Source organism: Streptomyces sp. SM11 (assembly GCF_002910905.1).
GTDB lineage: Bacteria > Actinomycetota > Actinomycetes > Streptomycetales > Streptomycetaceae > Streptomyces.
The window spans coordinates 1-47,882 of sequence record NZ_NEUE01000184.1; the positions used below are offsets into that span (position 1 = coordinate 1).

The following is a 47,882-nucleotide window of genomic DNA, read 5'->3' on the forward strand; positions in this document are numbered from 1 at the left end:
CGGGAAGGGGGCGGCCAGTCTGCTGCGCGAGGCCCTGTCCACGGTGCGGGCCATGGGCACCACCGCGCAGATCGTCGTACGGGCCGACTCGGCGTACTTCTCGCACAAGGTCGTCGACGTCTGCCGCAAGGCCGGCGTGCGCTTCTCCCTCGCGGTCGCGGTGAAGAAGACCATCCGCACCGCGATCGAGCAGATACCCGCCGACGCCTGGACGGCGATCGCATACACGAACGCGATCTGGGACAGCGAGGAAGACCGCTGGATCTCCGACGCGGAGATCGCCGAGATCCCCTTCACCGCGTTCACCAGCAAGAAGAAGACCTTCCACACCACGGCCCGCTTGATCGTGCGCCGGGTCAAGCGGCTGAACCCGAAGTCGGTGCCCGACGGGCAGGCCGAACTGTTCGGGGTCTGGCGCCACCACGTCATCTTCACCGACAGTCCGTTCGTCCTGGCCCGGGCCGAGCCGATGCACCGCGAACACGCCTGCGTGGAGCAGGTCTTTGCCGATCTGGAGGACTCCGCCCTCGGCCACCCGCCCTCGGGGAAGTCCACCGCGAACGCCGCCTGGCTGACCCTGGCGGCCGCCGCCCACAACCTCACCCGCGCCGCCGGCCGCCTCGCCTCGGTCTTCCACGCCAAGGCGCGGACCGGCACCATCCGCCGGCACCTGATCCACATCCCGGCCCGCCTCGCCACCCGCGCCCGCACCATCACCCTGCACCTCCCCGAACGCTGGCGCTGCGCCGACGACTTCACCGACCTGTGGACGGCCACCGGACAACGCGCCCAGACCTGACCCGCCGGACCGACCGCCCGCCCACGACCCGAAAGACCTCGGAGAACCCGCCACCGGAACGGCCATCCGGAAAACACCACTGCCCAAATCCGAGAATCCACCCCGAAAGCGATCACACCGCGCAATCAGAGATCACGCGGTGGATCGAGGCTCATCGCTCACCACGACGGTCTTCAACCCAACGCAGCATGAGGCGGTTTGAAGCCTCCCCCCGCAGGGCGACTCGAAGGGCCACGCCTTCATCTTTCACATAGCACCGCGTCTGCAGCTCTGCCTACACAGAGCTGCCTCTGACGTTCAGGACACAACGAAGGGCCAAATCCTTCATCTCTTGCACAGCATCAATCGCAGCGGCTCCCCTACATTGAGCCCCTCCTCTTGTTCGTGGCACACAGCCTCTTCCAACCTCACGTCGATGCGTGGTGAAGGACCAGGACGGCCTTCACGACGTCGGTGACTCGGTTGGTGCTGCAGCGGAGTTTCCGCAGGAGGCGCCACAGTCCGTTGGCGCCCCAGGCGTCGGCCCGTCGTTCGGCGTCCACGGTGGTCAGGCCACGTGCCGGAACCACTGCGAGCGAGCCGGCCACGTCGGCGGCGTCGCGTCGGTGGGCATTCGGCTGCGGGCCCCCGGCACCGGCAGAGCGCTGCTCTCGGTCGTGGTCTGCTGAGGCAGGGTCATCCCCGGCTGCGGACCACGGTGACGGGGCAGTGGGCGTGATGCAGCAGAGCCTGACTGACGGAGCCGAGCAGCAGGCCGGTGAAACCACCGCGTCCCCGGGCGCCGACGACGACCAGCTGGGCGTCGCGGCTGGCGTCGAGCAGGGCCGGGCGGATCCGGGCACGCTCCAGCCGCCGCTCCACCGTGACGTGGGGAAAGAGCTTCTGCCAGGGCGCGATCGTCTCGTCCAACAGGCACTGCTCGGCCTCTCGGAGCCGTTCGATATCCACCACCATGGCGTTGAGGGGGTCGCCGGGGCCTTCGTAGGCGCCCTCGCTCCAGGTGTTCCAGACATGGAGGGCCACCAGCGGTGCCCCGCGCAGAGCGGCCTCGGCGAACGCGAACTCCACCGCCGCCCCACCGGCATCGGAGCCGTCGACGGCCAGCAGCACCGCTCCGGACGGCTCGGTGCGGCCTCGCACCACCATCAGCGGGCAACGGCCGTGCGCGGCCAGATGCACCGCCGTCGAGCCCAGCAGCAACCCCGAGAACCCGCTCAGCCCCCGGCTGCCGACGACGGCCAAGGAGGCCGACCTCGATTCGATCTCCATCACCTCCAACGCGTCCCCCGCCACCACCGACCGGGTCACGGCCACGCCCGGTGCCGCCGCGTGGGCCCGTTCCTCGGCGTCGGCCAGCACTCCCCGGGCCATCGGCTCCAGACCGTCGTCGGCCGGGCTCCACGGCGGCCCGCCGGCCGGACGGTGTCCGGGCGCATAACCGAATGCGTGCACGATCCGCAGCGGAACACCACGCAGGCGTGCCTCACGAGCCGCCACGTCGACCGCCTCAAGGCTGGAAGCGGAACCATCCACCCCTACGATCACCGGATCAGTCATTGCAGTCTCCCGTCCCTGGGCGCCGCCGATGCGCGGCTCCGTGATCCTCATCCTTGTCGCGGCCAATCCATTGCGCCCAGGGACCAACGGGCCGCCTTCAGGACCATTCGGTCCTGAAGGCGGCCCTGATGCCGTCGCGACCGAGCAGGGCACCCGCTTTGCGAACGCACAAGGCCTGCGGCGCCATCGCCGTCTGTCCGGCAGTCCGCTTCCGCACCCCAGAACGCATCGGCGAGCCCCGCACCGTGGCGTGGTCAGTGCCGCGCGCCCGCCGCCCGCACCACGACGACCGGGCAGTGGGCGTGGTGCAGCACGGCCTGGCTGACCGAGCCGAGCAGCAGTCCGGCGAACCCGCCGCGCCCTCGAGCGCCGACCACCACCAGCTGTGCGGAGCGGCTCGCGTCGATCAGAGCCTCACGCGTTCGGCCGTGCACCACCCGGCGCTCCACCACCACGTCCGGATACCGTGCCCGGTAGCCCGCGAGCGCCTCGGACAGCAGCGTGTCCTCCTCCTCGGCGAGAGCGCCCGGTGGGTTGGCATACGGGGCGGAAGCGTCCTGCGGAGCGGGCAGTGGCGCGTTCCACGTCGTCCAGGCGTGCAGCGCCACCAGGGGGGCCTTCCGCCTCTCCGCCGTGGCGAAGGCGAAATCGACCGCCGGTGCGCCCGCCTCCGACCCGTCGACGCCCAGCACGACCGGACCGTCCGCGAGGGGTTGCTCGCGGACCACCAGCACCGGACACCGCCCGTGTGCCACCAGGTGCACCGCAGTCGACCCGGCCAGCAGCCCCACAAACCCTCCCAACCCCCGGGAACCCACCACGACCAGCTCGGCCGCACGGGATTCCGCCTCCAGGACGGTCAGGGGCTCGCCGGTCACCACGGCGTGACTGACCTCGACATCCGGCGCCACCACCTGCGCCCGCCCGACCGCCTCGGCCACCAGCCCCCCGGCCGTCTTCCGAAGTCCGTCCTCCGACGGATCCATCGGCGGCGGCCCCAACGGCGACGCGCCTCCTGGAGAAGGGCGAGGAAGCACGTACGTCACCGGCCAGACCAGCGCGTGCACCACCCGCAGCCCTGCCCCGCGCGCCCGCGCCTCCCGAGCCGCCGCCTCCACCGCGGCGAAACTCGACTCCGACCCGTCCACACCCACAACCACCAGACCACTCATCGTGCCTCCTACGTCAGGGCCGTCTGACCTCGTCTCCCAGCTCACCCCACACGTGCTTCCCCTGCCTTGGGGCGTGTGGGCCACTTTCAGGGCCGACCGGCCCGCCACGCTCGTCCGACACGACAACTTCGGCGACCCGGCCGAAGCCAGTCGGAGTACGAGGCCCGTCCGGCCCTCCGTCCGGGGCCGTACGGGCCCTGCCGGCCCCAGCACAACGCGGGGAAGAGTGCCCTGTGGGACTCCGCGGCCGACGCCGGAACTTGAGCTGTTGTCCTCGGGTGCCGAATACCTAGGGCGCGGCGGTCGGGTACCGAGCCGCACGACAACCAATTCGCGGCGGATGGGATGAGTGCACGTGGACGTCAACGAAGTGCTACTGCCGGGTGTGGGACTCCTCTACGAGTTCGTCAATCTGGAGGGCGACAAGGTCGGTGTGGTCGCACGGCGCTCGGGCGACTTCGAGCTGGCGATCTACGGAGAGGGGGACCCGGATCAGGCACGGGCCATGTTCCGGCTCACCGGCGAGGAGGCCGACGTCCTCGCTGAGATCCTGGGCGCGCCGCGCATCGCCGAGCGGTTCGCGGATCTGACCAAAGAGGTGCCCGGGCTCAGCGCCGGGCAGGTCGAGGTGCTCGCCGGCACCCCGTTCGTCGGCCGCCCACTGGGACAGTCCAGGGCACGGACCCGGACGGGAGCGTCGATCGTGGCGATCGTCCGCGGTGAGGAGGTCATCCCGTCCCCCGGGCCGGAGAAGGTCCTCAGTGCGGGGGACGTACTGGTGGTGATCGGGACCCGCGAGGGAATCGCCGCAGTGGAACAGCTCGTCCGGGGCTGAGCGGATGCATATCTCGGTCGCCCTGTTGCTCGAGCTGGGCATCATCCTCACTTTCCTGAGTCTGCTCGGCACGCTGGCGCGACGCTTCGCGCTGTCCCCGGTCCCGCTGTACCTCCTGGCCGGCCTGGCGCTGGGCGAGGGAGGGATCGCCCCCGTCCCAGCAGCCGGCTCCTTCGTGGAGACCGGCGCGGGCATCGGCGTCGTTCTTCTGCTGCTGGTGCTCGGTCTCGATTTCACCGTGCCGGAGTTCACGGTCAGCCTGCGTCGCCACCTGCCCTCGGCATGGGTCGACCTCGTACTGAACGCAACCCCCGGCGCGGTGGCGGGCTGGTTGTTCGGGCTGGACGCAGGAGGTGTCCTCGCGCTCGCCGGGGTGACCTACATCTCCTCCTCGGGCATCATCGCCCGGCTCCTGGGCGACCTTCGGAGGATGAGCAACCGCGAGACCCCGGCAGTACTGTCCGTGCTGGTGCTGGAGGATTTCGCGATGGCCGCGTACCTTCCGCTCCTCGCCGTCGTGGCCGCCGGGGGCACATGGCAGCAGGCCTTGCTCGGGGTGCTGCTGGCCCTGGGCGCGGTGGCGGCCGCGCTCACCCTGTCCTACTGGTGGGGGCATCACCTTGGACGAGTGCTGTCGCACCCCGACGCGGAGCAGTTGCTGCTGCGCGTCCTGGGCGTGACACTGGTGGTCGCGGCCCTCGCGGAAGCCGTCCACGTCTCGGCAGCGGTCGGTGCCTTCCTGGTCGGGCTCTCCCTCTCGGGTGAAGCCGCCGACCGGGCACGGAAGGTACTGAGCCCGCTGCGAGACCTGTTCGCCGCCGTGTTCTTTCTCGCCATCGGCCTGTCCATTCCCCCGGACTCGCTGCTGCCGGTACTTCCGGTCGCCCTGCTCCTGGCCGTGGTCACCGCCACGACGAAGGTGGCGTCCGGTTGGTACGCGGCACGCCGCGAAGGAGTGGGACGCCGAGGACGGCTGAGGGCAGGAACCGCGCTCATCGCCCGGGGCGAGTTCTCCATCGTCATCATCGGCCTCATGGGCACCGGTCATGACCGGCTCGGCGCCCTGGTGGCCGCCTATGTCCTTGTGCTCGCCGTGGCCGGCCCCGTCATCACCCGCTTCACGGGACCGCGCCCCTCAGATTCGAGGCGCTCACCGCGCCGCAGCACGCCGGTGTCCTGATCCGCCAGACGGCACCACGCCCCATGTTGCTGGCGTCCAGCCTCGAAGGACCGCCGTATCGGATGGTCCTGGCACTTTCCGCCCTACCGGTGGCAGTTGGGTGCCCAGGCTCTGAGTAAGGTGCGCGCCCGGGGGTTCGACGCGGCGACAGTGCGGGCCATGTGTGCCGCGGACGCGGAGTTCGGGCGCTCGATCGCTGTCTGGGTCGGCTCGGTGGTCGCATGCCGGCTCCGAGCGACACGTGAGCGGCTGCTCAACCCGAACGCTCATCGCGGCGACGAAGCCGGAGCGTGAGCACGCCCTTCGCACGCCGCCGGTCGTCTCGTGCCGCGCACGACGCGAGCGGTGAGTGGTCCGCCGGTCGACCGGCGGACCACCTCAGTCCTGGTCGATGGAGCATCTCCTGCTGAACAACCACGCCACCTGCAAGGCGTCGGTGCTCACGGTAAGACTGCCGACACGCCCAGGCTCCACCCACGCGAGCGGACGTTCCGCCCGTACAGAACAAGAGCCGGCCCCCACCTTCGCCTGCCCTGCGAGCGCCCCGCTTCCGGGCAGCCGGTCTCGACTCTCAGCTTGAGTACGCATGAAGAAGACGGCCACCCCGGTGACCGCCCTGGCGGCGATAGCTTCCGGGATGGCGCCGGCTCCTGTGGCATTCGCGGGCGACGCTTCGCACAACGGAGAACTGCACGCTGCGCTCTCACCGATCCCCACGAGCAAGGTGACCGTCTCGGGTACGGCCACGGTGCACCTCAAGGGGACCAGGCCACCGTGACGATCAAGACGCAGCGTCTGCTCGCAGACGCCCCGCACACCCAGCACTTCCGTATCGGAGTCAAGGGCCGATGCCCGCCGGCCTCCGCGGCGAAGCAGTACAACGGACAGCTCAGCCTCAACACGACCGACCGCCTGCCCTTCTACGGCACGATCGGCGCCGCGCTCGCCACCCCCGGCGCCACCGGGGCCGACCACCCGGCCCTCGCGGTCGGCCGCTTCCCCAAGGGCGCCTCGTACACCTACCGCCGCACCATCACGGTCAACGACGAAACCGCCAAGAGCCTGCGGAACGAGAACGCCGTCGTCGTCCACGGCATCGACTTCAAGGGCAACGGCTACGGCACGTACGGCAACGTCCTCGGTCCCAGCGACCTCGACCCCACCCTGCCCTCCGAGGCCGCCAGTCCTGCCCTCTGCGGCCCGCTCAAATGGCGCCCGCAGGAACGGTCGCAGGTGGAATGGGCGGCACACAGGACAGCGACACGGTGGCCCTGACCGCCGCCGGCGGCCTGCTCACCGCCGCTGCGGGCACGCTCTACCTGCGCCGCCGCAGCAGCCGCCGGAGCTGACCGGCACGCGTGACCGACTTCCGAACATTCCCCCCACTCCGGTTCCAGCACGACCACGACAGGGCAGCCGGAGTGGTGCAGGACCCTGTGGGCGACCCGTCCAAGGCGGGGCCCCAGGCGGCCGGGGCGTCGTCGGCCGACGACGAGGAGGCCGGCGTCTCGCGAAGCGGCGAGGAGGACCCTGTGGGCGGGGCCCTCCACTGTGCGCCGCCGCAACCGAACCTCCATGGGAGCGTCGGCGAGAGCTTCCTCCAGCTCCTTGGCCGCCCCTTCCTCGTGCAGCCGCTCGGGGCCACCCGTGAGCCGAGGGTGGTCGACCGTCTCGTGCATGGGGCACCGCCACGCCCGTACCGCCTCCAAGGGGACACCGCGTCGCTCCGCCTCGGCGTAGGCGAAGCGCACGGCCGCTGTCGGCGCATCGGCCACTCCGACGACGATGTGGTGCTGATGTCCGCCGACCGCGCGGTTGCTGTGGTTGCCGCGGATCACGATGACCGGGCAGTGCGCTTGTGCGGCCACGGTCAGGCTTACGGAGCCCAGGAGCAGATCTGCGAGACCGCTGCGTCCACGGGTGCCCACGACCACGGCGGACGCGTCGCGGCTTTCGCGCACGAGGACGTGCTCAGGCTCCTCCAGCACGTCGGCGGTCGTCACGGGCAGCTCGGCATGATGGCGCAGCGCCCGCAGGGACGCGGCCGCGAGGATGTCCCCCGCGGTGACACGCCCGGACGTGCTGCCGACCTCCGGCGCGAGTGCGGGCCCTTCGTAGCGCTCCCACAGGGAGGCGTACACGATCCGCAGGGGCACCCGGCGCAGGGCTGCCTCGTCGGCCGCCCAGTCGACGGCCCGCAGGCTGGGCTCGGAGCCGTCGACTCCGACGACCATGGGCAGGCTCATCGCTCTCAGCCGCCCGCGCCGAGGTCGAAGACGATGCGGGCCTTGACCTTGCCGTGCAGGAGCTCGTCGATCGATTCGTTGACGGCGGTGAGCGGTCGGGTCTCCTGCGTGACCTTCGTCCGGCCGGCCTCGTGGAGCTGGAAGACCTCCGCGAGGTCCTGGCGGGTGCCGACGATGGAGCCGATCACCGAGGTGCCGTTGAGCACGGTGTCGAAGATGGGCACCTGGATGGTGCCGTGCGCGGGCAGGGCCACCATGACGAGCTTCCCACCACGCCGCAGACCCGAGTTCACGGCTTCGAAGGCCGCCGGGCTGACCGCGAGGGCGAGGGCTGCGTGGGCGCCGCCGTGCCGCTTCAGCTCCGCCCCGACGTCCTGGGTACGGGCGTCGATGAGGATGTCGGCGCCCAGTTCCCGGGCGAGTTCGAGCTTCTCGTCGGTGACGTCGATGGCGGCGACGGTGGCGCCGGCGATCTTCGCGTACTGAACCGCCAGATGGCCGAGACCGCCCACGCCGGAGATGGCGACGAGCTGTGCGGGCCGGACGCCGGCGACCTTCAGGGCCTTGTAGGTGGTGACGCCCGCGCAGGTCAGCGGGGCGGCGTCGATGGCGCTGACGCCCTCGGGCACCAGCTGGGCGAAGTCGGCCCAGGCCAGCATCTTCTCGGCGTATGCGCCGTCGCAGCCGTAACCGGTGTTGACCTGGCTCTCGCACAGCGTCTCCCAGCCCGACAGGCAGTGCTCGCACCGCCCGCACGCGCGGCCGAGCCACGGCACGGCGACCCGTTGGCCGACGGCGAGATGGGTGACTCCCTCGCCGAGCTTCTCGACGAGGCCGACACCTTCGTGACCGGGCACGAACGGCGGGGTGGGCTTGACGGGCCAGTCACCGTGCGCGGCGTGGATGTCGGTGTGGCACAGCCCGGACGCTTCGACGCGGACGCGAACCTGTCCGGGGCCGGGCTCGGGGACGGGTCGCTCCTCGATGACGAGGGGCTGACCGAATTCCCGTACGACCGCTGCCTTCATGGTGTCCTCGTTCCTTTGTGTACGGATGTTCGTCAGTCGTGTGCGACGACGGCGACGGGCGCGGTGGAGTGGTGGAGCACCGCGTGGGTGACGGCACCGATGTGGCTGCCGAAAGGGTTACGGCGTATGCGCCGGCCTACGACGACGAGGGAGGCGTCACGGGAGGCGTCGATCAGGAGAGCGGCGGCGCTACCCGGGCGGGAAACCTCGACAACCTCGACGTCCGGATACTTCTGCCGCCACGGACGCAGGATCTCGGCAAGTCCGTCGGCCCGCTGCCGGGAGAACTCCTCGTGGTGCTCGAAACCCGGCCCGACGGTGTACACGGCGTAGGGCCACGAGTCCCAGGCCCGGACCGCGTACAAGGCGGCCTCACGACGCTTCGCCTCCTCGAAGGCGAAGGCGAGGACGGCGTCATCGGGGCTTCCGAGGCCGAGGACGACGGGGCGGAAAGCGGTGGCGGCGGACGGAATGCCGGCGGGGTCCATGACGTGCTCGTCGGCTGCCTGCTCCCCGGCGCGCACCAGGACCACGGGCACCTGGGTCCGGGCGATCACGGCCTGCCCGACGGAGCCCACGAGGAAGCCGCCGAGCCCGCTCAGCGCCCGGGACCCCAGAACCAGCAACTCAGCGTCGCGGCCGGCTTCCACCAGAGTCTCGGTCGGCGTCCCGCTACGCTGCTCGGTGCTCACCTCGACCCCCGGGTGGCGCAGCCTGAGCCCTTCGGCGGCCTCGCGCGGGACCCGCTCGGTCCAGTGCTGGTGGGTCTCTGCTCCCAGGAGCGGGGCCTGGGCCATCGGTTCCGGCACCGGCATCCACACGTGCACCAGCCGTACCGGCAGGTCACGCAGCTTCGCCTCGCGCGCCGCCCATTCCGCAGCGGCTCCGCTCTCGGCCGATCCGCCGAGTCCTACAGTGATCGTGCGGGCCATGATGCTCTCCTCCGGTCTCGGATGCTCTGGTTCCAGCGTCGCTGTTCGGCCGGTTCTCGGGGCAGGGGCCGCTGGTCCCCCGATGGGGCCGACCGGCCCCATCGGCGCGGGTGTACGGCGGTCCGAAGCACCGGGGTGCTCAGCCGCAGTCATCCGTTGCCTCGGACGACCGGAAGCGGACGGCCACAACCGCGCCAGGTCGAGCGGGGCATCGCACGCGCCTTCGTCCGCGCGGTGAGGAGATACGGGCGCGGTCTTATTTGGGGGGACAGTCGTGAGGCACGACCGCGACGGGGGCTGTGGCGTGGTGCAGAACGGCGTGGGTGACCGGGCCGAGACGTCGCAGGCCCGCCTCGTGGCTGCGCCGCCCGACGACCACGAGGCCGGCATCGGCGCTGTTGGACAGCAGGACCTCGGAGGCGGAGCCGATCTCGAAGTGCTCGACGACCTCGACCTGCGGATACTTGTCGCGCCACGGCTTGAGGATGTCGGCCAGCACCTCTCTGTTGATCTGCTCCAGACCGTTCGCCCCGTCGACCAGATACAGCGAACCCGGACCCCAGGCGAGGGCCGGCGGGACGCTCCAGGCATGTACGGCACGCAGGGCCGCTCCGCGTTCGACCGCGGCTGAGAAAGCGAACTCCAGGACCCCGTCACCGGTCTGCCCGGGTTCCACGCCGACCACCACCTCCGAAGCCTGCTGGGGCGTGCCGGACTGCGGCTTCCCGACCATGACGACCGGCCCGGCCGCATGGCGCAGCACCTTCATCGAGACGGAACCGATCAGGTAGCCGGTCAGAGTGCCGTAACCGCGCGACCCCAGCACCAGCATGTCGGCGCGTGCGGCTTCGGCCAGGAGGGTGGGCACCGGGTCGCCCACGATCAGCTCCGTCGTGACGTCCAAGGACGGGTGCTCCCTGACCACGCGGGACCGGGCCTCGTCGAGCATGTTCCGCACCCAGCGCTCCTCGGCCGCCCGGTCTCCGACGTACGCCACGTCGGTGGGGCGCCAGACCCAGGCGTGCACCAGTCGCAGGGCCGATCGCCGGCGCTCCGCCTCCTGGGCCGCCCACTCCGCCGCCGCAGCAGCGTGGTCGGTCCCGTCCAGTCCTACGGTGATGATGCCGGACATGTTGCCTCCTGATGCCGCCGCTGAGGGGGGGGACGACTCCAGCGGATGTGATGACGTGATGGTGTGAGCCTCACACGGGGCCGGCATCCGACTCTGGGGCCGATCGTCCCTGGTGTGGGCCTGAGCGGCCCTGATCGTGCTGTGCGACGGGCCTCCAACCGGTCCCGGGTCGGCTGGACGGCGATGTCACCGGAAGGGCCGCTCCGGGGAGCTGGTGCGTCGTGGAAGCGGAGACAGCCGTCCCCGGCGGTCTCTCAGTGCGCGTGGAGCCGACCGTACGCGCTCACAGATGGGGGACCACCGCCACCGGGGCCGCGGCGTGGTGCAGCACCGCGTGCGTGACCGGCCCGACGTGCGTGGCGAACGGTGCGCGGCGTATACGCCGCCCCACCACCAGCAGTGAGGCGTTGGAGGAGGCGTCCACGAGGTGGTGGGCTGCCCTGCCGACGACACACTGCTCCGTGACTTCCACCTCCGGGAACGCGCCGCGCCACGGTCGCAGTACGTCCGTGAGCACGCTCGCTTCGCGCAGTCCCCGGGCGACACGGTGGCCGGGGTCGGCGGCTGCGGGGTCGTGGTCGAAGACGGCCGGGGCGGTCCAGCCGTGGATGACCCGCAGCCCGGCCGCGCGAGCGGTGGCGGCTTCGAAGGCATAGGAGATCAACTCGTCACACGGCCGGGAGAGGTCTAGGCCGAGCACCACGTCGAGGTACCGGCTGGAGGCCGGGCTGCCACCGGCCCCGTCCTCGACCCGTCCGCCGAGCCGCACGACGACGACCGGGCGCTCGGCCCGTGCGATGACGGGCGTGGACACCGATCCGGCCAGGAAGCCACCGAGGACACCGAGCCCTCGCGATCCCATCACCAGGACCTCCGCCTGCTCCGTCGCGGAGAGCAGCGCCTCCGCGGGGCGCCCGATGACCTGATCGGCGCTGACGTCGAGGTCAGGATGTCTCGCCCCCAGCCGATCAGCCGTCTCAGCAAGGACGTGCTCCGCCCCGTGCCGGGTCATGGTGGTTACGCCGGATGTGGTGCCGATGCCCCCCCGACAGGGCGGGGCTGAAGAGCGGCGAACGGTCCTGCCGGGCGTGGAGGAGGTGCAGGGGCAGACTGCGCAGGCGGGCCTCTCGGGCGGCCCATGCCGCTGCGGCGAGCGATTCGGCCGAGCCGTCCACAGCGGCGATGACGATACGTCGGGACATGGTTCCTCCGAATACAGGGTGTGTCTGGATCGAGGAGCGGCGGCAGGGCGACGGCCCGGGCGCGGTGCCTGGCGGCGGCGTGCCAGCCGTCGACCGCGAGCTGTCCGGTCCCGCAAGGTGCGGCACGGTGGTGAGTTGATGCCTCTACAGGGCCGGGGTGATCAGTCCGTAGTGGCCGTCGTAACGGTGGTAGAGGACGCTGCCCCGGTCGATGCCGGTGTCGTGGAAGAAGACGAAGGGCAGACCGGTCAGGCGCAGTCGCTGGACGGCACCGTCCACATCGCTCGCGGGGACGGGAACCGTGCTGACGCTCAGCGGTCCCTCGACGTCCCGTCGTGGGCCGGGGGTCCCGAGCGATGCCATACGATGCCGGCCGCCGACAGTGTCCCGGTAGACCACGCTGTCGTGCCCTGAGGCCAGGTCGGTGAAGAGCCAGAAGTCGTGGTCCATGGCCTCCAGGTCCATCACGGCGTCCTGCGGTGTCTGCCGGGTCAGGCTGAACGACTTGTGCCGGATGATGCGGCGCTCTTCGGCCGGAAGGTGCTGGCGGTGCGGGCGGTGCTCATGACCCGAGCCATCCCGCCACGTCCGGTCGTCCGGGCCGCCACCGCGCGATCCGCGCACCCTGTACCGCCGTGCCCGGGCGATGCGCGCGGTCAGGCGTTCCTGCAGGAGATCGACGGCCTCGAACATGGTGGTCGCGGCGACATGGGCCCGCACGGGTCTGCCGTTGACGTCCACCACTGCCTGAGCCGAAGCCGGACGGGCCGCCGAAGCATTGGCGGCTTGCGTGAGCTTCACGTGGGCCGACAGGACCGGCTCGCTCACATGGCTGATCACCACGAGCACCTTCCTCCGGGCGTAGGCGTCCGCCTCGTCGGGCACCTGTCCTCGGTTGCGCACCTGGACGTCGACTTCTTCGCTGGTCCTGAGACCACTCATGGCAACTCCTCCTCCGTTTCCCTCATCCTGGCTCCCGCCGCTCCTTCCCGGCAGAGCCGATGGGTCCGTGCCGAGGTGCCCCCCGTACCTGGGGGAGGCCCGTACCCGAGGACCTCCGGACTGCCGGTGAGGGCCCTTCGGCCCACAGCCACCCGGGGAGCTCGGAGGGGCGGGAAGAGCCCGGTGCCCGATAGCCGTGGTGCCGCACGCCTGACCGGCGGTCGGCGCCCTGTCGACCCACGGAGGACACACCCCGGCGGGCTTTCGCCCAGAGCAGCGGGGTCCGGACCAGGCCGACCGGACAAGAGAGCAGGCGGTCCCCAGGAGGACCGCCCTTCGGCCGTCCTTCCGGCCGGGCGACCTCCAACCGGCCTGCCGGGAAGGGACCTTCGGCAGAGTCCGAGGACCGACCGGACCGGTGCCGGGGCCCGGCCCGCCGGACAGTCTGGACGAGCAAACGCATCCACGCGTGGCACGAGCAAAGGCGAGAAACCATGGCGCTGCAACAAAACCCCCGACCCCTCACGAGCAACCACTCCCCTGCTTCCCCCAGAGGCACAGCAGAGCGAGCAGCCGACGAAGGAACGGCCACGCGCGGCGGAACGACCGGTACCGCTCTTCTGCGTACCACCGCCGTGCTCCGCATCCTCACCGCATTCACCTTCCTGTGGGCGTTCTTCGACAAGGCTTTCGGCTGGGGCTACGCGACCGGGGCCGGTAAGGGGTGGGTGGACGGCGGCTCGCCGACCATGGGCTTCCTGAGCGGTGTCTCGGCCGGACCGCTGGAGGGCACCTTCCATGCCTGGGCCGGTGACGCCTGGGCGGACTGGGCGTTCATGCTGGGACTGCTGGGAATCGGTGTGGCGCTGCTGAGCGGGATCGCGCTACGGCCGGCCGCACTCGCCGGCACGGCGATGATGGCGCTGATGTGGGCGGCGGAGTGGCCTCCCGCCCGGCACCTGTCCGACGGGGCGCCCAGCATGTCGTCGAATCCGATCATCGACTACCACGTGCTGTACGCCGCCGTCCTCATCCTGCTCGCCGTGGCACTCGCCGGGCGGACCTGGGGCCTGGGCCAGGCATGGGCGCGCCTGCCCCTCGTACGCGAGAACCGCTGGCTCCTCTGACCCGGTGCCAGCCCCTGCCCTCAGCGTCCCTCGCGCCCTCGCATCACTGTCCCGTTCTTCAGCTGGGCCCCGCGGCCCATCGACTACAGGAGCACCGTCATGACCGCACACCCGCTGACCACGACGGGGAGCTTCGGCCACGCCGCCGGTCCCGGCCGGGCGGCCGCCGATCGAGGCCGCGTGTCCGCCCGGGGCCGGCCGCGGCTGGCCTCCTTACAGGACGCGACAGCCGTCGTATTCGACACCGACGGCGTCATCACCGACTCCGCCAGGATCCACGCGGGTGCGTGGAAGACCGCCTTCGACGCGTGCCTGCGCACCCATCCGCCGAAGAGCCCTGTAGCGGAGCGGCCTTTCGACGTCCAGGACGACTACCTGCAGTTCGTGGACGGCAAGGCGCGGCTCGACGGCGCCGCATCGTTCCTCGCATCGCGCAGCCTGCACCTCCCGGCGGGCGGCCCCGACGACCTCCCCGGGACCGGCACCGTGGCGGCGGTCGCCGCCCGCAAGGAGCAGGTGTTCACCGAGCGCCTGCGCCGCGGCGGCAACGAGGCGTATCCCGGGACCCTGCGGCTGTTGCGGGCCCTGCACGAGCGTACCGTGCCGATGGCCGCCGTCTCCGCTTCCCGTCACGCGGGTGAACTGCTGAAAGGCGCATGGGTCCTCGGCTTCTTCACGGTACTGGTGGACGGGGGCGAGGCGAGGCGGCTGGCACTGCCGGGCAAACCCGACCCCGCCCTCTTCGTGGAGGCGGCACGCAGGCTCACCACCCCCGTCGAGCGCATCGCCGTGATCGAGGACGCCCTGGCGGGGGTCGAGGCAGGACGGCGCGGTGGCTTCGGCCTCGTCATCGGTGTGGACCGCACCGCGGGCGAGGGCACCGGCGCCGCGCTCCTGCGACACGGCGCCGACCTCGTGGTCAGGGACCTGGCCGAGTTGTCCGACGACGGGGACACTCAGCCGTGACGGGATGGACCTGGGAGTATCACGGTTACGACCCGGCCTCGGAACGCCTGCGCGAGGCCCTGTGCACGCCGGGCAACGGGTACTTCGCCACCCGCGGCGCCGCGCCCGAGAGCCCGGCCGGGGACTTCCACTACCCCGGTACGTACGCCGCGGGCTGCTACGACCGGCTCACCTCCACGGTGGCCGGCCAGCAGGTCGACAACGCGGACATGGTCAACCTTCCCAACTGGCTCCCGCTGCGCTTCCGGGTCGAAGCGGAGAGCGACGGCGGATCCTGGCTCACGCTGGACAGCGAAGCGCTGCTCGATCATCACCAGCGCCTGGACCTGCGTGCGGGCACCCTGGAGCGGAGCATGCGCTACGCGGTGGGGGACGGCCGTGTTCTGTCCGTGCGGCAACTGCGCCTCGTGCACATGGGCGACCCTCATCTCGCAGCTCTGCGAACCGAGTTCACCGCGGACGGGTGGGAGGGCGTCGTGGCGGTCGAGGCGGCCTTGGACGGAGCGGTCACCAACGGCGGCGTGGCCCGGTACAGCCAGCTCGACGGCAGGCACCTGACCGATCTCCGCACCGGGTGCGGCGCGGCGGACCCGGCCTGGCTGACCTGCCGCACCCATACATCCGAGATCCGTATCGGCATGGCAACCCGCCTCACCACCAGCGGCTCCGTCAAGTACCGCCGTACCGACCCTGATGCGCAACGGGTCACTCAGGTGTTGCGCCTCTGTATCGCGTCGGGGCGTCCGGTCGCGGTCGACAAGGTCGTGGCTCTGCAGACCTCCCGTGATCCCGCCATCAGCGATCCCCTGGGTGCCGCGGTCGAGCGGGCCGGGCGGGCACCGGGATTCGAGGAGCTCCTCGTCTCGCACCGCGCCGCCTGGCAGCAGCTGTGGAACAGCGCGGAACTGGACGTGCCGGGAAAGTCGGGTGACATCCTGCGGCTGCACCTCTTCCACGCCCTGCAGACGCTCTCCCCCCACACAGCCGACCTCGACGTAGGGGTCCCGGCGCGTGGTCTGCACGGCGAGGCGTACCGGGGCCACGTCTTCTGGGACGAACTCTTCGTCCTGCCCTATCTGAACCTGCACTTCCCCCAGGTCTCCCGCGCCCTGCTCACCTACCGCCACCGGCGCCTCGGCCAGGCGCGGAACGAGGCCCTCCGGCGTGCTATCCCTGGCAGAGCGGAAGCGATGGCCGCGAGGAAACCCAGCAACTGCACCTCAACCCCCGCTCCGGGCGATGGCTGCCCGACCACTCACGACTCCAGCACCACGTCGGATCAGCGATCGCCTACAACGTGTGGCAGTACTGCGAGGCCAGCGGCGACACCGAATTCCTGCACACCAAGGGTGCGGAGATGCTCACCGAGATCGCCCGCTTCTGGGCGGCTCTCGCGACCTACGACGAGAGCACCGGGCGCTACCGGATCCGTGGCGTGATCGGCCCCGACGAGTACCACGGCTCCTCGGCGCCGGGCCTGGACGACAACGCCTACACCAACGTCACCGCCGCCTGGGTACTCGCCCGCACGCTCGACCTGGTGCGCTCACTGCCGCAGGTGCGCAGGGACGAACTACGGGAGCGAACCGGTCTGCAGGAAAGCGAACTCGTCCGGTGGGACGAGGTGTCACGAAAGCTTCGGGTGGCCTTCCATGATGGAGTCATCAGCCAGTTCGCCGGCTATGAGGCGCTTGCCGAACTCGACTGGGACGCTTACCGGGCGCGCTACGGCGACATCCGCCGGCTCGACCGGATCCTGGAAGCGGAGGGCGACACGGCCAACCGCTACCGGGCTTCGAAGCAGGCCGACGTCCTCATGCTCGGCTACCTCTTCTCCCCGACCGAACTGCGTCAGGTCTTCGCCCGGCTGGGCTACGAACTGGACGACGCGTTGTGGACAAGGACCGTCGACTACTACCTGCGGCGTACGAGTCACGGCTCGCCCCTCAGCGGACTGGTGCACGGCTGGGTACTGGCCCGCGCGCGGCGTGCGGATGCATGGACGTACGTCGAGGAGGTCCTGGCGGGTGATGTCGCCGACGTCCAGGGCGGCACCACGCAGGAAGGCATTCATCTGGGTGCCATGGCGGGCACCCTGGACCTGGTGCAGCGCGGGCTCACCGGTCTCGAAACACGCAACGGGGCCCTGTGGCTCGACCCGGTCCCCCTGCCGCAGCTCTCCGAGTACGGCTTCTCCCTGCGCTATCAGGGACATGTGGGGATCACCGTGCAGGTGCGGGCCGGAGACCTCCGGATCAGCGCACCAGCGTCCCAGCGGTCACCGATCGACATCAGGCTTCCCACCACAACGCTGTCGCTCGCTCCGGGGGAAACCTGCTCGCTGCCGCTGCACGACCGGTGACGCACACCCTTTCGGCACGACCCGGCGGGCAGCGCGGCAGGGGCCGTTCGGGGGCGGCCAGGGACCAACGGCCCCTGCCGCGGAGCCTCATGGCCGAGACAGAGTGGGGGCGTCCCGTAGACGACCCCAGCAGGAGGCTTGCATGCCCCGGACCGTGACCGCAGGTACCGACCATTCGCGCGAGAGTCTGGCAGCGGTGAAATGGGCCGCCAGTGAGGCATCACGGCGAGGGCTGCCGCTTCGGCTGCTCCACGTCCGGGAAGCCGCTCCGGCGGTCAGCGCCTCGCTCACCGGTTCCGAGAGGGCGGGGTGGCCCTACGGGGGCCCGCAGTTGGCTGCGCAGGCCCTCCGGGCACGGCATCCGGGACTCGATGTGGAAACCGATGACGTTCCCGGAAGGCCGGCCGAAGTTCTCTGTGCGGCGGCGAAGGACCAGGAGCTCCTTGTGCTCGGCTCACGAGGGCTGGGACGACTGGCGGGTTTCCTTCTCGGCTCCGTATCGCTGTCGGTCATCGCCCGCAGCACCACACCGGTTGTCCTCGTCCGTGCGGAGGACACGTCCTCCGCACGGGAGTGGCAGACGTCCGGCGACGTTGTCGTCGGTGTGGACACCTCCCAGCCGTGCGACGCCGTACTGGAGTTCGCCTTCGCCCACGCGGAGCGCCACGGGCTCGCGCTGCGGGCGCTGCACAGCTGGCGGCTGTCCCCCGTGTTCGCCGGCGACCCGACAGGCGCGATGCTCTCCGTCCAGACCGAACTGGACACGTTGACGAACGGGTCCCTCACGGAGGTTCTCGCGCCCTGGCGGGAGAAGTTCCCCGGCGTCCGCGTCACCGAGCAATGCCAGCTGGGTCACCCCGCGCACGACCTCGTGGAAGCATCCCACGATGCCGGTCTCCTCGTCGTGGGCCGCAAGGAGCGCTATTCAGCCCCCGGCATACACATCGGTTCCGTCGCACACGCGGTACTGCACCACTCCAAGACCGCGGTCGCCGTAGTACCTCTCGCCTGACAAGGCGCAATCCCGCACGGGAACTCCAGCGGCCGGCGCCAGGTCGCATGCCGCACGGGGCAGATACGTCGCCCCACCTCGCCGAAGCAGCGCTTCGGCCAACGAAAGGCAGGCTGCCCCATGCCGCACACGACAGCGCTCAGTCCCCCTTCCCCCGTGTCCCACTCCCGGCAGGGAGACCTGGGCCGGCGTCTCTCCACGCGTCGAGAGCAACTCGGACTGACTCACCAGGAAGTCGCAGCCCGATGCCGCTCGGCGGCCGGATACATCAGCTACCTGGAGGAACGACCGGCAACCTCACCCGGCATCGGGTTCCTGATCACCCTCGCCAACGCCCTGGAGACCACGGTGGCCGAACTGACGGGAGGCACCGCAGACCTCCCGCCCGGAACCGGAAGGGCCCCCTACCATCCGCAGTTCACCGAGCTCGGCGCCGGAGAATGCCGTCGGCTGCTGGGCACGCACGGCGTAGGGCGGGTAGGCATCTCCACACCCGAAGGGCCCATCATCCTCCCGGTCAACTACACCCTCCTGGAAGACGCGATCGCCTTCCGCACAGCCCCGAACGCCCCGCCCGCAGCCGCCGCGGGAAACCGGATCGCCTTCGAGGTGGACCGCATGGACGACGCCCTCAGCCAAGGGTGGCGCGTCCTCCTGGTCGGCGTGGCACGTGCGGTCACCGACATCGGCCAGGTCAGTCTGCTGGACAAGAAGGCGCTCTCCCTGCCGTGGGCAGGCGGCAACCGCAGCCTCTGGATCACGATGGTCCCCACCCAGATCACCGGCCGCCAGATCGCTGCCCGCAACACCCACTTCTCATCCACCACCACGGGACCCGAACTGCAGTAGTCGGCCCACCGGCCCGGGCCACGGTGGAGCGCGAGCGTACTGCCCGGGGGTCTTTGACCCCTGCTGGTCACCCGCCCGCACGCTGGCCCGCTCCTCTCAGAGTTGGCGGGACGGCTGTCCCGTCCCTAGCGACCCAGCGCGGGAACACGCCACACCAGGCGGGTTCCGCCTTCCTCCGGTGAGGACAACTCCAGTGTGCCGCCGCATTCCTCGGCACGGTCGGTCAGGTTCCGCAGGCCGCTGCGGCGGCTGCCGCCACCAATCCCGACCCCGTTGTCGCTGACGGTCAGCGCCACCTGACGTCCATCGGTCTGAAGAATGACATCCACCCGCGTCGCCCGTGCGTGGCGGGCGACGTTGGCCAGGCTCTCACCGAGAACGGCCAGGACATGGTCGGCAACGGGCCGGGAAACCTGCGTATCGAGCAGGCCCTCCTTGCGCAGACTCGGCGAGAAGCCAAGGGCCGCAGCCGCATCGGCGACGGCCCGCACCGTACGGGACCGCAGGCTCTCCCCGTATCCGCTTGCGTCCGACCGGAGACCGAAGATCGTGGATCGGATGATCTTGATGGTTTCGTCCAGGTCGTCGACCGCCCGCTCCACCCGCTCCGACGCTTCGGGATGATCGATGAGCTGCCCAGCACTCTGCAGCGTCATCCCCGTCGCGAACAGCCGCTGAATAGCCAAGTCGTGCAGGTCACGAGCGATACGGTCACGTTCCTCCAGGAGTACCGTCTGCTCGGCGTCCCTGCGACGTTCGGCCAGCTCCATCGCCACAGCTGCCGTACCGGCGAAGCCGAGAACGAGGCTGGTCTCCGCGGCTATGAAAGGCTCACGCCCCTCGGCACGGACAAGCAGCAGAACACCGCGCACGCCGTGCCGGTGCCGATGGGGACCGCCACGGCCGGCCCCAGTGCAGCGGGCCAGGCCGGGTCCGTCGCGAGCCGCACAGCGTCCGCATCCTCACTGGTGACGGCTGCCGCGCGGGCGAACGCAGCACCGATCAATCCGCCGGTCACCCCAGGAGGCGGACCTTGAAAGGTCTCGGACTCCAGCCCGCTGGCCACTTCCACGACGAAGGAGTCCCGCTCAGGCGTGGGCAACGCCACCACGACCAGGCCCGCGCCGGAGATCTCACGTGCCCGTTCGGCGATCAGAGCGAGCACAGCGCCGCGCGGGCTGCCGGAGAGCAGACTGTGCGTGACCTCGGCCGTCGCCTGGACCCACAACTCCCGCTGCTGCGAACTCTCGTACAGGCGGGCGTTGTCGATGGCCACCCCGGCTGCCACGGCGAGGGTGGTCAGGATCGACTCGTCCTCGGCATCGAACTGGGCGCCGCCCAGCTTCTCGGTCAGGTACGGGTTGCCGAACACCTGGCCGCGGATCCGGATCGGCACTCCCAGAAAGCTGTCCATCGGGGGGGGTGACCGGCGGGAAATCCGTAGGAAGATTCATGCTCCGAGAGTTTCGCCAGACGAAGGGGCTCGGGGTGCGCGATCAGTTCACCCAGAATGCCGTGACCCGACGGCAACGAGCTGATCGAGGCAACGTCCTCGTCGTCCAAACCGACAGTCAGGAACTGAACGAGTTTCTCGTGATCGGACCCGATGACGCCAAGCGCCCCATACCGCGCCCGGACCAGGGTCGTAGCCGCTTGCACCACGTGCCGCAGCACGTGTTCCAGGTCCAGATCACGGCCGACGGACGTCACCACTTCCATCAGGTCATGAACCCGGTCCCGGGTGCTGTGCGCCGCGTCCAGCCGGCGCTGGAGGAGTGCGAGTCGCTCCGCGCACTCCTCCAGGTCATCCTGCGTGCAGCTGTCCTGGGTGTGCGACACCAAAGAACACTCCTCGGGCTGCGGGAGAAAACTCTTCTCGGGGCTGCGGGCACCCCGAGAACGCTCAGGACCGCTCGGACACGTGACGAGAGACCCGACAGGTCAGTGGTACCGCTTGGTCTTCACGACGGCTAAGTGCCTCTGGGCCGGCTCTCGCCCTGGCGTGCCTCGCCGTCCGCCCTCCTGGGTACCTGGGCAGCGATAACGGCTGCCTGCACCCGTAGTTCCACTCCGAGCTTCGCCAGCAGGCGAGAGAGATGTGGTTCTTGATCGTCTTCTCGGCGAGATAGAGCCGCAGTCCGATCTCACGATTGGTCAGTCCCTCGCCGATCAGCGCGAGGATGTCACGTTCACGGTCGGCGAGACCGTACAGCGCATCCCCTTCGGACTCCTCGCGGCCGTCCCCGCGTAGCCGCGACATCAACCGGGCGGCAGCGCTGGGATCCAGCATCGAGCGGCCCGAGCCCACCGTGCGTACCGCAGCCACGAGGCACCGCCCTGGATCAGCTTGAAGACGTATTCGGACGCCCCGCCATGATGGCATCGAGCAGAGCTTCCTCGTCACCGAAGGACGTGAGCATCAGGCCGGCGAGGTCGGGCATGCGCGAGCGGAATTCGCGACAGACATCCACACCGTTGCCGTCCGGGAGCCGTACGTCGAGCACCGCCACGTCCGGGCGCAGGGCCGGAATCCGGGTCAGAGCCTGCCCCGCGGTCCCCGCTTCCCGACAACGCTGATGCCGGCTTCGTCACCGAGAAGATCACACACACCCCGCCGCACCACTTCGTGATCGTCAAGAAGGAAGACCCGGATCGGGTTCTCAGCACTGCGTGCACTGCCGTCCTGCCTGGACCGCTCCTCAACGCTCTCGGACGCGTATCTGCGGGAACAGGTGTTCCCGCAGGGAAAGGGCCGAAGGGCTGCTCAGCAGCTGAGCCGCGCTTCACGAGGCGGGACGGGCACCCTCCGCCGTGCCCGAGGGCTGTCCCAGGGGAGCGTGCCACACGAGCCGTGCCCCCTTTCCTTCCGGGCTCTGCAGCTCCATGTCGCCGCCGAGCGTCCGCGCGCGTTCCGCCATGTTGGCCAGGCCGCTGCGGCGGCCTCCGGCCGGGATGCCGACGCCGTTGTCCGTGACCGTCAGGCGGACCTGCTTGCCGTCGGTGTCCAGCACCACGTCGGCGCGGTCGGCGCGGGCGTGCCGGGCGATGTTGGTAAGGGCCTCGGTAAGGACGGCCATGACGTGGTCGGCGGTCCTACCGGGCACGTGTGTGTCGAGCAGGCCCTCCATACGGACGCTGGGGGCGAAGCCCAGGAGAGGAGCTGCCTCACCGATCGCGCGCACCGCGCGGGAGCGCAGGCCGGGCGCCGTGTCGTCGTCGCGGGAGCGCAGGCCGAAGATCGTCGATCTGATGATCTTGATGGTTTCGTCGAGGTCGTCCACCGCCCGCAGGATGCGCTCGGAAGCCACGTCGTCCTGGACGCGTCGCCCGGCGCTCTGCAGTGTCATGCCGGTGGCGAAGAGCCGTTGGATGGCCAGGTCGTGCAGGTCGCGTGCGATCCGGTCGCGGTCCTCCAGCAGCGTGATCTGCTCGGCGTCCTGACGGCGTTCCGCCAGCTCCATCGCGACGGCGGCCTGCGCGGCGAAGACCTGGAGAGACTCGGTCTCCTTGCCGTTGAACTCCCGGCCGCCTGACTGCCGGACCAGCAGGACCACTCCCTGGGCCTCGTCGCGCGAGCCGATCGGCACGGCGACGGCCGGCCCCAGCCCGTCGGAGCGCGGCGGGCCGACCGAGAGCGGGGAGTCACGCGAAACGTCCGCGGTGCTGACAGGAGCCCGGTGAACGAACGCCTGCCCGACGAGAGTGCCTTCCACCGGCAGGACGACCCCCCGCCATACGTCGGCCTCCTGGCCTATCGCGAGTTCCACGGCGAGTGTGTCCGTCCCGCTCACCGGCATGGCCACCACGCTCAGGGCCGAAGCGGTGATCTCCCTGGCCAGGTCCGCGATCAGCGACAGCACCCCGCCCTGGTCGGCACCGGACATCAACGTGTGGGTGATCTCCGCGTTCGCCTCCAGCCAGCGCTCCCGCAGCCGGGACTCCTCATACAGGCGGGCGTTGTCGATCGCCACGCCGGCCGCCACGGCCAGCGTGGCAAGCACCGACTCGTCGTCCTCGTCGAACTGCTGCCCGCCGCGCTTCTCCGTCAGGTACAGGTTGCCGAAGACGTGATCGCGCACCCGGATGGGGACACCGAGGAAGGTGTTCATCGGCGGGTGGTGGGCCGGAAAGCCGTAGGAGGAAGGGTGTTCGGAGAGTGTGGGCAGACGCAACGGCTCCGGGTGGCGGATGAGCTCGCCCAGAATGCCGTGGCCTTCCGGGTAGGATCCGATCTTCGCGATCTGTTCCTCGTGCACACCCACCGTGTGGAAAGCCGACAGCCGTTTGCCGTCCGGGCCGATCACCCCGAGCGCGGCGTACTCGGCGTCGACCAGGGCCGCCGCGGCCTCCACGATACTGCGCAGCGCCTGCTCCAGGTCCAGCTCGCGGCCGACCGACAGCACGGCCTCCAGCAGACTGTGCACCCGGTCCCTGGTCCCGCGCGCCGCGTCCAGCCGGGCCTGCAGCTCCTCCAGCAACTCGTCCAGTCGCAGCTGCGGCAGCCGCACCCGTGCCTCACGGGCTCCCTCGGCGTTCTCCACCCTCTACTCCTCCAACGCCACACCGCCTGGCAACCGTCCCGTGTACCACCACAGTAACGGCTCGAACAGGAGCAGGACGTGGGACCGTCTCAGCCGTGGGGGCCCGACCGCCGGGCCTTCGCCTTCAGCGCCCGTCGGGTCGCATACGGTCGCGGGCCTGGGTGGAGATGACCGCGGCCTGGACGCGGCGCTCCACGCCGAGCTTGGCGAGCAGGCGGGAGATGTGGTTCTTGACCGTCTTCTCCGCGAGGTACAGCCGCTGCCCGATCTGCCGGTTGGTCAGCCCTTCACCGATCAGGTCGAGGATCTCGCGCTCGCGGTCCGTCAGGCCCGGCAGCATCTCCGGCTTCTCGGCCGGCTGTCCGCCGCGCAGCCGTGCCATGAGCTTGGTCGTGGCGCTGGCGTCCAGCAGCGACTGGCCACGGGCCACCGTCCGCACGGCCGTGACCAGGTCCGATCCCTGGATCTGCTTCAGGACGTACCCGGCGGCTCCCGCCATGATCGAGTCCAGCAGCGCTTCCTCGTCGTCGAAGGAGGTCAGCATCAGACAGGCCAGGTCCGGCATCGTCGAGCGCAGTTCACGGCAGACGGTCACCCCGTCGCCGTCGGGCAGACGCACGTCGAGGACGGCCACGTCGGGCCGCAGGGCGGGGACCCGCACCAAGGCCTGCTCCACCGTCGCCGCTTCCCCGATGACCGTGATGCCCGGTTCGTCCTCCAACAGGTCGTGCACCCCTCGCCGTACCACCTCGTGGTCGTCCAGAAGGAACACCTTGATCGGCTCCCCCGTGCTGCCGTCCTGCTCGCCGTGCGCCATCGACCGCTCCTCGTAAGCCTCGTCCTGTGTGCCGACATCCTCATCTTCTCGGACAGCCCGGGACCAGGGCCGGTCGGCCCCACTTTCGTCCGCGTCAGTGGGCCACGAGCCCACGCTCGCGGAACTGACCCCGTACCCGGTCCACCAGCGCCGGGCCGGGAATCGGTGTGTCACGCAGAGGGAAGGGGACGCCCAGTGCGTCGTACTTGGCGGCGCCGAGCTTGTGGAACGGCAGGACGTCGACCCGCTCCACGCAGCCCAGACCGGAGAGGAACGCGGCAAGCCCGTCGACGGCGGATGCGTCGTCGGTCCAGCCGGGCACCAGGACGTACCTGATCCACACACGTTTACCCAGCCGCTCGAGGCGGTTCACGAAGCTGAGAGTGGGGGCGAATGCGCCGCCGGTCAGCTTCTTGTAGGTGGTGGTGTCGAACGACTTGATGTCGAGAAGCACCAGGTCGGTGTCGGCGAGGAGTTCGTCCGAGGCCCGGCCACCCAGGAGTCCGGACGTGTCGAGGGCCGTGTTCAGGCCGGCCTCCTTGCAGCGGCGCAGGAGCGTCCCGGTAAAGGCCGGCTGGAGCAGGGGTTCACCGCCGGTGAGGGTGACCCCGCCCCCGGCCGTGGTGATGAAGCTCCTGTACGTGCCGATCTCCGCCATCACCTCGTCGACGGTGGCCTCCCGCCCGTCGCGCATGTGCCAGGTGTCGGGATTGGCGCAGTAGCGGCAGCGCAGCGGGCAGCCGCTCACGAAGAGCACGAACCGGGTCCCGGGACCGTCCACGCCGGTGGACAGGTCCCAGGAGTGGATTCGGCCTGTCATCACGGTGCTCACCGTGCTCCGTGGAAGGTGCGGCTGATCACGTCGAGCTGCTGCTCGCGGGTCAAGCGGACGAAGTTCACCGCGTAGCCGGAGACCCTGATGGTCAGCTCGGGGTACTTTTCCGGGTGCGCCATGGCGTCCTCCAGCACGACCCGGTTCAGCACGTTGACGTTCATGTGGAAGCCGCCCGCGGATACGTAGGCGTCGAGGATGCCGACCAGGTGACCGGCGCGTTCCCCTGGGACGTGCCCCAGTCCTTCCGGGGTGATCGTGGTGGTCAGGGAGATGCCGTCCCGTGCGGCGTCGTAGGGCAGTTTGGCCACCGAGAGGGCGGAGGCGGCCACGCCGTGCTTGTCGCGGCCGTTCATCGGATTGGCGCCGGGAGCGAAGGGTTGTCCGGCGCGCCGGCCGTCAGGGGTGTTACCGGTGTGCTTGCCGTACACGACGTTGGAGGTGATGGTCAGCACCGACTGGGTGTGCTCCGCGTCGCGGTAGGCGGGGTGCTCACGCACCTTCGCCATGAACGACTCCACCAGGTCGACGGCGATGCTGTCAGCACGGTCGTCGTTGTTGCCGTACACGGGGAACTCCCCCTCGGTCCGGAAGTCCACGGCCAGCCCCGTCCGGTCGCGGAAGACCTTGACACGGGCGTGCTTGACGGCGGACAGGCTGTCCACGGCGACGGACAGGCCGGCGATGCCGCAGGCCATGAAGCGGTGGACGGGGTAGTCGTGCAGCGCCATCTCGATGCGCTCGTAGGCGTACTTGTCGTGCATGTAGTGGATGACGTTGAGCGCGTCGACGTACGTCTGCGCGAGCCAGTCCAGAATGCGGTCGTACGCGGCCGACAGCTCGTCGTAGTCGAGGTACTCACCGGTCAGGGGCGGCATCGCGGGGGCGATCTGATCGCCGGTCATCTCGTCCTGGCCGCCGTTGACGGCGTACAGCAGTGCCTTGGCTAGGTTGACGCGGGCTCCGAAGAACTGCATCTGCCTGCCCACCGCCATGGCGGAGACGCAGCAGGCGATCGCGGTGTCGTCGCCGGTACGTGTCCGCATCAGGTCGTCCGACTCGTACTGGACGGCGCTGGTGTCGATGGACACCTGGGCGCAGAACTTCTTGAAGCAGTCCGGAAGTCGCGACGACCACAGCACGGTCAGGTTCGGTTCCGGGGCGGGGCCGAGGTTGTACAGGGTCTGCAGGAAGCGGAAGGAGGTGCGGGTGACCAGCGGGCGGCCGTCGGCACCGATGCCGCCGATGGACTCCGTCACCCAGGTCGGGTCGCCGGAGAACAGCGCGTCGTACTCGGGGGTGCGCAGGAAGCGGACGATGCGGAGCTTGATGACGAAGTCGTCGATCAGTTCCTGGGCACGCGTCTCGTCGAGGATTCCCCCGTCGATATCGCGCTGGAGGTAGACGTCCAGGAAGGTGGAGGTCCGGCCGAGCGACATCGCCGCGCCGTTCTGCTCCTTCACGGCGGCCAGGTAACCGAGGTAGAGCCACTGCACGGCCTCGTGCGCGGTAGCCGCAGGACGGCTGACGTCACAACCGTACGTCGCCGCCATCGCCGTCAGCTCGCCCAGCGCCCGGACCTGTTCGGCCAGTTCCTCCCGGTCGCGGATGACGTCCGCGGTGGACGGCCTGCCGTCGAGGCCGGCGCGTTCGGCACGCTTGGCCTCGATGAGCCGGTCGGTACCGCAGAGGGCGACGCGCCGGTAGTCGCCGATGATCCGGCCGCGACCGTAGGCGTCCGGCAGTCCGGTGATGATGCCGACCCTGCGGGCGGCGCGCATAGCCGGGGTGTAGGCGTCGAACACGCCGGCGTTGTGGGTCTTGCGGTACGTGTCGAACACCCGCGTAACGAACGGGTCGGGCTCGTAGCCGTACGCCTTCAACCCGTTCTCCACCATGCGCAAGCCGCCGTTGGGCATGATCGCCCGCTTCAGCGGCGCGTCGGTCTGGAGGCCGACGATCAGCTCACGGTCACGGTCGATCCAGCCGGGGGCGTGCGAGGTGATGGTGGAGGGGGTGGCGGTGTCCACGTCGAGGATGCCCTTGCGCCGCTCCTCGGGGAACAGCGCGCTGACCTTCTCCCATACCGCCCGCGTGCGGTCCGTGGCACCCGTCAGGAAGGAAGCGTCGCCTTCGTAGGGCGTGTAGTTGGCCTGGATGAAGTCACGAACGTCGTTGCGCTCACGCCACCCGCTCCCCGTGAACTGTCGCCAGGCGTCGGCGGTCCGGGGGGCGGCTGTCACCGTCGCGGTCATCGCAGGTCCTCTCGTCGGACGGTCTTGTCACTGCCGATGCTCGTCGTGCGGGCAGGCTGCGAGCAGTGCCGGACAGGGCACCGGGCGGGTCCCGTGCGGCCCCTATCGGCGGGACCTTCGGCCTCCCACGGACAGATACCGGCGCGGTGGGGCGAGCCGGCCGGCGGCAGTCTTCGCTCCGGAGCCGAATGGGCTTCCAGCGTCTGTGCCCCGCATCGCCCGCCACCGGCGTGTTCGGCCGGGGGCCGTGGACGTCGCGCGTCGGCGGCCGCCGCTGTTCCGATGGCCCGGCGCCACGGGCTCTCGTGAGGTGGACACCGTAGTGGGCCCGCAGGGTGCGGAGCGACCATGGCGGTGATGTGCTGTGTCCACCGGTCCGCTCACTGGGTACCCGGTAAGTGGAGACCGCGTTCCGGTCCGAGAGAGGAGGCGTGGCATTGCGACATGTCGATGAGGAAACAGTGGTCACCTTGGTGGCCGCGGCCACAGCGGCACCCTCCATGCACAACGCCCAGCCGTGGTGCTTCCGCTTCCTGACCGGCGAGAGCCTCCTGCTGCTGTACGCCGATGACGAGCGGGCCATGCCGCGCTCCGATCCCGGTAACCGGGCGCTGCACATCGGCTGTGGGGCTGCGCTGTTCAATCTGCGTGTCGCCGCCGCGCACGCGGGCCTCGCCCCGGATGTCCGGCTGCTGCCCGAGCCGCGGGACCCGCTGTTGCTCGCCGCCGTCCATCTGGCCGAGCAGCCCGGGCGCGAGCGGGACGATGCCCCGGCGCGGCTGCACGCGGGGATCCGGCAGCGGCACACCAGCCGTCACCCCTTCGCGGAGACGGATATTCCCGAAGATGTACGGACCATGCTGCAGGACGCCGCCACGCGCGAGTCCTCCGCCCTGCACTTCCCCGGCCCCTGGCATGCCGAGACGGTGCTCGACCTGGTTCGCGACGCGGAGAGCCGGGACGCCATGGACCCCGGCGCCCGCGAGGACCTCATCCGCTGGACGCGGCTCGGGCCGGAAGCGGACACGGCCGTCGACGGCGTCCCCGAGTACGCCTTCGGGCCACGCAGACGGGACGGCAGAGCCCCCGTACGGGACTTCGCCGGACGTCGACCGGTGGCCGACCGTGGCAGCACCGCCTTCGAGTTCACCCCGCACCTGGCTTTGCTGAGCACCTCCGGTGACGGCCCTGAAGACTGGCTGCACGCCGGGCAGGCACTGGAACGGGTGCTGCTGGAGGCCACCCTTGCCGAGCTGGTGACCTCTTTGACCTCCCACGCGCTGGAGACCGCGGAGTTGCGGCTGCTGGTACGCGACCCGGGATCGGGCGTGGGGCAGGTGCAGATGGTGCTGCGTATCGGCTACGGCCCGAGAGGCCCGGCCACCCCTCGCCGCCCGGTGAAGGACGTTCTGGACATCATGTGACCGGGCCACGCTGACATGTGAGGTCTTCCGCGCATCAGGCGCCGGCGGACGCCACGGCTAGCCGGGCGAGGACGCACGTCCCGTTCCGGACGAGGGGCGGTAGGGCCTCCGCGCTCGTGCGACCCGGCCGGTGGATCCGTTGCCCGACTCCAGGACGCCCCCGAGCCGGTCGGCCCCACTGGGAAGGCCGATCGGCCCATCTGGCCCGGCACCAGGACCGCCAGGATGGTGAGCACAGTTCCCCTGCACGCCACCTTGTCGAGGAGACCCATGCTTTCGCCCGATTCGGCCGCCGTCGTCCGCGCAACCCTGCCCGCCGTCGGCGGAGCTCTGGACGAGATCACGGCTCGGTTCTACGGCACCATGTTCGCCGAGCAGACCGAACTGCTGGACGGGCTGTTCAACCGCGGCAACCAGGCCAGCGGTGGTCAGCGCCGAGCTCTCGCCGGTTCCATCGCCGCCTTCGCGCAGGCGCTGCTCGCCGATCCCGAGGCCAGGCCGGACGCGCTGCTTTCCCGGATCGCCCACAAGCATGCCGCGCTCGGGGTGACCGAGGACCAGTACACGATCGTCCACAAGTACCTCTTCCGAGCCATCGCGGAGGTGCTCGGCGAAGCGGTCACGCCGCAGGTGGCCGCCGCCTGGGACGAGGTGTACTGGCTCATGGCCGGCGCCCTGATCGCCCAGGAGGCCCGTCTCTACCAGGAGGCGCAGGTCGACCCCCGTCACCCCTGGCGGCAGTGGACGGTGGTGGAACGGCGCGAGGAGACCCCCGACGTGGTCTCCTTCCTGCTGCGCCCGGCCGACGAGGACCCAGCGCCGCCCGCCCGCGCCGGCCAGTACGTCAGCGTCAGGATGCGGATGCCCGACGGCATACACCAGGTGCGCCAGTACAGCCTGTCCGGCGCCCCCGGCGACCAGCTGCGCCGGGTCACCGTGAAACGGGTGGCGAGCCTGTCCGACGCGCCCGAGGGCGAGATGTCCACCCAGTTGCACCGCACCGTCGGGGCCGGTGACGAACTCACCCTGTCCTCTCCGTTCGGCGATGTGGTCCTCGACGAGGCGGACAGCCCTCTGCTGCTGATCTCGGCCGGCATCGGCTGCACCCCGATGGTCGGCATGCTCGAACACCTCGCGGCGACCGGAGCCACCCGCCCGGTCACGGTGCTGCACGCCGATCGTTCTCCGGCCGACCATGCCTTGCTCTCGGACATTCACCGCCTGGTCAGCAGCCTGCCCGCTGCCCGGGCAGAGTTCTGGTACGAGCAGAACGCCGCTGCCGAGCCCGGCGCCCACTCCGGTCTGATGGACCTCAAAGGGCTGAACCTGTCCGCCGACACCGGCGTCTACCTTTGCGGCTCACTGCCCTTCATGCGGACCGTCAGGGCACAACTGATCCAGTCGGGCGTCCCGGCGCACCATATCCGCTACGAGGTCTTCGGCCCCGACCTGTGGCTGGCCCACACGGAAGCCTGAGCGCAGGCGGCACGGGGGACGTGGGGCCGGCGACCTGATCAGCGACGGAGGCTGTGCAGGCTGCTGCCCTGACGGTGGTGCGGAGCGAGCCCTTCGTCGCCGACCGCAGGTGGCTGCTTGACGAGCCGCCTGCGGAGGCCCACGCGGCCCGGAAGATCGTCAAGTCGGCGCGCGGGCGGTGTATACGAGGCTTCTCACAAGCGCGCCTGCAGTCCGCACTCGACCTTGCTCCGGGTTGTGCTCGTGAGTCCCGCCCTACTCATGGATCAGGAGGACCACGGTTTGGGGCCGTGTGGCAGGTGGGAGGGGCCGCCCAACCCTCCCGTGCACGGGGATGGTGCCGCAGGGTGGGTGACAAGCGAGAGCTTGCGAAGGAGAGTCGCCATGAGGATCCGGGAAATCGATGCCACAGCCGTCCAGACCCTGCTGGCCGCGGCGGTGGCCGCGCCGTCGATCCACAACACGCAGCCCTGGCGGTTCGGCCTGGACGCGGACACCAGGACGGTCGAAGTCCGTGCCGCTGCCGGACGGGGGCTACCGATGACCGATCCCGACCTCCGTGCCCGCCACCTCTCTGTGGGCGCGGCCGTCTTCAATCTCCGGGTGGCCGCGGCGCACCTGGGCTGGGAGCCGGTCGTCCGGCTGCTGCCCGCCGCGGACGATCCCGACCTGCTCGCCGTCGTGCACCTGGCCGGGGGCGGCGAGGACGGGCCCCCGTTCTTGCGGCCGTTGTACGAGGCCATCGAACGGCGCCACAGCAGCCGGATGCCCTTCACCGGCCGCCCTGTGCCTGAGGCGATCGTGACAGAGATGATCGCTGCCGGGCGCATGCAGGGCGCACGTCTTGAGGTCCCCGACATCGTGGGGACCAGGCGTCTGCTGCGGTTGACCCAGGCGGGCGAGGTCCGCAACGCCTCCCACCCCGGCCGCACGGCGGAGGCGCACCGCTGGCTCACCGCCCCAGGACTCGACTCCGGGTACGGCATCCCCGTCGCCGCGGTGGGAGCCCTGGACGCGTCCGGCCAGATACCGATGCGGGACTTCGCTGGTCAGCTACCCGTGCCGCATCTTCCTGGCCTGCGCTTCGAACGCCACGCGCAGGTAGCACTGTTGTGGACGGCGCGGGACCGGCACAAGGACTGGCTGAGGGCGGGCCAAGCGCTGCAGCACGTGCTGCTCACGGCGACCTCGTACGGGCTACGCACCTCCATGCTGTACCAGGCGATGGAATGGATGGATCTGCGGGCGGCGGTGAGCCGTTCGCAGCAGCGGTGCCCACAGTCGCTGATCCGATTCGGGTACGGCCCCGAGGGCAGCCGAACCCCGCGCGCGGTCGCGTACGCCGCATCGCCCTCCACGCCCGGGTCGGCAGTTTCCGGTGAGGGGACCGCTACGCCCGGATGACCGTGTCCGGTCGGCACTGCCGACCGGAGAGGCATTCGGAAATGCCCGCGGCTTCCGCCTCATCCGGCGGTGCGCGTGCCTGTGGTCTCGCGTCCCGTGACCAACTCGGACTCGATGCGCACGAAGACCCCGTCACGTACGGGCATCCAGGAATGCGGGCCGGACTGCGAGAGCCGTTCGTGCTCGGCGGGTTCGGCCACCACGCCGGCCCGACCGGTGACGACCACGCTCCACCCCGATCGGGTCGCCGCGGTGAACTCGTCCGCCTCGAAAGCGACCACGGCACCATCAATGGCCTGCACGAGGTCGGAGACCGCCGAGGTGTACAGCAGAACGGAGTCGTCCTCGTCCAGGAAGAAGTTGACCGGGAGGACCGCAGGCAGCGCCTGCCGCGTGTACACGACCCGGCCGAGCGGCACTTTGGCCAGCAGACGAAGGCATTCCAGCCGGTCGAGGATGCGAATGGCGTCGTTCTCGAGCATCCCACCATCCTCCGCGTCGCGGTGTGGCGCCGGGTAGGGCCGGTCGACCCTACCTGCATATCCCGGCAGCAGACGGCCGCAACCGCCGCTCCGACCAACTTGTGTGAGCAGTCCGGGGCGCGGTTTCGACGAGGAGGCCGGCCGGATCCGATGGAGGACCGTCAGCCTCGCGGCAGGAACCCTTGGCCCATGCCGTCCCGGCGCCCCGAGGACGACAGTGACTGAGCAGTCGCCGATCCGCAGGCAGAAGGCATGCGGATCATCTACTACTCCATGTCACGGAACCACGCAAAAGGGAAGAGGCGGACAGCATGGTCCAGGCTTCGATGGCGTACAGCGACAGTGCGGCTTCGGATGCGCCGATGCCCGGGCGGGCCTGGCTGACGCTGGCCCTGGCCGCCGTCGGCTTCGCCGTCAACTTCTGGGCCTGGGCGCTGCTCAGCCCGCTCGGCCCACGGTTCAAGGACGGTCTCGACCTGTCATCATTCGAGCAGTCGCTGCTGGTGGCGGTGCCGGTCGTCGTCGGTTCTCTGGGCCGGATCCCGGTCGGCGCACTGGCCGACCGGTTCGGCGGACGGGTCGTGTTCCCGATCGTGTCGGCGGCCACCATCGTGCCGGTGCTCTACCTCGGCCTGGCCGGGCACTCCTCCCTCAGCGCCCTGCTCGTCGGCGGGTTCTTCCTCGGTATCGGCGGCAGCGCCTTCGCTGTCGGCGTTCCGCTCGTCAACGCCTGGTTCCCGCCCGAGCAGCGCGGTCTTGCCATCGGAGTTTTCGGCGCGGGTATGGGCGGCACCGCCATCAGCGCCCTGACCACGGTGAAGCTGGTCGACGCCGGCAGCATGTCCACACCGTTCCTGATCACCGCGATGGTTCTCGCGGTGTACGCCGCGGCCGCCGCTCTCCTGCTCCGTAACGCGCCCGGCCGGACCGTGCCGACCGAGCCGCCGGCACGCCGCCTGGCTGCCACTGTCCGGCTGCCCATCACCTGGCAGGCGTCCGCCCTCTATGCGGTTGCGTTCGGCGGCTACGTGGCCTTCTTCCGTCTACCTGCCGACCTAGCTCAAGACCGGCTACGGCCTAACCCAGGCCGACGCGTCGAACCGCACGGCTGGGTTCGTTCTCCTCGCGGTGGCGATGCGCCCGCTCGGTGGCTGGCTGTCCGACCGGATCGGCCCGGTCCGAGTGCTGGCCGGCTCGCTGGCCACGGTCGTAGCCGGTGCCGTCGCGCAGGCGTTCACCCCCGCCCTGGCCCCCGTGGGCACCATCGCCTTCCTGACCATGGCCGCCTCACTCGGTGCCGGCAGCGGGGCGACCTTCGCCCTGGTGGCCCTGCGCACCTCGGCCGACCGGGTCGGCTCGGTGACCGGAGTGGTGGGCGCCGCGGGCGGACTGAGCGGGTTCCTGCCACCGCTGGTGATGGGGTCGCTGTCCGGGGTGTTCGAGTCGTACGCGATGGGCCTTGTCCTGCTCGCGATCGTGTCCGCCGGGGCTCTGGCCTTCACCTTTACCACCGTCCGCGCCTCGTCCGCAGGCGGTGAGGGGAAGTCCCGCGCCAGCCGGCAGCCCGAGCCCCACACGGTCGGCAGAACCGCATAAGGACCGGCGGCCCAGACCGACGGAACCGAACGACAGCGAGGGGAGAAGACCGGTGAGCGAGTACTGCGGCTGCCAGTCGTCGGCTTTTGCTGGATGGGCTGACCCGTGGAAAACGAAGAGGTCGTCCGCCTGATCAGCTGCCTTCGCCCCGGTGCTGTTCGGCTGGCAGGGCCTGGTAGCGCACAAGAACGCGGGCGAGGCCCCGGACGAGGTGATCGCCGCACAACTCGAGAAGCTGACGGAGGCGGCAGGCACGGACGGCACGGACTGAGCTCCTTCTTCAGCCGGAGGACCTCGTAACACAATCGTGCTGCAGTGTGCTGGTTGGCCTGCCCGGATTCGGCCCTTCGCTTGCGTCCTTTGCCTTCCTTCCGCTTCCGGTCGTAGTAGGCCTTCGAGAAGGGGCAGCAGAACACGCCGATCTGCGCGGAGATACGCAAGCGCGGTGGAGGGCCGCGGTGGTGGCGGCGGGGGCCTGCGCAGGCCCCCGCTGAGTTTCCCGAGTCCCAGGGGAACGGGGCCGAGCCGGCGAACCCGGCCAAGCGGTCGAGGTCGGCGAAAGCGGTGAGGTCACTGCAGGTCCGCGGCAACGAGCTCCGTTCCGGGAATCAGCCCCATGCCGGGCATTCTGAGGATGACCTCGGCGTCCTGCTGCTTACGGAAGCGGACTCCGATCCTGGCCCTGCGTTCGGCTGCTTCGCCGTTGTGGGCGCCATGCAGGTCCGAGCTCTCGGCGAGGCCGTCGCCGAGAGACTCCTTGCCGGTGGCACCCCCGGGCGGAGACCCGACTCGGTGCACTTCTCCCCCACGGCCGGACTGAACTACGTCTCCTGCTCGTCGTTCCGCGCACCGGAGGCACGCCCGGAGGTCGGCCGGGCCGCCCAGGAGGGGACCGAGGCTGGCGGACAACAGGTGAGACACAGGGCTCCTCGGCCCTGTGGCCAGGGCCAGGTCGCCCCTGGCAGGTGGCTGGGGAGCGCGGCAGTCTAGAGAAGTCACAGGGAGTGGAGCACAGGACCGCCCGGCACTTCGGTGCCCGTGAAACCTCCGCCACCAAGCGGGCATTCCACGTGCTCACCGCTGCGGCGCCCATCGGACGACCGCGAGTCCCCGTGTCGAGGCGGCTTGCAGAAACGGGCGCCACGCGGCGCCTGCCAGGTGTGGCGAGGCGCCGGATTCGGCCATCGGCTCCGGCTCTCTTCGCCCCTGCTCGTGAAGGAGGATGCATCGTGACCCCTCGCACTGTCGGTGAGGTAATGACACGGGACGTCGTGCAGGCCGGCCCAACGACACCGTTCAAGGAGGTCGTGCGGTTGCTCGATCACCACCGGATCAGCGGACTGCCGGTGGTCGACGCCGACGACAAGGTCGTCGGTGTCCTGTCCGGAAGCGACCTGGTACGCACCCAGGCGTACCGGGAAGGCTCCGCTCCGCCCCTGGCCGTGAACGCGCAGGACCTAATGTCCAGCCCGGCCATCACCGTGCACCCGGAGCAGTCCGTGCCGGACGCCGCCCGGCTCATGGAACGCCGCGGCGTCGAGCGGCTGCCCGTGGTGGACGAGGCCGACCGCCTGATCGGCATCGCCACCCGCCGCGACCTTCTGAGGGTCTTCCTGCGTGCGGACGAAGACATCCGCCGAGAGGTGACCGAGGAGGTCATCGGCGGCGCCAAAGGGCTGCCGTCCGACGCGGCCCTCGTCTCTGTTCGCGACGGTGTCATCACTCTCGCGGGCCAGGTCGAACTGCGTTCACGGATACCGGAGATCGTTTACGCCGCCTGGCGCCTCGAAGGCGTGATCGGCGTGGTGAACGGCCTGGGCTTCCGCGTCGACGACTGTGCGGAACCGGCCGGCCCCGCTCGCAGCGGGAGCGGATGAGTCCGCGGCGAACGGCCTCGAGCGGCGGCTCGGGCGAGCTGGGCCGACGGTCCCCACCGAGGCGGGCCGGACGGCGTCGACGAAGGCCTTCCAGGTCCTCCCGCACCAGTCGGCGCCCAAAGGACAGTGAGGGCAGAGAGCGGCGCGGGTCACCGCCGCACCGCTCCTGGCCGGCACCGCCGTACACCACGGCGGCCCCTGACAACGGAGGCACCTCACCATGACCCGACAGGACGTGCGGACCGAGGACCGCGTCAAGACCGACGCGCCGTCCGACGCCGAGGTCGCCGTGGACCGTCTGGTCGCGGCCGGTCTCAAGGCACTCGCCGACTACGAGAGCCTCACCCAGGAACAGGTCAACCACATCGTCAAGAAGGCGTCGGTCGCAGCCTTGGACCAACACACCGCGCTGGCCCGTCTGGCGGTCGAAGAGACGGGACGCGGGCTCTTCGAGGACAAGGCCGCCAAGAACATGTTCGCCTGCGAGCACGTCACGCACAGCATGGGTCATATGAAGACCGTCGGGGTCATCGGCCGGGACGACATCGAGGACATGGTCGAAATCGCGGAACCGGTGGGTGTGGTGGCTGCGGTCACCCCCGTCACCAACCCGACCTCGACCACGATTTTCAAGGCGCTGATGGCGCTGAAGACCCGCAATCCGGTGATCTTCGCGTTCCACCCCTCCGCCCAGCGGTGCAGCGCCGAAGCGGCCCGCGTCGTACGGGACGCGGCCATCGCCGCCGGTGCACCGGAGCACTGCGTGCAGTGGATCGCGGCCCCCTCCGTCGAGGCGACCAACACGCTGATGCGGCACCCCGGGGTCTCCCTGATCCTCGCCACCGGCGGCAACGCCATGGTCAAGGCCGCCTACTCGGCCGGCAAGCCCGCGCTCGGCGTCGGCACCGGCAACGTCCCCGCATACGTCCACCGCAGCGCCAAGCTGCGCAGGGCCGTCAACGACCTGGTGCTGTCCAAGTCGTTCGACAACGGCATGATCTGCGCCTCCGAACAGGCCGTCATCCTGGACACGGCGATCTACGACACGGCACTCGCCGAGTTCCGCACCCTGCACGCCCATCTGGCCACCCCGCAGGAGAAGGCGAAACTGGAGACCTTCCTGTTCCCCGCCACCGGCGGTTCCGGTGCCGGCTGCGAGCCCAAGGTCAACGCCGCCGCAGTCGGACAGAGTCCCGCGTGGATCGCCGCGCGGGCCGGGTTTTCGGTGCCAGAAAACACTTCGGTCATCCTGGTCGAGGCCGACCGAGTCGGTCCCGACGAGCCGTTGACCCGCGAGAAGCTCTGCCCGGTTCTCGCGGTGCTGCGGGCCGAGGACGAACGTCACGGCTTCGGCCTGGCCGCCGACATGGTCGCCTTCCACGGTCAGGGTCACAGCGCCGTCATCCACACGGAAGACGCGGCCGTGGCGGAGGCGTACGGCATGCGGATGAAGACCGCACGGATCATCGTCAACTCCCCCTCTTCCCAGGGTGCGATCGGCGGCATCTACAACGGCTTGCTGCCTTCACTCACCTTGGGCTGCGGCTCCTGGGGCAGCACCTCGGTCTCCAACAACGTCTCCGCCGCCCAGCTGCTGAACGTCAAGCGCGTCTCCGCCCGCCGCAACAACCTCCAGTGGTTCAAGGTCCCACCGAAGATCTACTTCCAACCGCAGGCCATCCGCTACCTGACCTCCATGCTCGACGTCCACCGCGTCACCATCGTCACCGACGCCACCATGACCCGCCTCGGGTTCGTCGACCGGATCAGCCGCGTACTGCAGCAGCGCCGGGAACCGGTCACCCTCCAGATCATCGACAACGTCCAGCCCGAACCCAGCATCGGCTCCGTCCAGCACGGCGCCGGCCTCATGCGGGACTTCCGCCCCGACACGATCATCGCGCTCGGCGGCGGCTCCCCCATGGACGCCGCCAAGGTCATGTGGCTGCTGTACGAGCAGCCCGGCATCGACTTCGCCGACATGCGGCAGAAGTTCTCCGACATCCGAAAGCGTGCCTTCCGCTTCCCCACCCTGGGCAAGCTCGCCAGACTGGTCTGCGTGCCCACCACCTCCGGCACCGGAGCCGAGGTCACTCCCTTCGCCGTCATCTCCGACCCCGCCACCGGCAAGAAGTACCCCCTGGCCGACTACGCGCTCACGCCCAGCGTGGCCATCATCGACCCCCTCCTCACCACCGTCCTGCCCCCGGCCCTCGCTGCCGACAGCGGCTTCGACGCCCTCACGCACGCCGTCGAGGCGTACGTGTCGGTCTACGCCAACGACTTCACCGACGGCCTCGCGCTGCACGCCATCCGCCTGGTCTTCGGCCACCTGGAGGCAGCGGTCACCGACCGCGATGGCGCACCGGAAGCCCGGGAGAAGATGCACAACGCCGGCACCATCGCCGGCATGGCCTTCGGCAACGCGTTCCTCGGCATCGTCCACGCCATGTCCCACACTCTCGGTGCGACCTTCCACATCGCGCACGGGCGCACCAACGCCGTGCTGCTCCCCCACGTCATCCGCTACAACGGCACCATCCCGACGAAGCTGACCGGCTGGCCCAAGTACGAGGACTACCGCGCTCCCGGACGGTTCCAGGACATAGCCCGCGCCCTGGGCCTGCCCGCCACGACACCGGCCGAGGGCGTGGAGTCCCTCGCCGCGGCCGTCGAGCGCCTGCGTGACGCCGTCGGCATCGAGCCGACGTTCAAGGCGCTGGGAGTCGACGAACGAGCATTCCTGGACACGCTGCCGCAGCAGGCCCTCAACGCCTACGAGGACCAGTGCGCACCGGCCAACCCCCGTATGCCGATGCTGGACGACATGCGGGAGCTGATGCGCACGGCCTACTACGGCTGAACACGGGGCGGTCATCTCCGCGCGGAAGTGGGACTCCCCGGCGCTCACAGATCCGGATGATCCGGTGGGTGCGGGCGGCGGCCAGGTGGTGGGTGCGGCCCGGCAGGGCGGGCGAGAGCCACAGCAGCTGGCGGCCGGGATCGGTGACGACCTGCGCGGTCACGCCGTGGCGCCGGTTCTGGACGGGTCGTGGCAGCTCGCGAAGCCTCTCATCCCTCCGCAGCGCGGCCGTCGACCTGCTCGCCCAACGTGCTCCGGGTCTGCCTGGCCGCGCAGAAGTGGGCGTCCGGCTCGTCTGCGGTGCGGGATGATCAACCTGGTGCCCCGATAGGCGCCGTATGCGATGCCCGTTGTCCCGGCCTCCAGGGCGGGCCGGTCCGATTCTCGCAGGCGTGTGCGTCAGCCCTGTCCCCGGTGCGTGGTCGACGAGTCGGCCAGCAGCGACGGGGCCGTGAAGCAAGCTCTGACCTGGGAAACAATGGGCAGACGGAAGGCATGCCGCAACGCCGACCACCTCCCAGGAGCTCCTCCAGGGAGCACCGGGCAGGCCCCGCCGGTCCCGAAGACCGCCACGGGGCCCAGTAGACCCCGCCGCCAGAAGCACCGACTCGGCCCCGGAGGGGCCCGGCCGCATGCAGGGCTACCGTTCAGCTCCTGTACGAGCAGCGCGTGGGCGATGCGCCTGGCCACGCTGCCCCAACCGGACCGGCCAAGATCCGCAGCCTCAGCAACCGCGCGATGGTGCCCTTCAGATGCTGACGGCTCCTACGGAAGCTTCACTGCGTCACCACCCGCATCACCGAACTCGTCTGAGCCGTCGTCGCTCTTGGACCCGCCAGCTGATCAAGATGGAAAAGGCTCAGTAGGCCCCCGAGCACCCAGCACCAGGACGGGATACGGATCGGGGCCCAGCATGGCGGCCGTCAGTTGAAGCACGACCAGACCGTCGACAGGTTTCCGCAGGTCAGCGCACTCGTCCACGTGGCTTCAGCGGGCTCGTGGGCAGTTCCGGGGCGGGTAGGCGGGCACCGTCGTAGCCCCGCACCTCACCGAACCGCGAGCCCTTCTCCCAGTCGTTTCGCGCCTGTACGATCTCCTCACCGGATCGGGCGATGAAGTTCCAGAACATCACCAGCTCCTCCTCGAACGGCTCGCCGCCCAGGAGCATCAGCCCGGCGTCGGAGACGGCGCGCAGGGGCAGTTCGGTGCGGCCGCAGCCGAGGTAGAGCATCGAGCCGGGCAGCACGGGGACGCCGTCGACCTGGGCCTCGCCCGACATGGACAGGACCGCGTACTCGAAGTCGGGGTCCAGGGGCAGACGGGCCTCGGCACCACCGGTCAGGGTCACGTCGGCGCCGACGATCGGGGTGTACGCGGTGCCGGGCGAGGCCACCCCGTCCAGTTCGCCCATGATGACGGTGGCGGCGAGGCCGGGGGCGGTGACGACGGGCAGGTCCGCGTGGTGCTGGAAGTGCGGCTCGACCTTGCGGTGCGCTTCCGGGAGCGCCACCCAGAGCTGCGCTCCGTGCAGTAGCCGGGCATGTTCCTTCGGGCTCTCCTCGGAGTGGCTGATGGCACGGCCTGCGGTCATCAGGCCCAGCTCGCGGGGGCGTACCGTCTGCAGGCTGCCGAGGCTGTCCCGGTGGAGGACCTCCCCGTCGTGGAGCCAGCTGACGGTCTGGAGTCCCATGTGGGGATGCGGCGGGACCTGCATGCCGGGCTCGTCGGCGATGTCGTCGGGTCCGTAGTGGTCCACGAAGGCCCAGGCGCCCACCATGCGCCGGCCGAGGTTGGGCAGCAGACGGCGGACCTCGGTGCCCTCGCCGAGCTGAACGCGGCGGGGGGCGAGAAGCTCACGGGCGGGCTCGGCGACGACGAAGCCGCGCCCTCCGCAGACGGAGGGAGTGGCCTGGCGATCGAGGTTGCTCATGGCGCCCAACCTATTCCCGTAGGGGCGTGGAGCATCGGGTCCCACGCCAGAACTTTAGTGGAATGTTCAACCAGTGCGCGGTGTTGTCATGGCTGAACGTACGGCGGGGCGGTCCGGAGGCGGTCCGCACCACACGAAGGAGGACACGTGAGCGAGACCGAGACATACTACGAGTTCGGCACCGCCGCCGACCGGTGGGACCGGGCGCAGATGTTCTTCGAAGCCAGGGAGTACCTGACGGCCGCACGGATCCTGGGCGGACTCGTCGAGGAAGTGCCGGAGCAGGTCGCGCCCCGGCTGCTGCTGGCCCGCTCCTACTACCACTCCGCCCGGCTGGGGAAGGCCGAGGAGGAGCTGCGGACCGTTCTGGAGCTCGACCCGGTGGAGAGCTACGCGCGCCTCATGCTGGGCCGGACCCTGGAGCGCCAGGGGCGGTCCGCGGACGCGGCGCCACACCTGCGGATGGCCGCCGCCCTCACCGGCGACTTCGGTCCCGGAGCCACCCACTCCTGAACCGCCGCCCCTCATCACCTGCCGGGCCCGCACCCATCGGTGCGGGCCCGGTCTCCTTTACCCGCCGTTACGGGCATCGGACAATGGGATCTCCAGGACGAAGGGGTGGGGAGATGCGGGGATCCGGGAGTGCCGCGTTACGCCGGGCACGGTCAGCCACGCTCATCGGGCTGGCGGTGGCGGCCTCGGCCGGCTGCTCCGGCGGCGGAGACGGTGACGGCAGGACCGGGGAGGCGGCGGAGCGGACCGCCCGCCCGCCGGGGACCCACAGCTGGACCAGCAGACCGTGCGAGCCGCTCGCGGGCGCGGAGCCTGCCGAGGGTTTCACCCTCGGCAGCACCACCGGACCCGCCTCCCCCGACGCTCGGGAGGACATCGGCGAGAACGGTGCGCGGCCGCTGTACCGCCGGACCGGCTGCCTCGCGGACCTGAAGGCCCCGGACGGCACATTATGGAAGCTCAGCACCACCGCCTCGGTGTACGAGGACACCGAGCCCGCCCGTCACGCGTACCGCGTCAAGGAGGATCTCGACCGTGCCCACGGGCGCGGGCCCGAGAAGGTCCACGACGCCGCCTACGCGATACCGGCCGACGAACAGGGCCGCCCCGGCCGCACCCTCCTCCTCTGGAACGGCGACCTCGTGCTCACGGTGTCCGCGTACGCACCGCACGGAAGCACGGAACACGACGTGCGGAAGGCCCTCGACCGGATCGTCGTGAACGCGGCGCGCCGCTCGGAGGACGGCCTGCGTGATCACGACGCCTACTCCCCCGCGTCCTGATGACCGCCCCGATGCCTCCATGGCCTGCCCCGGTGCTCCGGATCAGGTGTCCGGACGGGTGCTAGATCTCACCGGCGGTCAACGCGGCGCCGCGGGAGGCCCGCTGCGACGACGCTCCCCCGGGCCGGTTCGGCCGGGAGCGCACGTGGGCGGCGGCAGGCCTGACGCCGGGAACCGGGCTCGCGCTGAGCGGGTCCTCCGGGCGGTGCCGCGAAACCACCACGGTGCCCGGCCTGGCCTCACGGGCCGAACCGGCCCAGGCCGGCCGGGACCTGACGCGCCGGGACCTGACGCGCCGGGCCGGCCGCCGCCTCGACGATGTGGCCGCCGCCGAGCCCGAGCGGGTGACCGCTTGGCTCGGCGCCCCCTCGGCGGCTCCGCACAGCGGCGAGTCGCTGCGCGATCCGGCCGGAAGGGTCGGCACATGGCTGGACTCCCTCGGCGGAGCGGGCGCACCCGGCGCGAACTTCCTGGCGGTGGCCGAAGCCGCCGTCGTCCGGGCGGCGGTCGTCCATGGTCTGCGGCTGCCGGCGGAGGCGTTCTGGCGGCTGGACGTCGCCTGGCTGACGCTGACCGAACCCAGCGGTCGGCCAGGCCGGTGGAACGTGGGACTGGGCCGCCACCTGGCCACCCCGGCCGGCTGAACGCCACGACGCGCCGCCTCCAGGGCAGTTGAACGTCCCGCCCGCCGCTCCCCGACCCGCCGAACGTCACAGCGCTTCGCTGTCCCGCCAGTCGGACCGGACCAGCACGGCCGTGGCGACGATGCCGTCCTCGATCCGCCACAGCCCGTGCAGCGTCGTCGGCAGTGCCGGGTCGGTGAGCAGCAGACGGGCGGCGAAGGCGCCCTCGGCGGCAGCACCGCCCCGAGGACCGCCGACAACGCCCGGGCGGCCCGGGCTGTCCGGGACGCTGGTTCGACAGAACGTCAGATCTGCCTGGATGAAGTCGAGTTCGATGCCGGTGACCGGATACCAGGCCTTGAAGACGCTCTCCTTGGCGCTGAACAGCATCCGGTCCCAGTGGATTTCGTCCGGGCCTTCGGGCGCGGGCGGACCGGTCCGCTCGCGTTCGGCGGGCAGCGTCACCAACTCCCGTACGCCGGTGGGGAGCGGGGCATGCGGCTCCGCGTCGATGCCCAGCGACAGCACGTCCGTCGCACGGGCCAGCGCCGCCGCCCGGTACCCGGCGCAGTGGGTGAGGCTGCCGACGATTCCCTCGGGCCACAGCGGTCTTCCCCGATGACCGTGGAGCACGGGCACGGGCGGCAGGCCGAGCCCGGCCATGGCGCGCCGGGCGCAGGCGCGGGCCGTCGCGAAGTCGTTCCTGCGTTTGGCCACGCTCTTGGCGACCAGTGCCTCCTCCTCCGGGAAGAGGGTTCCGTCCGGGACGCTCTCCGCACGTGTCGCCGCGCACGACACGTCGGCGGGCAGCAGCCGCTCGATCACGAGGTGCCTCCGGGGGTGCGCGGTTGTGCGGTCGGTTCGGCGCCGGTCCGGGCCGGTGGGGCGGGTTCGCCCTCGTACGGGAGGATCTGCCGCAGCAGGCCGCGCGGGTGTCCCCGCTCGCGCCACTCCCGGGGGTAGCCGATGGAGACCTCCTCGAAGCGCACCCCGTCGTACCAGGTCGTACGGGGGATGTGGAGGTGGCCGTAGACGACGGCGGTGACGTTGAAGCGGCGGTGCCAGTCGGCGGTCAGTTCGGTGCCGCACCACTGGGCGAACTCCGGGTACCACATCACCGACGTGGGTTCCCGCACGAGCGGCCAGTGTCCGGCGAGGACGAGGGGTATCTCGGGGTCGTGCTCCGCAAGCCGGCCTTCGGTGGTGGCGACCCGGGCGCGGCACCAGTCGTCCCGGGTCGGATAGGGATCCGGGTGAAGGAGGTACTCGTCGTTGCACACGATGCCGGACTCGTGCGCGACAGCGAGCGACTCCTCCTTCGTGTGCGTTCCCGGGGCGCGGAAAGTGTAGTCGTACAGGAGGAAGAGCGGCGCGATCGCCACCGGTCCGTCCGGACCCGGCCAGCGCGGGAACGGGTCTTCCGGAGTCGTCACTCCGAGGCCCCGGCACAGCTCGACGAGGTGGTCGTAGCGGGCCTGGCCGCGTAGTTGGACCGGGTCCTTGTTCACGGTCCACAGCTCGTGGTTGCCGGGGGTCCAGATCACGTGGGCGAAGCGTTCCGCGAGCAGTGCGAGCGCCCACCGGATGTCCTCGGGCTGCTCCGCCACGTCGCCCGCGACGATCAGCCAGTCCGCGCCGGACGTCGGGTGCAGGGACTCCACGACGGGCCGGTTGTCGGTCACCGCCGCGTGCAGGTCGCTCACGGCCAGCAGACGGCCCGCGCCCTGCTGTGGGTGCCCGTCGCCGGGGGAGGGAACGGCGGCGGGAGCACCGTGCGGTGCGGGGTCGCTCGGAGGAGGCATGGGCGCTGATTCCCGATCTGTCGGCAGTGGTCCGGCTCCGTCCGCACGGTGGGGAGCCGCTGGGAACGTAGCCTCTCACGCTCCCCTCGCGGTTCCCCCGGGGTTTCGGACGGCGGGCACGTCGGCCGGGGCGGGGTCGCGGCCGGGGGGCGTGTCGTCAGCCGGGGTCCGCCCGGCGGGAGTTCAGTTCGTTCACCGCACCGAGCGCGTCGCCGACCGTCGTGTAGTCGACGGCGATGAAGGTGACCGGACTGCCGCGCTCCGCCTCGCACGCCCGGGCCCGTTCCAGGACCCGGTCGCGGGTGTTGACGCGGCCGGCGTCCAGACGGCTGCCGCCCGCGTTCGTGATGAAGTGGTTGAGGAGGAAGAGCCGCTTTCCGGTGCCGCCCCGGTGCGGCGCGCAGGTCATCTCGGAGGGGCTCCGGAAGGCGAACGGGGTCTCCATCCCGTACCGGTAGAAGTTGCGGTACCAGGGCGCCGGACCGTCGGCCTTCTCGGCGAACACCACCAGTCGTCGGCCGCTGTCGATCATCTCCTCCAGGGTGGGCCACGGGGCGTCCGGGTCCGCCGAGGGGGTGTGCAGGAGGTCGTCCAGGCCGGCGGCGCGGAACGCCTCCTCGGTGTCCTCGGGGCTGATGTCGTCCTGGAAGATGAGCGTCACGATCTCGGTGGGGTGGGCGCGCAGCCAGTCGCCGATGTCCTCCAGTGCCGGGACCAGTTCGATGGCCCCGGCGCGGCAGACTCCGTGGCAGAGCCACAGGCCCTCGCGCGGCGGGTTCGCGCTGTCGATGGCGCCGGAGATCAGGCGCCGCTGCTCGGGGGTGAACTCGGGGGAATCGAGGCATGCGGCGATGTCCTGCGGGCTCTCCCAGCGGTACGTGTCGAGCTGGAGGGCCCGGACGCCCGTGTTGAGCTGGGTGGTGATGTCGGGGTCCTGGAGGGGGCCGATGAACCGGTCGGCGGTGGTGGACATGGCGTTGTGCGCGGTGAGGTAGGCGGCTTCGTCGTAGCGCAGTTCGCACAGGCGGCTGCTGCCCAGGCACTGGCGGGGTGCGGACGGGCCGAACACGGGCGGCACGACCAGTACGCCGGCCAGTGCGGCGCAGGCCACGCCCGCCGCCGTCGTGCGCACCGCCGTCGGGGTCGGCATCCGGCCCGGGCGCACCAGCAGAGCCCAGCCGCCGCCCGTGAGGAGTACGCCGCCGAGGAGGGCCGTGAGGGCGGCGCTCAGCCCGGTGGCCGCCATCTGAGCCACGGCGTTGCGCTGGAGGTCGTCGACGAGCGCGGAGACGCTCGGGGCCCAGGAGGACGGGACGGCGAGAAGGCGGCCCCCGGTGATCAGCCGGGCCACGAGCACGGCGGCGGCGGTCAGGACTCCCGCGCAGGCGAGCGCCTGTCCCAGCCGCATCAGCCGTCGGGGCGGGGCGGCGGGGCCGGTGAACCAGAGTGTCACGAGAGCGGCCAGGGCCAGGGTGACGGCGAGGGCCTGGAGGTGGGTCAGGAGCCGGATGTGGTCACGTGCCTCTTCCAGGGCCGTGAGGTCGTTACCGGCGGCGGTCAGGGTGTGGGTGAGGTCCCACGTACCGTCCTGGAGGGTGGTACGGAGGTCGGCCACCGCGCTCCGTGAGCCGTCGGAGAGAGCGGCGGCCGCGGTGGCCGCCAGCGCGGTCGACACGTCCCCCTCCCCCAGGGCCACCTCGATCTCGGGGCGCAGCGCCGCCCGTTCCTGCTCGGGGACGGCTGTGAGGAGGGCGTCGGTGGCGCGGTCCGCCTGGTCCTCGGTGAGCGGCAGCGCGGGCAGCTCGGGGGCCCGGCCCTCCTTGAGGGCGTCGAGCGCCGTGGCGAGGTCGGCGGTGAACCGTTCGAAGTCCGGCCGGTCGCTGCCCTGGATATGGGCCACGAGGTCGCCGAAGTAGACGCGTGCGAGGTCGGCGAGGTTCTCCAGCACCGGGGCCAGGTCGATGGTCAGCCGGAGCTCGTCGCGGTCGCCGCGCAGATAGCCGGTCATCTCGTCGATCTGCTGTTCGGTCAGGGCCCGGACCGTGGCGGGCGGGAGCACGACCTTGATGTTCGACGTCACCAGCGCCTCGGGCACGGGCAGGTGCGCGAGCAGGTCGCGGGTGACGGGTGAGATATCCGGGTCGACGAGCACCTCGCTGTAGAGACGGTCGTAGGCCGACTCCTCGTCCAGCACCGCCTGGTAGAAGCCGGGCGAGGCGACCGTGGAGCGGACGGTCGAGGTCAGGGCGACCGTCGTCACGCACAGGACAGCCAGCAGGAAGGCGAGCGCCGGCACGAGACGGCCGGACCGGCGCGGGGACGCGGAGCCCGGCACGGGCCTGGCCGGGTTCGCGGTCGGTTCGGCGCTCACCCGCCCAGCCTATGCGGAATATCAGCTTCTATGCATGAATGATGAGATTCAGGAGCTGAGGAGCCCGCTGTGCACTCCGTCCACCTGGCCGTGCTGATGACGAGTCACGACCGCCGCTCGCGCACTCTCTCCGCGCTGCGCGCCCTGGAGGAGCAGCGCGGGCTCCCCGCCGGGACGACGCTGGGCGTGCATCTCGTGGACACCGGCAGCACCGACGGTACGCCGGAGGCGGTCCGGCTGTGGCATCCGACGGTGGAGGTCATGTCCGTGGGCGCTGACGTCCCCCGCAACCAGGCGCTGCGCATCGCGAGCCGCAACAGCCGCAGCGGCGGCGGGGGCGGCGGCACGCTCGATGTGGCACCGGGCGGACCGAGCCATCCGTGGACGCATCAGCTGTGGCTGGACGACGGGGTCGAACTCTTCCCGGACGCCCTGGTGACGCTGTTGCGCACGGCGGACGCGGCCGAGTCCGCAGCGGTCGTCGTCGGCGCGGTGCGGAACGCGTACGGGGACACGGTGTGCTCCGGGCGGCGGGGCAGGTCTCTGGCGCTCGTCGAGCCCGGCGAGCACCGGCCCGAGCCCTGCGACACGTACGACGGGCAGGTGGTCCTGCTGTCCCGTGCCGTGTACGACCTCGTCGGGGACCCCGACAAGGCCTTCCGGCACCGGATGGGCGACTACGACCACGGCTGTCGCGCGCGGCGGGCCGGTGTGAGCGCGTTCGTTGCCCCGGGGCACGCCGGCGAGTGCGTGGGCGGACCGGACGCTCCCGCCTCCCGGGAGCCGGGGATCGGCGTCCGGGAGGCGCTGCGCCGGGTGACCTCCGCGCGGGAGCTGCCGCCCCGCCAGTGGTGGGTGTACTGCCTGCGGCACACCTGGCCGTGGGCGCCGTATCTGATGGTCGCTCCGTACGCGCGCACCGCGGCCCGCGCCGCCCTCGGCCGATGGCGGGG

36 protein-coding genes and 8 pseudogenes are annotated in these 47,882 nt (G+C 70.6%); 20 read left to right on the top strand and 24 right to left on the bottom strand.

Going from position 1 to position 47,882, the window contains the following annotated elements:
• A partial coding sequence (locus B9S58_RS16715) for a transposase (RefSeq protein WP_181009339.1) occupies positions 1-799 on the top strand: 799 nt, incomplete at its 5' end.
• A 407-nt stretch (positions 800-1,206) separates the two neighbouring features.
• Here B9S58_RS16715 and B9S58_RS16720 read toward each other — a convergent pair.
• From B9S58_RS16720 to B9S58_RS16730, 3 genes and pseudogenes are all read right to left on the bottom strand, one after another.
• Positions 1,207-1,296, bottom strand: a pseudogene (locus tag B9S58_RS16720) (IS5/IS1182 family transposase); the annotation flags it as partial.
• Between the two features lie 178 nt (positions 1,297-1,474).
• The gene (locus B9S58_RS16725; RefSeq protein ID WP_181009340.1) at positions 1,475-2,356 is read right to left on the bottom strand and encodes a universal stress protein; all 882 of its coding nucleotides are present in this window, start codon (positions 2,354-2,356) and stop codon (positions 1,475-1,477) included.
• A 254-nt stretch (positions 2,357-2,610) separates the two neighbouring features.
• Entirely contained in the window at positions 2,611-3,528 is a 918-nt protein-coding gene (locus tag B9S58_RS16730; protein ID WP_103532901.1) for a universal stress protein, read from the bottom strand.
• A gap of 355 nt (positions 3,529-3,883) precedes the next feature.
• On the opposite strand from B9S58_RS16730, the gene B9S58_RS16735 reads away from it, so the two are divergent.
• The 4 genes from B9S58_RS16735 (at position 3,884) to B9S58_RS39125 (ending at position 6,818) form a co-directional block, all read left to right on the top strand.
• Complete coding sequence (locus tag B9S58_RS16735; protein WP_103532902.1) at positions 3,884-4,363, top strand: cation:proton antiporter regulatory subunit; 480 nt, start codon at positions 3,884-3,886, stop codon at positions 4,361-4,363.
• Positions 4,364-4,367: 4 nt separating this feature from the next.
• Positions 4,368-5,543 carry a cation:proton antiporter gene (locus B9S58_RS16740; protein WP_103532903.1) on the top strand — a complete coding sequence of 392 codons (1,176 nt, stop codon included), beginning with the start codon at positions 4,368-4,370 and terminating at the stop codon, positions 5,541-5,543.
• Between the two features lie 586 nt (positions 5,544-6,129).
• Complete coding sequence (locus B9S58_RS16750) at positions 6,130-6,321, top strand: hypothetical protein (protein WP_103532904.1); 192 nt, start codon at positions 6,130-6,132, stop codon at positions 6,319-6,321.
• Positions 6,318-6,818 (top strand): hypothetical protein, encoded by a 501-nt coding sequence (locus tag B9S58_RS39125; protein WP_258044646.1) that lies wholly within the window; start codon positions 6,318-6,320, stop codon positions 6,816-6,818. Before B9S58_RS16750 ends, B9S58_RS39125 begins: the two co-directional genes overlap by 4 nt.
• Before the next feature lie 116 nt (positions 6,819-6,934).
• Here the strand turns inward: B9S58_RS39125 and B9S58_RS16755 are convergent.
• The 7 genes and pseudogenes from B9S58_RS16755 to B9S58_RS16785 all read right to left on the bottom strand — a co-directional run.
• Positions 6,935-7,789 (bottom strand): annotated as a pseudogene (locus B9S58_RS16755) (universal stress protein); the annotation flags it as partial.
• A gap of 5 nt (positions 7,790-7,794) precedes the next feature.
• Positions 7,795-8,817, bottom strand: coding sequence for a zinc-dependent alcohol dehydrogenase (locus B9S58_RS16760; protein ID WP_103532906.1), 1,023 nt, complete (start codon positions 8,815-8,817; stop codon positions 7,795-7,797).
• A gap of 32 nt (positions 8,818-8,849) precedes the next feature.
• Positions 8,850-9,749: a universal stress protein gene (locus tag B9S58_RS16765; RefSeq protein ID WP_103532907.1), complete on the bottom strand. Its 900-nt coding sequence runs from the start codon at positions 9,747-9,749 to the stop codon at positions 8,850-8,852.
• A gap of 256 nt (positions 9,750-10,005) precedes the next feature.
• Positions 10,006-10,881, bottom strand: coding sequence for a universal stress protein (locus B9S58_RS16770; protein WP_103532908.1), 876 nt, complete (start codon positions 10,879-10,881; stop codon positions 10,006-10,008).
• A gap of 283 nt (positions 10,882-11,164) precedes the next feature.
• Positions 11,165-11,893: a universal stress protein gene (locus tag B9S58_RS16775; RefSeq protein WP_103532909.1), complete on the bottom strand. Its 729-nt coding sequence runs from the start codon at positions 11,891-11,893 to the stop codon at positions 11,165-11,167.
• The gene (locus B9S58_RS39130) at positions 11,859-12,083 is read right to left on the bottom strand and encodes a universal stress protein (RefSeq protein WP_103532910.1); all 225 of its coding nucleotides are present in this window, start codon (positions 12,081-12,083) and stop codon (positions 11,859-11,861) included. The genes B9S58_RS16775 and B9S58_RS39130 overlap by 35 nt, the downstream gene beginning before the upstream one ends.
• Before the next feature lie 144 nt (positions 12,084-12,227).
• Positions 12,228-13,025 carry a sigma 54 modulation/S30EA ribosomal C-terminal domain-containing protein gene (locus B9S58_RS16785; protein WP_103532911.1) on the bottom strand — a complete coding sequence of 266 codons (798 nt, stop codon included), beginning with the start codon at positions 13,023-13,025 and terminating at the stop codon, positions 12,228-12,230.
• Between the two features lie 494 nt (positions 13,026-13,519).
• On the opposite strand from B9S58_RS16785, the gene B9S58_RS16790 reads away from it, so the two are divergent.
• The 5 genes and pseudogenes from B9S58_RS16790 to B9S58_RS16810 all read left to right on the top strand — a co-directional run bounded on the left by B9S58_RS16790 (position 13,520) and on the right by B9S58_RS16810 (position 19,341).
• Entirely contained in the window at positions 13,520-14,152 is a 633-nt protein-coding gene (locus B9S58_RS16790) for a hypothetical protein (protein ID WP_374935685.1), read from the top strand.
• 99 nt (positions 14,153-14,251) lie between these two features.
• Complete coding sequence (locus B9S58_RS16795; protein ID WP_103532912.1) at positions 14,252-15,118, top strand: HAD family phosphatase; 867 nt, start codon at positions 14,252-14,254, stop codon at positions 15,116-15,118.
• Positions 15,115-17,480, top strand: a pseudogene (locus B9S58_RS16800) (glycoside hydrolase family 65 protein). Before B9S58_RS16795 ends, B9S58_RS16800 begins: the two are co-directional and overlap by 4 nt.
• Before the next feature lie 142 nt (positions 17,481-17,622).
• Entirely contained in the window at positions 17,623-18,492 is an 870-nt protein-coding gene (locus tag B9S58_RS16805; protein WP_103532913.1) for a universal stress protein, read from the top strand.
• 156 nt (positions 18,493-18,648) lie between these two features.
• Entirely contained in the window at positions 18,649-19,341 is a 693-nt protein-coding gene (locus B9S58_RS16810; RefSeq protein ID WP_258044647.1) for a pyridoxamine 5'-phosphate oxidase family protein, read from the top strand.
• 125 nt (positions 19,342-19,466) lie between these two features.
• Here the strand turns inward: B9S58_RS16810 and B9S58_RS16815 are convergent.
• The 6 genes and pseudogenes from B9S58_RS16815 to pflB all read right to left on the bottom strand — a co-directional run bounded on the left by B9S58_RS16815 (position 19,467) and on the right by pflB (position 27,786).
• Positions 19,467-21,180: pseudogene (locus B9S58_RS16815) on the bottom strand (GAF domain-containing protein).
• A gap of 131 nt (positions 21,181-21,311) precedes the next feature.
• Positions 21,312-21,994, bottom strand: a pseudogene (locus B9S58_RS16820) (response regulator).
• Positions 21,995-22,124: 130 nt separating this feature from the next.
• Entirely contained in the window at positions 22,125-23,882 is a 1,758-nt protein-coding gene (locus tag B9S58_RS16825) for a GAF domain-containing protein (RefSeq protein WP_103532915.1), read from the bottom strand.
• A gap of 124 nt (positions 23,883-24,006) precedes the next feature.
• The gene (locus B9S58_RS16830) at positions 24,007-24,699 is read right to left on the bottom strand and encodes a response regulator transcription factor (RefSeq protein ID WP_103532916.1); all 693 of its coding nucleotides are present in this window, start codon (positions 24,697-24,699) and stop codon (positions 24,007-24,009) included.
• A gap of 94 nt (positions 24,700-24,793) precedes the next feature.
• Complete coding sequence (gene pflA, locus B9S58_RS16835) at positions 24,794-25,519, bottom strand: pyruvate formate-lyase-activating protein (RefSeq protein WP_103532934.1); 726 nt, start codon at positions 25,517-25,519, stop codon at positions 24,794-24,796.
• Between the two features lie 8 nt (positions 25,520-25,527).
• Complete coding sequence (gene pflB, locus B9S58_RS16840; RefSeq protein WP_103532917.1) at positions 25,528-27,786, bottom strand: formate C-acetyltransferase; 2,259 nt, start codon at positions 27,784-27,786, stop codon at positions 25,528-25,530.
• 431 nt (positions 27,787-28,217) lie between these two features.
• On the opposite strand from pflB, the gene B9S58_RS16845 reads away from it, so the two are divergent.
• The 3 genes from B9S58_RS16845 (at position 28,218) to B9S58_RS16855 (ending at position 32,090) form a co-directional block, all read left to right on the top strand.
• Positions 28,218-29,210, top strand: a complete 993-nt coding sequence (locus tag B9S58_RS16845) for an Acg family FMN-binding oxidoreductase (RefSeq protein ID WP_103532918.1) — start codon at positions 28,218-28,220, stop codon at positions 29,208-29,210.
• A 270-nt stretch (positions 29,211-29,480) separates the two neighbouring features.
• Positions 29,481-30,686: a globin domain-containing protein gene (locus tag B9S58_RS16850; RefSeq protein ID WP_103532919.1), complete on the top strand. Its 1,206-nt coding sequence runs from the start codon at positions 29,481-29,483 to the stop codon at positions 30,684-30,686.
• A gap of 384 nt (positions 30,687-31,070) precedes the next feature.
• On the top strand, positions 31,071-32,090 hold the full coding sequence (locus B9S58_RS16855; RefSeq protein ID WP_103532920.1) for an Acg family FMN-binding oxidoreductase: 1,020 nt from the start codon (positions 31,071-31,073) through the stop codon (positions 32,088-32,090).
• A gap of 59 nt (positions 32,091-32,149) precedes the next feature.
• Here B9S58_RS16855 and B9S58_RS16860 read toward each other — a convergent pair whose 3' ends face one another.
• Positions 32,150-32,572, bottom strand: a complete 423-nt coding sequence (locus tag B9S58_RS16860) for a pyridoxamine 5'-phosphate oxidase family protein (protein WP_103532921.1) — start codon at positions 32,570-32,572, stop codon at positions 32,150-32,152.
• 326 nt (positions 32,573-32,898) lie between these two features.
• Here B9S58_RS16860 and B9S58_RS16865 point away from each other — a divergent pair.
• Positions 32,899-34,168, top strand: a pseudogene (locus B9S58_RS16865) (nitrate/nitrite transporter).
• A 570-nt stretch (positions 34,169-34,738) separates the two neighbouring features.
• Here the strand turns inward: B9S58_RS16865 and B9S58_RS38020 are convergent.
• Positions 34,739-34,966, bottom strand: a complete 228-nt coding sequence (locus B9S58_RS38020) for a hypothetical protein (RefSeq protein ID WP_181009341.1) — start codon at positions 34,964-34,966, stop codon at positions 34,739-34,741.
• Between the two features lie 431 nt (positions 34,967-35,397).
• Here B9S58_RS38020 and B9S58_RS16875 point away from each other — a divergent pair, with 431 nt between their 5' ends.
• The gene (locus B9S58_RS16875) at positions 35,398-36,045 is read left to right on the top strand and encodes a CBS domain-containing protein (RefSeq protein ID WP_258044649.1); all 648 of its coding nucleotides are present in this window, start codon (positions 35,398-35,400) and stop codon (positions 36,043-36,045) included.
• A 220-nt stretch (positions 36,046-36,265) separates the two neighbouring features.
• A complete protein-coding gene (gene adhE / locus B9S58_RS16880; RefSeq protein WP_103532924.1) occupies positions 36,266-38,908 on the top strand; it encodes a bifunctional acetaldehyde-CoA/alcohol dehydrogenase in 2,643 nt (880 codons plus the stop codon).
• Positions 38,909-38,933: 25 nt separating this feature from the next.
• On the opposite strand, the pseudogene B9S58_RS16885 reads toward adhE, so the two are convergent.
• From B9S58_RS16885 to B9S58_RS16895, 3 genes and pseudogenes are all read right to left on the bottom strand, one after another.
• A pseudogene (locus B9S58_RS16885) lies at positions 38,934-39,089 on the bottom strand (IS5/IS1182 family transposase); the annotation flags it as partial.
• A gap of 77 nt (positions 39,090-39,166) precedes the next feature.
• A pseudogene (locus tag B9S58_RS40225) lies at positions 39,167-39,333 on the bottom strand (IS5/IS1182 family transposase); the annotation flags it as partial.
• Between the two features lie 539 nt (positions 39,334-39,872).
• On the bottom strand, positions 39,873-40,838 hold the full coding sequence (locus B9S58_RS16895) for a pirin family protein (RefSeq protein ID WP_103532925.1): 966 nt from the start codon (positions 40,836-40,838) through the stop codon (positions 39,873-39,875).
• A gap of 147 nt (positions 40,839-40,985) precedes the next feature.
• Between B9S58_RS16895 and B9S58_RS16900 the strand changes: the two genes are divergently transcribed.
• From B9S58_RS16900 to B9S58_RS16910, 3 genes are all read left to right on the top strand, one after another.
• The gene (locus tag B9S58_RS16900) at positions 40,986-41,351 is read left to right on the top strand and encodes a M48 family metallopeptidase (RefSeq protein ID WP_103532926.1); all 366 of its coding nucleotides are present in this window, start codon (positions 40,986-40,988) and stop codon (positions 41,349-41,351) included.
• Between the two features lie 113 nt (positions 41,352-41,464).
• Positions 41,465-42,133 (top strand): hypothetical protein, encoded by a 669-nt coding sequence (locus B9S58_RS16905; protein ID WP_103532927.1) that lies wholly within the window; start codon positions 41,465-41,467, stop codon positions 42,131-42,133.
• Between the two features lie 65 nt (positions 42,134-42,198).
• Positions 42,199-42,777 (top strand): histidine phosphatase family protein, encoded by a 579-nt coding sequence (locus B9S58_RS16910; protein WP_103532928.1) that lies wholly within the window; start codon positions 42,199-42,201, stop codon positions 42,775-42,777.
• 66 nt (positions 42,778-42,843) lie between these two features.
• Here B9S58_RS16910 and B9S58_RS16915 read toward each other — a convergent pair whose 3' ends face one another.
• The 3 genes from B9S58_RS16915 to B9S58_RS16925 all read right to left on the bottom strand — a co-directional run bounded on the left by B9S58_RS16915 (position 42,844) and on the right by B9S58_RS16925 (position 46,929).
• The gene (locus B9S58_RS16915) at positions 42,844-43,581 is read right to left on the bottom strand and encodes a 4'-phosphopantetheinyl transferase (protein WP_103532929.1); all 738 of its coding nucleotides are present in this window, start codon (positions 43,579-43,581) and stop codon (positions 42,844-42,846) included.
• Entirely contained in the window at positions 43,578-44,558 is a 981-nt protein-coding gene (locus B9S58_RS16920) for a metallophosphoesterase (protein ID WP_103532930.1), read from the bottom strand. The genes B9S58_RS16915 and B9S58_RS16920 overlap by 4 nt, the downstream gene beginning before the upstream one ends.
• Positions 44,559-44,715: 157 nt before the next feature.
• Positions 44,716-46,929 (bottom strand): PI-PLC domain-containing protein, encoded by a 2,214-nt coding sequence (locus B9S58_RS16925; protein WP_103532931.1) that lies wholly within the window; start codon positions 46,927-46,929, stop codon positions 44,716-44,718.
• Between the two features lie 69 nt (positions 46,930-46,998).
• Here B9S58_RS16925 and B9S58_RS16930 point away from each other — a divergent pair.
• A partial coding sequence (locus tag B9S58_RS16930; RefSeq protein WP_103532932.1) for a glycosyltransferase family 2 protein occupies positions 46,999-47,882 on the top strand: 884 nt, incomplete at its 3' end.

What these genes read in the sequence shown, in the direction of transcription:
- pflA (WP_103532934.1), bottom strand. Translation starts at nt 25,519, where the DNA reads ATGACAGGCCGAATCCACTCCTGGGACCTGTCCACCGGCGTGGACGGT.
- B9S58_RS39130 (WP_103532910.1), bottom strand. Translation starts at nt 12,083, where the DNA reads ATGTCCCGACGTATCGTCATCGCCGCTGTGGACGGCTCGGCCGAATCG.
- B9S58_RS16855 (WP_103532920.1), top strand. Translation starts at nt 31,071, where the DNA reads ATGAGGATCCGGGAAATCGATGCCACAGCCGTCCAGACCCTGCTGGCC.
- B9S58_RS16830 (WP_103532916.1), bottom strand. Translation starts at nt 24,699, where the DNA reads ATGGCGCACGGCGAGCAGGACGGCAGCACGGGGGAGCCGATCAAGGTG.
- B9S58_RS16765 (WP_103532907.1), bottom strand. Translation starts at nt 9,749, where the DNA reads ATGGCCCGCACGATCACTGTAGGACTCGGCGGATCGGCCGAGAGCGGA.
- B9S58_RS16795 (WP_103532912.1), top strand. Translation starts at nt 14,252, where the DNA reads ATGACCGCACACCCGCTGACCACGACGGGGAGCTTCGGCCACGCCGCC.
- B9S58_RS16850 (WP_103532919.1), top strand. Translation starts at nt 29,481, where the DNA reads ATGCTTTCGCCCGATTCGGCCGCCGTCGTCCGCGCAACCCTGCCCGCC.
- B9S58_RS16805 (WP_103532913.1), top strand. Translation starts at nt 17,623, where the DNA reads ATGCCCCGGACCGTGACCGCAGGTACCGACCATTCGCGCGAGAGTCTG.
- B9S58_RS16790 (WP_374935685.1), top strand. Translation starts at nt 13,520, where the DNA reads ATGGCGCTGCAACAAAACCCCCGACCCCTCACGAGCAACCACTCCCCT.
- B9S58_RS16895 (WP_103532925.1), bottom strand. Translation starts at nt 40,838, where the DNA reads ATGAGCAACCTCGATCGCCAGGCCACTCCCTCCGTCTGCGGAGGGCGC.
- B9S58_RS16905 (WP_103532927.1), top strand. Translation starts at nt 41,465, where the DNA reads ATGCGGGGATCCGGGAGTGCCGCGTTACGCCGGGCACGGTCAGCCACG.
- B9S58_RS16740 (WP_103532903.1), top strand. Translation starts at nt 4,368, where the DNA reads ATGCATATCTCGGTCGCCCTGTTGCTCGAGCTGGGCATCATCCTCACT.
- B9S58_RS16725 (WP_181009340.1), bottom strand. Translation starts at nt 2,356, where the DNA reads ATGACTGATCCGGTGATCGTAGGGGTGGATGGTTCCGCTTCCAGCCTT.
- adhE (WP_103532924.1), top strand. Translation starts at nt 36,266, where the DNA reads ATGACCCGACAGGACGTGCGGACCGAGGACCGCGTCAAGACCGACGCG.
- B9S58_RS16785 (WP_103532911.1), bottom strand. Translation starts at nt 13,025, where the DNA reads ATGAGTGGTCTCAGGACCAGCGAAGAAGTCGACGTCCAGGTGCGCAAC.
- B9S58_RS16760 (WP_103532906.1), bottom strand. Translation starts at nt 8,817, where the DNA reads ATGAAGGCAGCGGTCGTACGGGAATTCGGTCAGCCCCTCGTCATCGAG.
- B9S58_RS16770 (WP_103532908.1), bottom strand. Translation starts at nt 10,881, where the DNA reads ATGTCCGGCATCATCACCGTAGGACTGGACGGGACCGACCACGCTGCT.
- B9S58_RS16750 (WP_103532904.1), top strand. Translation starts at nt 6,130, where the DNA reads ATGAAGAAGACGGCCACCCCGGTGACCGCCCTGGCGGCGATAGCTTCC.
- pflB (WP_103532917.1), bottom strand. Translation starts at nt 27,786, where the DNA reads ATGACCGCGACGGTGACAGCCGCCCCCCGGACCGCCGACGCCTGGCGA.
- B9S58_RS16775 (WP_103532909.1), bottom strand. Translation starts at nt 11,893, where the DNA reads ATGACCCGGCACGGGGCGGAGCACGTCCTTGCTGAGACGGCTGATCGG.
- B9S58_RS16860 (WP_103532921.1), bottom strand. Translation starts at nt 32,572, where the DNA reads ATGCTCGAGAACGACGCCATTCGCATCCTCGACCGGCTGGAATGCCTT.
- B9S58_RS16730 (WP_103532901.1), bottom strand. Translation starts at nt 3,528, where the DNA reads ATGAGTGGTCTGGTGGTTGTGGGTGTGGACGGGTCGGAGTCGAGTTTC.
- B9S58_RS16920 (WP_103532930.1), bottom strand. Translation starts at nt 44,558, where the DNA reads ATGCCTCCTCCGAGCGACCCCGCACCGCACGGTGCTCCCGCCGCCGTT.